At 71.4% G+C, this 57671-nt stretch carries 48 protein-coding genes, 1 tRNA gene and 1 pseudogene (1 of these 50 cut by a window edge); 22 read left to right on the top strand and 28 right to left on the bottom strand.

The genetic code is table 11. The features are described 5' to 3' along the window. The 4 genes from HUG12_RS19735 to HUG12_RS19750 form a co-directional block, all read right to left on the bottom strand. Nucleotides 1-492, bottom strand: partial view of a DUF2070 family protein gene (locus HUG12_RS19735; RefSeq protein ID WP_179270415.1) — the beginning only. 1452 nt of this gene lie to the left of the window's left edge; only the first 492 of its 1944 coding nucleotides appear in the window; its start codon is at nt 490-492; the stop codon falls past the left edge of the window. Nucleotides 493-975: 483 nt separating this feature from the next. Continuing rightward, on the bottom strand, nt 976-1530 hold the full coding sequence (locus HUG12_RS19740) for a GMP synthase subunit A (protein WP_179270416.1): 555 nt from the start codon (nt 1528-1530) through the stop codon (nt 976-978). A 138-nt stretch (nt 1531-1668) separates the two neighbouring features. Continuing rightward, nucleotides 1669-2112 (bottom strand): VOC family protein, encoded by a 444-nt coding sequence (locus HUG12_RS19745; protein ID WP_179270417.1) that lies wholly within the window; start codon nt 2110-2112, stop codon nt 1669-1671. A 71-nt stretch (nt 2113-2183) separates the two neighbouring features. After that, nucleotides 2184-2786 carry a DUF7097 family protein gene (locus HUG12_RS19750; RefSeq protein ID WP_179270418.1) on the bottom strand — a complete coding sequence of 201 codons (603 nt, stop codon included), beginning with the start codon at nt 2784-2786 and terminating at the stop codon, nt 2184-2186. A 258-nt stretch (nt 2787-3044) separates the two neighbouring features. On the opposite strand from HUG12_RS19750, the gene HUG12_RS21545 reads away from it, so the two are divergent. The 5 genes from HUG12_RS21545 (at nt 3045) to HUG12_RS19775 (ending at nt 6885) form a co-directional block, all read left to right on the top strand. After that, entirely contained in the window at nt 3045-3356 is a 312-nt protein-coding gene (locus tag HUG12_RS21545) for a DUF192 domain-containing protein (protein WP_246308214.1), read from the top strand. A 188-nt stretch (nt 3357-3544) separates the two neighbouring features. Then, the gene (locus HUG12_RS19760) at nt 3545-5116 is read left to right on the top strand and encodes a 2-isopropylmalate synthase (protein ID WP_179270419.1); all 1572 of its coding nucleotides are present in this window, start codon (nt 3545-3547) and stop codon (nt 5114-5116) included. A 455-nt stretch (nt 5117-5571) separates the two neighbouring features. Further along, nucleotides 5572-5919, top strand: coding sequence for a hypothetical protein (locus HUG12_RS19765; RefSeq protein ID WP_179270420.1), 348 nt, complete (start codon nt 5572-5574; stop codon nt 5917-5919). A gap of 100 nt (nt 5920-6019) precedes the next feature. Then, nucleotides 6020-6520 carry a gamma carbonic anhydrase family protein gene (locus HUG12_RS19770; RefSeq protein ID WP_179270421.1) on the top strand — a complete coding sequence of 167 codons (501 nt, stop codon included), beginning with the start codon at nt 6020-6022 and terminating at the stop codon, nt 6518-6520. 50 nt (nt 6521-6570) lie between these two features. Continuing rightward, nucleotides 6571-6885: a hypothetical protein gene (locus HUG12_RS19775; RefSeq protein WP_179270422.1), complete on the top strand. Its 315-nt coding sequence runs from the start codon at nt 6571-6573 to the stop codon at nt 6883-6885. Between the two features lie 206 nt (nt 6886-7091). Here HUG12_RS19775 and HUG12_RS19780 read toward each other — a convergent pair whose 3' ends face one another. After that, nucleotides 7092-7769, bottom strand: a complete 678-nt coding sequence (locus HUG12_RS19780) for a hypothetical protein (RefSeq protein WP_246308099.1) — start codon at nt 7767-7769, stop codon at nt 7092-7094. A gap of 1138 nt (nt 7770-8907) precedes the next feature. On the opposite strand from HUG12_RS19780, the gene HUG12_RS19785 reads away from it, so the two are divergent. The 4 genes from HUG12_RS19785 to HUG12_RS19800 all read left to right on the top strand — a co-directional run bounded on the left by HUG12_RS19785 (nt 8908) and on the right by HUG12_RS19800 (nt 14719). Beyond that, nucleotides 8908-9678: an IclR family transcriptional regulator gene (locus HUG12_RS19785; protein ID WP_179270424.1), complete on the top strand. Its 771-nt coding sequence runs from the start codon at nt 8908-8910 to the stop codon at nt 9676-9678. A 155-nt stretch (nt 9679-9833) separates the two neighbouring features. After that, nucleotides 9834-11036, top strand: coding sequence for an MFS transporter (locus HUG12_RS19790; RefSeq protein ID WP_179270425.1), 1203 nt, complete (start codon nt 9834-9836; stop codon nt 11034-11036). Between the two features lie 101 nt (nt 11037-11137). Then, entirely contained in the window at nt 11138-11569 is a 432-nt protein-coding gene (locus tag HUG12_RS19795; protein WP_179270426.1) for a universal stress protein, read from the top strand. A 183-nt stretch (nt 11570-11752) separates the two neighbouring features. Further along, nucleotides 11753-14719 carry an FAD-binding and (Fe-S)-binding domain-containing protein gene (locus HUG12_RS19800; protein WP_179270427.1) on the top strand — a complete coding sequence of 989 codons (2967 nt, stop codon included), beginning with the start codon at nt 11753-11755 and terminating at the stop codon, nt 14717-14719. 79 nt (nt 14720-14798) lie between these two features. Here the strand turns inward: HUG12_RS19800 and HUG12_RS19805 are convergent, their stop codons facing one another. From HUG12_RS19805 to HUG12_RS19815, 3 genes are all read right to left on the bottom strand, one after another. Then, complete coding sequence (locus HUG12_RS19805; RefSeq protein WP_179270428.1) at nt 14799-16004, bottom strand: CaiB/BaiF CoA transferase family protein; 1206 nt, start codon at nt 16002-16004, stop codon at nt 14799-14801. A 1-nt stretch (nt 16005) separates the two neighbouring features. Then, nucleotides 16006-16782: an enoyl-CoA hydratase/isomerase family protein gene (locus HUG12_RS19810; RefSeq protein ID WP_179270429.1), complete on the bottom strand. Its 777-nt coding sequence runs from the start codon at nt 16780-16782 to the stop codon at nt 16006-16008. Between the two features lie 155 nt (nt 16783-16937). Continuing rightward, complete coding sequence (locus tag HUG12_RS19815; RefSeq protein ID WP_218836363.1) at nt 16938-18140, bottom strand: MFS transporter; 1203 nt, start codon at nt 18138-18140, stop codon at nt 16938-16940. A 168-nt stretch (nt 18141-18308) separates the two neighbouring features. On the opposite strand from HUG12_RS19815, the gene HUG12_RS19820 reads away from it, so the two are divergent. From HUG12_RS19820 to HUG12_RS19830, 3 genes are all read left to right on the top strand, one after another. Next, entirely contained in the window at nt 18309-19364 is a 1056-nt protein-coding gene (locus HUG12_RS19820) for an isocitrate/isopropylmalate dehydrogenase family protein (RefSeq protein WP_179270431.1), read from the top strand. Between the two features lie 159 nt (nt 19365-19523). Then, the gene (ddh, locus tag HUG12_RS19825; RefSeq protein ID WP_179270432.1) at nt 19524-20456 is read left to right on the top strand and encodes a D-2-hydroxyacid dehydrogenase; all 933 of its coding nucleotides are present in this window, start codon (nt 19524-19526) and stop codon (nt 20454-20456) included. A 31-nt stretch (nt 20457-20487) separates the two neighbouring features. Continuing rightward, the gene (locus tag HUG12_RS19830; protein WP_179270433.1) at nt 20488-21501 is read left to right on the top strand and encodes a YeiH family protein; all 1014 of its coding nucleotides are present in this window, start codon (nt 20488-20490) and stop codon (nt 21499-21501) included. A gap of 159 nt (nt 21502-21660) precedes the next feature. Here HUG12_RS19830 and HUG12_RS19835 read toward each other — a convergent pair whose 3' ends face one another. The 4 genes from HUG12_RS19835 to HUG12_RS19850 all read right to left on the bottom strand — a co-directional run bounded on the left by HUG12_RS19835 (nt 21661) and on the right by HUG12_RS19850 (nt 27037). Next, on the bottom strand, nt 21661-23178 hold the full coding sequence (locus HUG12_RS19835) for a tripartite tricarboxylate transporter permease (RefSeq protein ID WP_179270434.1): 1518 nt from the start codon (nt 23176-23178) through the stop codon (nt 21661-21663). Continuing rightward, complete coding sequence (locus HUG12_RS19840; RefSeq protein WP_179270435.1) at nt 23179-23766, bottom strand: tripartite tricarboxylate transporter TctB family protein; 588 nt, start codon at nt 23764-23766, stop codon at nt 23179-23181. 46 nt (nt 23767-23812) lie between these two features. Continuing rightward, nucleotides 23813-24985 (bottom strand): substrate-binding domain-containing protein, encoded by a 1173-nt coding sequence (locus HUG12_RS19845; RefSeq protein ID WP_179270436.1) that lies wholly within the window; start codon nt 24983-24985, stop codon nt 23813-23815. 438 nt (nt 24986-25423) lie between these two features. Beyond that, complete coding sequence (locus HUG12_RS19850) at nt 25424-27037, bottom strand: thiamine pyrophosphate-requiring protein (protein WP_179270437.1); 1614 nt, start codon at nt 27035-27037, stop codon at nt 25424-25426. A gap of 258 nt (nt 27038-27295) precedes the next feature. Between HUG12_RS19850 and HUG12_RS19855 the strand changes: the two genes are divergently transcribed. Further along, the gene (locus HUG12_RS19855; protein ID WP_179270708.1) at nt 27296-28417 is read left to right on the top strand and encodes a thiolase C-terminal domain-containing protein; all 1122 of its coding nucleotides are present in this window, start codon (nt 27296-27298) and stop codon (nt 28415-28417) included. After that, entirely contained in the window at nt 28414-28746 is a 333-nt protein-coding gene (locus tag HUG12_RS19860) for a Zn-ribbon domain-containing OB-fold protein (RefSeq protein ID WP_179270438.1), read from the top strand. The genes HUG12_RS19855 and HUG12_RS19860 overlap by 4 nt, the downstream gene beginning before the upstream one ends. 13 nt (nt 28747-28759) lie before the next feature. On the opposite strand, the gene HUG12_RS19865 is transcribed toward HUG12_RS19860, so the two are convergent. The 5 genes from HUG12_RS19865 to HUG12_RS19885 all read right to left on the bottom strand — a co-directional run bounded on the left by HUG12_RS19865 (nt 28760) and on the right by HUG12_RS19885 (nt 33998). Further along, nucleotides 28760-29170 carry a cupin domain-containing protein gene (locus HUG12_RS19865; RefSeq protein ID WP_179270439.1) on the bottom strand — a complete coding sequence of 137 codons (411 nt, stop codon included), beginning with the start codon at nt 29168-29170 and terminating at the stop codon, nt 28760-28762. Between the two features lie 60 nt (nt 29171-29230). Further along, nucleotides 29231-29614 (bottom strand): VOC family protein, encoded by a 384-nt coding sequence (locus tag HUG12_RS19870; protein ID WP_179270440.1) that lies wholly within the window; start codon nt 29612-29614, stop codon nt 29231-29233. A gap of 64 nt (nt 29615-29678) precedes the next feature. Then, nucleotides 29679-30947 carry a CaiB/BaiF CoA transferase family protein gene (locus tag HUG12_RS19875; protein ID WP_179270441.1) on the bottom strand — a complete coding sequence of 423 codons (1269 nt, stop codon included), beginning with the start codon at nt 30945-30947 and terminating at the stop codon, nt 29679-29681. 1400 nt (nt 30948-32347) lie between these two features. Beyond that, nucleotides 32348-33625, bottom strand: a complete 1278-nt coding sequence (locus HUG12_RS19880; RefSeq protein ID WP_179270442.1) for a hypothetical protein — start codon at nt 33623-33625, stop codon at nt 32348-32350. Between the two features lie 288 nt (nt 33626-33913). Beyond that, nucleotides 33914-33998: transfer RNA gene (locus tag HUG12_RS19885), tRNA-Ser, on the bottom strand. A 116-nt stretch (nt 33999-34114) separates the two neighbouring features. On the opposite strand from HUG12_RS19885, the gene HUG12_RS19890 reads away from it, so the two are divergent. Next, on the top strand, nt 34115-35077 hold the full coding sequence (locus tag HUG12_RS19890) for an AAA family ATPase (protein ID WP_179270443.1): 963 nt from the start codon (nt 34115-34117) through the stop codon (nt 35075-35077). A 21-nt stretch (nt 35078-35098) separates the two neighbouring features. Here the strand turns inward: HUG12_RS19890 and HUG12_RS19895 are convergent, their stop codons facing one another. Both HUG12_RS19895 and HUG12_RS19900 read right to left on the bottom strand, forming a co-directional pair. After that, complete coding sequence (locus HUG12_RS19895) at nt 35099-39979, bottom strand: multicopper oxidase domain-containing protein (RefSeq protein WP_179270444.1); 4881 nt, start codon at nt 39977-39979, stop codon at nt 35099-35101. Nucleotides 39980-40093: 114 nt separating this feature from the next. Continuing rightward, on the bottom strand, nt 40094-41083 hold the full coding sequence (locus HUG12_RS19900) for a hypothetical protein (RefSeq protein ID WP_179270445.1): 990 nt from the start codon (nt 41081-41083) through the stop codon (nt 40094-40096). A gap of 223 nt (nt 41084-41306) precedes the next feature. On the opposite strand from HUG12_RS19900, the gene HUG12_RS19905 reads away from it, so the two are divergent. The 4 genes from HUG12_RS19905 (at nt 41307) to HUG12_RS19920 (ending at nt 45811) form a co-directional block, all read left to right on the top strand. Further along, nucleotides 41307-42209 (top strand): ABC transporter ATP-binding protein, encoded by a 903-nt coding sequence (locus tag HUG12_RS19905; protein WP_179270446.1) that lies wholly within the window; start codon nt 41307-41309, stop codon nt 42207-42209. Further along, nucleotides 42199-43434 (top strand): ABC transporter permease, encoded by a 1236-nt coding sequence (locus tag HUG12_RS19910; protein ID WP_179270447.1) that lies wholly within the window; start codon nt 42199-42201, stop codon nt 43432-43434. Before HUG12_RS19905 ends, HUG12_RS19910 begins: the two co-directional genes overlap by 11 nt. Beyond that, nucleotides 43431-44645: an ABC transporter permease gene (locus HUG12_RS19915; RefSeq protein WP_179270448.1), complete on the top strand. Its 1215-nt coding sequence runs from the start codon at nt 43431-43433 to the stop codon at nt 44643-44645. Before HUG12_RS19910 ends, HUG12_RS19915 begins: the two co-directional genes overlap by 4 nt. A 122-nt stretch (nt 44646-44767) precedes the next feature. Continuing rightward, complete coding sequence (locus HUG12_RS19920; protein WP_179270449.1) at nt 44768-45811, top strand: plastocyanin/azurin family copper-binding protein; 1044 nt, start codon at nt 44768-44770, stop codon at nt 45809-45811. Between the two features lie 31 nt (nt 45812-45842). On the opposite strand, the gene HUG12_RS19925 is transcribed toward HUG12_RS19920, so the two are convergent. The 8 genes from HUG12_RS19925 to HUG12_RS19960 form a co-directional block, all read right to left on the bottom strand. Continuing rightward, complete coding sequence (locus HUG12_RS19925; RefSeq protein WP_179270450.1) at nt 45843-46337, bottom strand: DUF7519 family protein; 495 nt, start codon at nt 46335-46337, stop codon at nt 45843-45845. Then, a complete protein-coding gene (locus HUG12_RS19930; RefSeq protein ID WP_394354269.1) occupies nt 46334-47629 on the bottom strand; it encodes a DUF58 domain-containing protein in 1296 nt (431 codons plus the stop codon). The genes HUG12_RS19925 and HUG12_RS19930 overlap by 4 nt, the downstream gene beginning before the upstream one ends. Next, nucleotides 47626-48303: a DUF7269 family protein gene (locus HUG12_RS19935; RefSeq protein ID WP_179270451.1), complete on the bottom strand. Its 678-nt coding sequence runs from the start codon at nt 48301-48303 to the stop codon at nt 47626-47628. Before HUG12_RS19935 ends, HUG12_RS19930 begins: the two co-directional genes overlap by 4 nt. Further along, on the bottom strand, nt 48300-49268 hold the full coding sequence (locus HUG12_RS19940; protein ID WP_179270452.1) for a DUF4129 domain-containing protein: 969 nt from the start codon (nt 49266-49268) through the stop codon (nt 48300-48302). The genes HUG12_RS19935 and HUG12_RS19940 overlap by 4 nt, the downstream gene beginning before the upstream one ends. 108 nt (nt 49269-49376) lie before the next feature. Then, complete coding sequence (locus tag HUG12_RS19945; protein ID WP_246308100.1) at nt 49377-51119, bottom strand: helix-turn-helix transcriptional regulator; 1743 nt, start codon at nt 51117-51119, stop codon at nt 49377-49379. A gap of 322 nt (nt 51120-51441) precedes the next feature. Further along, nucleotides 51442-52041, bottom strand: a complete 600-nt coding sequence (locus HUG12_RS19950) for a DUF7504 family protein (protein ID WP_179270453.1) — start codon at nt 52039-52041, stop codon at nt 51442-51444. A 432-nt stretch (nt 52042-52473) separates the two neighbouring features. Beyond that, nucleotides 52474-53388 (bottom strand): DUF7282 domain-containing protein, encoded by a 915-nt coding sequence (locus HUG12_RS19955; protein WP_179270454.1) that lies wholly within the window; start codon nt 53386-53388, stop codon nt 52474-52476. A gap of 231 nt (nt 53389-53619) precedes the next feature. Next, nucleotides 53620-55188 (bottom strand): ATP-binding protein, encoded by a 1569-nt coding sequence (locus tag HUG12_RS19960; protein WP_179270455.1) that lies wholly within the window; start codon nt 55186-55188, stop codon nt 53620-53622. Between the two features lie 140 nt (nt 55189-55328). On the opposite strand from HUG12_RS19960, the gene HUG12_RS19965 reads away from it, so the two are divergent. Beyond that, nucleotides 55329-55784: a hypothetical protein gene (locus tag HUG12_RS19965; protein ID WP_179270456.1), complete on the top strand. Its 456-nt coding sequence runs from the start codon at nt 55329-55331 to the stop codon at nt 55782-55784. A 31-nt stretch (nt 55785-55815) separates the two neighbouring features. Here HUG12_RS19965 and HUG12_RS19970 read toward each other — a convergent pair whose 3' ends face one another. Then, complete coding sequence (locus HUG12_RS19970; protein WP_179270457.1) at nt 55816-56289, bottom strand: hypothetical protein; 474 nt, start codon at nt 56287-56289, stop codon at nt 55816-55818. Between the two features lie 331 nt (nt 56290-56620). Here HUG12_RS19970 and HUG12_RS22135 point away from each other — a divergent pair. Then, nucleotides 56621-56992 (top strand): annotated as a pseudogene (locus tag HUG12_RS22135) (CheF family chemotaxis protein); the annotation flags it as partial. Between the two features lie 208 nt (nt 56993-57200). Then, nucleotides 57201-57647 carry a response regulator gene (locus HUG12_RS19980; RefSeq protein ID WP_218836364.1) on the top strand — a complete coding sequence of 149 codons (447 nt, stop codon included), beginning with the start codon at nt 57201-57203 and terminating at the stop codon, nt 57645-57647. The last annotated feature ends 24 nt before the right edge of the window (nt 57648-57671 follow it).

Genomic DNA, 57671 nt, shown 5'->3' on the forward strand with positions numbered 1-57671 from the left:
GACCGTCTGGATGCTCGCGGGGACGGCCGCGACGAGCAGCCGCGAGTTCGACACCGCCATGATGACGAGCAGGCGGAGCGCGAACACCGAGGCCAGCGAGACGACGAGCACGTCGAAGACGAACCCCTGACCCAGCGGCGTGAGGTAGGCGACCGCGCCCGCGACGGTGAGCATCGCGACGATGACGAGTTCACACACCAGCGCGAGCAGCGACGAGCGATTGTGCGTGAACCGCCCGCCGACGCGGTGGTCGACCCACGTCGTGGCGAAACTGGCGACGACGGTCGGGACGCCGATGAAGAAGATGCCCTCCCAGGCGTCCCGGCCGAGGAACAGGACGCCGCGCCAGGTCGTCGCCGCCTCCGGCCGCTGGAAGGCGCCGATCCCGGCGACCGCAGCGAGCAGGACGGCGAACGCGACGCTCGTCGACCACGACGGCGCGCGGAAGATGAACCGGGAGAGGCCGGCGAGGTTGCTCTGGGAGGCGGTCATGTCCGGTGGGGTGGGGTGTCGTCGGGGGCGGCTAAAAAGGGCCGTACTTCGGTCGGGGTTTCTCTAGCGGGTGAGAGGTCGGTTCGGATTTCGGTGCGTCGCTACCGGGACCACGATGACGAATGGGTCGAAAGCCTCCAGCGGCCCTTTCGGTCCCGCCCTCTGGGACGGTCGAGCGAGCGTCGCGGTGGCTCCCCGCGCCTCCCCGGCGGGCGCGGCGTCGCTCCCTCGCGCCGCTCGGTCGCTCGCTGGGCGCCCGCCGCATCCCTCCGACCGTCCACCGGCCGGCGTCACGCCGGACTACCGACGGCGTCCGCGAGCGGTAGTCGGGCCAGCGCCGCTCGGCCGGGACGCCGGCAGGGTGGGACCGGAAGGGGCTGTGGCCTCCGGTCGCGGGGGTTTCCGGAGCATTCCGGGTCCACCCGCTGAACAGGAAACGTCGCGCGAACCGACCGCGAAGAATTTGATATCGCGAAATGAAGTTTACCGGCAGATCTCGACGAAGTTCTCGAACACCTCCTGCCCCCGTTCCGTGTGCGAGACTTCGGGGTGCCACTGGACGCCGTAGAGGCCTCGATCCGCGTCGCTCATCGCCTCGACGCCGCAGACGTCGCTCTCGGCGGTCACGGTGAACCCCTCGGGGACCTCGGCGACCTCGTCGGCGTGGCTCGCCCACGTCCGGACCCCCGGGGCGAGCGACCCGACCAGCGGGTCCCCGTCGGCGGCGATGGTCACGTCGACGTCGGCGTAGCCGCCGTACTCGCCCGATTCGACCCTGCCGCCGAGCAACTCCGCGATGGCCTGGTGACCGAGACAGACGCCGAGAACCGGGACGCCCAGGTCGAGGTACTCCTCCGTGCGTCCGATGCGGTCCATGCTCGGCCCGCCCGAGAGCACGATCCCGTCCGCGTCGATCTCCGCGGGCGGAGTGTCGTTGTCGAGGATCTCCGCGTCGACGCCGGCGTCGCGGAGGGCCCGGCCCTCCAGGTGGGTGAACTGTCCGTGGTTGTCGATGACCGCGATCCGCGGCTCGCTCATGGCGACCGTAGCGGGGACGCGGTGAAAAGCGGTGCGCTTCGGGTGGGTTTCGCACGCACGCCGCCCGTACCGGCAGGTTCGGCGGCCGACGGGGAGGCGGTCGACGGGTTCGCGCGGCGGATCGGCGGTCGTCGGGGTTCAGAGCTCCGTCGGGTCGAACCGCCGGTTCTCCCCGCCCCACTCCTCGCGGTCGCGTTCCTCGCGGACGTCGAGGTACACCTCGACGCCGTTGCCGTCCGGGTCGTCGAAGTAGAGCGCGAGCGAGATGCCGTGGTCGACCGGCGACACGTCGACCTCGCGCGCGCGGAGTCGTTCGTACGCGCCGGCGAGGCTCTCGGCGTCGGCCACCTCCCACGCGGCGTGGTAGAGCCCGACCGGCCCGTCCGACCCGGTCGACGCCGATCCGGCGTTCGGGACCTCCTGCAGGGCGAGGTCGTGGTGGTGCTCCCCCAGGGTGAGGAACGCGAACCGGCCGACGCGTTCGGCGACGGTCAACCCGTCGAGGACGTCCGCGTAGAACTCGATCGCGCGCTCGACGTCCCGGACCTTGAGGTGGACGTGTCCGAGGTGATCGACGGTCATGTCGTCGGGCAGGCGCCCGCACCGGAAAGTCGTTTCCCGGTCGGCAACCGGCGGGGCCGGACCGCCCCCGCTCAGCCGCCGTCCCGGCGCTCGCGCGCGGTGGAGAAGCCGTACTCGCCCATCTCCGCGCCGCGGCGGGACTCCCGCTCGGCGATCGCCTCGGGGTCCGGGGACGCGTCGTCTGCGACGCGCGCGAATCCGTTGTGTACCTTGGCGTGACACCACCGACAGAGCCCGACGGTTATCTCGTGGCCCGGCAACTCGTCGCCGGCCTCGTCGTCGCGGTTCGCGTCGGATGCCTCGGATCCCGAGTCGGGCCGGCTTCCCGACCTACGAGCGCTCGACGCGACCCGGCTCCCGTACGAGAGGTGGTGTTCCTCGACCAGCGGCCGACTCGCGTCGTGGGCCATCCGGACCTCCTCCAGCCCGCACCGGGCGCACTCCTTCCCATCGGTCGTCGACCGGTAGTGTGGACAGTCGGCCCAGTCGGCGTCCTCGTCCGCGACGAGACACTCGTACCCGTCCGCGCGTCGTTCGGCGGCGAACTCGGGGTCGTCGCCCGCCCGGTCGAGCGCGTAGCGACACCGGCCGTCGCCGGTGAGGTGGTCGCACGGCCCGGCGTGCTCGTACGGGTCGTCCACGCCGACCGGCGTTCCGTCCGGCGTCCGCTCCATACGGCCCGTGGTTCGTCCTCGCGGTTAAGCCCTTCTCGTGGCGTCTCCGGGGGTCCGGTCCCGACACGAGCCCGGCTTCGAGCGTCCGCGAGGCAGTCTTCTAAATCGTATTTCGCGATAGCGAATTCCCGCCGGAACGGAACGGTCAAGTCCCGCGCCCCGGACCGGCAGGGCGTGCAGGTCGTCCACCACGCCGAGAGCGAACCCGCCGATTCGGGCGCCGTCGCCGACGAAACCGCCGGCTCCGGGGACCACCGCGTGCTCGCGGCGAGCGCCGACGCCGCCGACTCGCTCCTCGCGCAGGCCCGCGGGCTGATGTTCCGGCGATCGATCCCGAACGACTACGCGCTCGTCTTCCGGTTCGACGGCGCCACGTCCCGAAGCCTCCACATGCTGTTCGTCCCGTTCGCCATCGACGCCCTGTGGCTCGTGGACGGCGAGGTGACGAAGCGGAAACGGCTGCGGCCGTGGGTCGGACTCGGCCGGGGCGAGGCGGACACGATCGTCGAACTGCCCGCCGGCGCGGCCGACGGCGTTGACGTCGGCGACCGGGTCGAGTTCCGACCCTGACCGGGGGGCGCCCGTGACGCGGCCGTACCCGATCGAACCGCTTCGATCGAAACCCGGCCCGAGCGGAGCCCCACCGACCCCGCAGTCGTTCGCCCGTCTCGCAATTCTTGCGGGCCCGACAGACCGACCTGTCCGGTCGGCCCGGTTTATCCGCCCGCGACCCCGAGGGGGAGCCGAGCACATGACTCGTGAACGCTTTATTCGGGTGCGGACCCGATAACGCTCGATCCCTCGATCCGACCGACGTAACGTTCCTCGACACGACGCTGCGCGACGGCGAGCAGATGCCGGGCGTCTCGCTCTCGGCCGACGAGAAGGCCGACGTCGCCCGGGAGCTCGACGCCGCCGGCGTGGACGTCGTGGAGGCCGGCTCCGCGTGCACCAGCGCCGCCGAGCGCGAGACCATCAGTCGCGTGACCGGCCTCGGGCTCGACGCGACCGTCACCAGCTTCGCGCGCGGCGTGCGCGCCGACGTCGACCACGCGCTGGACTGCGACGTGGACGGCGTGAACCTCGTCGTCCCCGCCAGCGACCGCCACGTCGAGACGAAGGTGGGCGCTTCCCGGGAGGCCGTCCTCGAGCGAACCGTCGAACTGGTGGAGTACGCCCGCGAGCACGGACTCTGGGTCGAGGTGCTCGGCGAGGACGGCTCCAGGGCCGACCTGGAGTTCCTCGACCGGCTCTCGGCGGTCGCGATGGAGGCCGGCGCGGACCGCGTCTGCTACTGCGACACCGTCGGGGCCGCCTCGCCCGAGCGCACCGCCGAGGTGGTCTCGACGCTCGCGACCCACGGTCCGACCTCGGTCCACACCCACGACGACCTGGGGCTGGCGAACGCGAACGTGCTGGCCGGGCTGAACGCCGGCGCCGACCTGGTCCACGCCACCGTCAACGGCGTGGGCGAACGCGCCGGCAACGTCGCGCTCGAGGAGGTCGCCGTCGCGCTGGAGCGCTGCTACGGCGTCGAGACGCTCGACCTGGAACGGCTCTACCGGCTCGCCCGCGGCGTCGCCGACGCCACGGGCGTCCCGCTCGGCGCGAACAAGGCCGTCGTCGGCGACAACGCGTTCGCCCACGAGAGCGGCATCCACACGGACGGCACGCTGAAGGACGGCCGGATGTACGAGCCGTACCCCCCGGAGACGGTCGGCCGCGAGCGCCGCCTCGTCCTCGGGAAACACGCCGGACGGGCCGGCGTGAAGGCCGCCCTCTCCGAGCAGGACTTCGACCCCGACGACGACGAACTCGACGCGATCGTCGCCCGCGTGAAGGACCTCGGCGACCGGGGCAAGCGCGTGACCGACGCGGACCTCCGCGCCGTCGCGGCGGACGTGCTCGGCCGCGAGCGCGAGCGCCGGGTCGAACTGCTGTCGCTCTCGGCGACCAGCGGCGCCGACGTGCCGACCGCGAGCGTCCGCCTGCTGGTCGAGGAGGAAGAGCGGACGGCCGCGGGCACCGGGAGCGGCCCGGTCGACGCGGCGGTCGAGGCGGTCCGCTCGGCGCTCGGCCCCGACGCGAACGCGGCGCTGGAGTCGTACCACGTCGACGCGGTGACCGGCGGCACCGACGCCGTCGTCGCCGTCGAGGTGACGATGCGCCGGGGCGACCGCACGGCCACGGTGTCGGCCGCGGACGCCGACATCACCCGCGCCAGCGTCGAGGCCGCCGTCGACGCGCTCGACCGCCTGCTCGCGGAGGAGGCGACCGCCTCGGGGGTGGGCGCGGACGTGGACCCTGAGGAGGAGGTCGAGGCCGACTGATCGGGAACCGACCCGACGAAGTCCGGTGAACCGACGGGTCGGCGCGCGGCGGCCGCGCCTCCGTGCGCGGCCGGATCGCGCGAGGGACGAGCACCGGAGCGAAGTGAGCGAAGCGAACGAAGCGAGGAGCGTAGGAGGCTGGGGAGGGTGAGGCTGCGGTCCGGGCGGGACTGAAAGGGGCCGTGACGCTCGACGACGTTCACGAGAGCTGCGCTCTCGTGAGCTCACGAGACGCATGGCGTCTCGTGAACGGCGGACCCGTCGAGCACCACGGTGCGAACGAAGTAAGCGCGAGGAGCGCAGGCGTGGTCCCCCGAGTCGAGCGTCACGGGGGCTTTCGAGGTCGCCGTATTTCGACCATGATGAGGCCGCCCGAGACGGATGCCCTCTGCTGCCCGGTCCACGGCTCCCTCCACCCCGCACAGATATCACCTCCAACGACGTTGGACCGACCGATGCTCACCCTCCGCCGGCGGACGCTCGCGGCCGCCCTGCTGGCCGGCAAGGGGCTCGACGCCGTCTCGACGGTGGTCGTGCTCTCGCTGTCGGACTCCGTCCGCGAGGCGGTCCCGCTCTCGCGGGCGCTGATGGCCGCGTTCGGCCCCGTCGGCGGGATGGCCGTCCTCACGGTCGTCACGATGGTCGTGGTCGGCGTCCTCGCCGAGTCGGGCGTGCTCGTGGACCGCCTCGTCGACGGCGGGACGCCCGACTGGTACGTCCCGGGGCTGCGCGCGACGGTGTATCTCGGCTGTGCGGCCTGGTTCGCGCTCGTCGGCCTCTGGAACCTCTCGCACCTGCTGTGATCCCCGTCCCCGACGCGGGGCCGGACCGGCCGGACCGCGTCCGGCGGTGAAATCGGTCGGGAGCCACAGGTTCAAGCGGTCCGCCGCTGCAGGGTGGGCCGTGATACGCTCCTTCGACGGGACGACGCCGCGGGTCGCGGAGTCGGCGTACGTGGACGAAGCGGCGGTCGTCGTCGGCGACGTCGTCCTCGAATCCGGGGCGAGCGTCTGGCCGAACGCGACGCTCCGGGGCGACAGCGGCCGCATCGTCGTCGGCGAGCGGGCGAACGTCCAGGACAACGCCGTGCTCCACGAGGACGCCGTGCTCGAAGCGGAGGCGACGGTCGGCCACGCCGCGGTCGTCCACGCCGCGACGGTCGGGGAGGGCGCGCTCGTCGGGATGAACGCCGTCGTGCTGGACGACGCCCGCGTCGGCGAGGAGGCGATCGTGGGTGCCGGGTCGGTCGTCACCGAGGGGACCCGGATCGACCCCCGGACGCTGGCCGTCGGCACGCCGGCCGAGTCGAAGACGGACCTCGGGGATGCGAAGGCGAGGGCGCCGGCCGAACACTACGCGGGGCTCGGGGCGCGGTACGAGGAGACGTCCGAGCGGGTCGACTGATCGGGAGCGGAGTTCGGATTTTTAAATAGGAGGGCGCGCTACCCCGGGTCGTGTACGAGGTGGAGGTGAAGCCGTCGGCCCGGAAGGCCAACGGCGCGGTCGGTGGGCTCGTCAACCGCGACGGGATCCGGCACGCGTTCGAGAGCCGAGCGGCCGCCGAAGCCTGGGCGAGCGGGCTCTCCGAGTCGGGCCGGCGCCCGGTGTGGATCCGGAGCGCCCACCCGACCGACCGGAGCGACGTCGACGGCTACCTCGTGAGCCGCCAGCGGCAGCTGCTCGACCTCGAGGGCGCCTACGACAAACGCCGGCGACGGCTCCGCGGCGGGTCGAGCGAGCGCGGGACGCTCGCCTCGTACGACCCGTGAGCCGACCCCGCGGCCGGGCCACGGGAGCCGTATCGGGCGGGGTCGCCGCGTTCCTGCCGTGGGCCGGCGTCGCCGTCGCGGCCGGCGCCGGACTCCTCCGGCTCGCCGTCTCGCCGGTTCGGGCCGCCGAGGGGACGCCGTCCGACCGGGCGGATGCGTCGGCGACGGATCGACGGTCGGGGACCGATTCGATCGGACTTCGATCGTCACCCGAGCGCGGAGTCGACGCCCGTCGTCACCGGTCCCTCGAGGCGGTCGGCCAGCGGGTCGAGGTGGCCGTCGCCGACGACGGCGACGACGTCGCCCTCGTGGCGGAGCCGTCCGAGCCGGTTCGACATGTACGACTCGCGCGCCGTGTCGCGGAAACGGACCGCTCGCGGGGGTTCGAGCGCGTTCAGCACGCCCCTGGCCCGCCGGATCTGGCTCCGCTCGTCGGCGGCCTGTCGCGCGGGGTCGTCGGTCCCGTCGGTCCCGTACTCGATCGGCGGGTCGACCTCCAGCCGAACCGACGTCAGCGAGGCGAGCGAGGCGGCCGCCCCGCAGGTGACCGCCGTCCTCGTCGCCGTCGCGAGGTACTCGAACACCCGCCGGGCCGTCGCGAACGACGCGCGTTCCCGGAGCAGGGTCCGCCCGAGTTCGGCGAGGAACCCCGGCGTCGGGCCGTCGACGCCGACGACGCGGTCGGTGGACGCCGCCTGGATGGCGGCGCTCATCTCGCCGCCGAACGGCGGCGGTGACCGGACGTCACGGGCGTACTGTTCGTAGAGTCGGACGGCGAGCGGGGGGAGTTCCAGCGCGAGCACGTCGGGCTCGAGCGCGGAGACGACCTCGCTCGCGCGGTACGTGCTCGCCGGGTGATCGTGGACGACTCCGACGAGGGTCACCGTGCCACGCGCTCCCGAGACCTGCCGAAGGCTGTCAGTCGATAGACGTGGGTCCGTGTCGTGTTCCATGTTGTCGGTCGGCGTCGCGACCGTTCGCGCCTACCCCGTGGTACGGTAAGCTACCCATAAGCCTTGTCTTCGGCCGGCGAGGCGGGATCGACGGGCGCCGAACGCGGGGCGGCTGACGGGACCGGTCGCACGGGAACGACTTCCGTCCGTAGACCGCCCGTGTCGGAGTGTGAACGGCTGCTACGAGTATTCAGGACGACGCGCGACCGGTTCCGTCCGGCCGTCCCCGTTCGGTTCGTCGTACCGTCCGCTTCAGGTCCGGCCCGGCCGGCGTCGTCCGAGATCGCCGAAAGTATAATTCTCGTTACCGGATACTTTTACCATAAACATACAGTCACTTTCCGCGAGCGGGATCGGCGGCCGTCCCCTGACCGGCGGTGCCGACCCGCGGACCGGTTTCGGTCGCTCCCCCGGACCGTCGGCCGATCCGATCGCGTCGGCACGTTCCTCGGACGGGATCCGCTTCGACCCTCGTTCGCCTCGGAGAGGTTCCCCGTGGCGAGGGACCCGATCGCATCCGGCATGGCGATCGCCTCGCGTTCGTGTGATCGACTCCGCCTGGTTCCGACGGAGGTGTTCCGGACGGTCGTCGGTTCGGCCGGCCCCGCACACGGCGTGTTCCGAATCGTGTCGCCCCCGACGGCGCCCTCACGACGGTCCGCCTGGACGGCCCCCGTACTGACGATACGATCGTCCATCTCCGACGTAACAGTGCGATGTTTTTCATGTATGAGTTTCTGTCTGTTTCCGACGAAACGTTCCGTTCTCGTCGTGGCAGTGAGCGTCCCGTCCGGGGACGAGCGCGGGTCGACGGCGTTACTCACATAGGGCTGTAACTCCCGGCTTCGCCCCGGGTCCGACGGGCGGGGTCCGAACGTACGGGACGCCGAGTCGGCGGGGAGACGGCCTCGTGGGCGCCGACTGATCGGCCCCGACGGGGTCGGCGGCGCGTCTCGACGCCCGGAGCGGCGACGAGACCCGACGGCGGAACGGAGGCGGGCCCGCTACCGGTATCGGCAGATATATCCTAATATGTGGGTTTGAACCCGTCGCGCGCTGTTCGTTAGGCATGGGCAAGGGGATAAAGTCGGTGGCGAAGACGACCGAGACGTCCTTCGAGATCGTGGACGCGCTCGTGGAACTCGACGGCGCGACGATCGACCGACTATCCGAGCATCTGGGACTGTCTCCGAGCACGGTCCACCGGCACCTGGCGACGCTTCGAAAGCACAGCTACGTCGTCCAGAACGGGGACGCGTACGACGTCGGCCTGCAGTTCCTCTCCGTCGGTGGCTACGCACAGCGGCGCGTCACGGCGTATCCGATGATCAAGGAGAAGGTGGACGAACTCGCCGCGGAGACCGGGGAGCGGTCGCAGTTCATCGTCGAGGAGCACGGGAGGCGAGTGTACCTCTACACCGAGGTCGGCAAGAGCGCGGTCCAGACCGGCGCACACGTCGGCAAGCGCGGCGACCTGCACGTGAGCGCCGCCGGGAAGGCGATCCTCGCCGAACTCGACCGGGAGCGGGTCGACGAGATCGTCGAGCGGCACGGCCTCTCCAGGCCGGGACGCGACAGCATCACCGGTCGCGAGGAGCTCCACGAGGAACTGGACCGGATCCGGGACCGCGGCTACGCGTTCAACCGACAGGAGTCGACCGCCGGCGTCCACGCCGTCGGCGCCGCCGTGACCAGGTCCGACGGGGACGTCGTCGGCGCCCTGAGCGTCTCCGGGCCGGCTAACCGGATGACCGGCGACCGCCTCACGGAGTCGTTGCCGGGTCCCGTGCTCGGCGCCGTCAACGAACTCGAGTTGCACATCGAACACTCCGTGCGGTAGCGGGCCGTCGCGTCGCGCGCCCGATCGGATTCTCATCCGCCCGATCGCATCGTCATCTCCTCATCCGCCCGGTCACGTCGTCGCCGGCATCCCCGCTACGCCCGCGGATCTCCGCCACCCCGATTCTTTATCCCCCTGCCACGTCGTGAGGCCACATGGACGGCAACGACCGGGGACTCGTGAAGTTCACGGTGCTCGGGCACGCCCTCTTTCACACCTACGAGCTGTCGATCCCGCTTTTCGTCGGGCTCTGGATGGACGAGTTCGGCGTCTCGGCGGCGGCGATCGGCGTCGTCGTCGGCGCCGGCTACGCGCTCATCGGCGTCGGCGCGCCCGTGAGCGGGGTGCTGGCGGACCGGCTCGGTCCACGACGGCTCATCCTCCTTTCCATCGTCGGGATGGGCGCGGGGTTCGCCCTGGTCGGGTTCGCCACCGGCCTCGTCTCGCTGGCGCTCGCGGTCCTCGTCTGGGGGACGTTCGCCAGCCTCTACCACCCGGCCGGGCTGTCGCTCATCAGCCGGTCGGCGGAGGCCCGGGGCACCGTCTTCGCCTACCACGGCGCCGGGGGGAACGTCGGGACGGCGGCCGGTCCGCTCGCGACCGCGCTGCTGCTGCTGGCCGTCGACTGGCAGGTCGCGGCGGTCGCGCTGGCGGCCCCGGCGGTGCTCGCGCTCGTCGTCGGACTGCGGATCGAGTTCGAGACGGTCGAGACCGACGACGACCGCGACGCCGAGACGCTGGTCGAGGAGGTCCGGCGGACGGGCCGGGACTCGCGGGCGCTGTTCACCGTCGCGTTCACCGTCGCCTTCGTCGCGGTCCTCCTGTACGGGACGTACTATCGCGGGCTGCTCACGTTCCTCCCGGACGTGCTGGCCGAATCGCCGTTCCTGGTTCCCGTCGAACTGCTCGACAGGGAGGTCGACCCCGCGCAGTACGTGTACACCGCGCTGTTGACCGTCGGCATCGCGGGGCAGTACGCCGGCGGCCGCCTGACGGACCGCCTGCCGAGCACGACCGCGTTCGTGGGCGCGTTCGCGCTCCTCGCTGGACTGGCGCTGCTGTTCCCGGTGGCGCGGACCGTCGGCCCGGTCGCGCTCGTGGGGGTCTGTCTCGCGCTCGGCTTCTTCGTGTACGGGACCGCACCCATCTACCAGGTCGTCGTGGCCGAACGGGCGCCAGCCGACGTGCACGGGCTCTCGTACGGCTTCACGTACCTCGCGATGTTCGGCGTGGGCGCGCTCGGGGCCTCGATCGCGGGCTTCGTGCTCACCCACGCCACGAGCAACGGACTGTTCGTCGTGCTCGCGGGGCTCGCCGTCGCCGGGACCGGGTTCGTCACGGCGCTCCGTCGCCTGTGATCGCGACCCACCGGTCGGCGGCCGCCGCGAACCCGCCCGTAGCGGCCGCGGAGCGACCGTGCATTTAAGTTTTCCCGGAGTGACCCCCACACGACATCACCATGACGGTCATCGCGTGCGTCGACAGGAGCGAACAGGCCGCCGAGGTCGTCGCGGAGGCGGCCCGACTGGGGGAGGCGTTCGGCGAACCCGTCCACGCGGTTCACGTACTCACCCGCGAGGAGTTCGTCGACCTCGAGCGGACGAGCGTCGACGACACCGGCCGCGCAATGCCCCTCGACCGGATCAGGGAGGTCGCCGCCCGGATCGCCGAGGAACGGGTCGAGGACGCCGGCGTCACGGCCGAGGCCGTCGGGCTCGTCGGCGATCCCAGCGACGAGATCGTCAACTACGCCGACGAACACGGCGCCAGTTACGTCGTCGTCGGCGGCCGCAAGCACTCCCCCGTCGGAAAGGCGCTGTTCGGCAGCGTCGCACAGTCGATCCTCCTCGACGCCCACCACCCCGTCGTCGCGCTCGCGCGCGAGGAGTAAGGAGGCAGTCGTGGGAGCGAGGAGGAAGGAGGCAGTCGAGGGAGAAGAGACCGCGGTCGTGACCCCTTCAGGACCGGTTGCCCGCGAACCGAGCACCGGCTGGAGACCGATCGGGATACCCCAACGACAAACGTTTAGTACGCGACACGGCTACCCCGTCACGGTAACGCTTCCCACTCCACAATGACCGTCGAACCTCGTTCCGAGACCGACCCGGCCGGCGACGCGCGTTCAGACTACGACTACGTCACCGACGACGTCGCGCGTCCCGGGCTCGTCGCCGACCTGCGGGACCGGGTCGACGGCGAGGTCCGGTTCGACGAGTACACGAAGCAACTGTACGCGACCGACGCCAGCGCCTACGAGGTGACGCCGGTGGGGGTCGTCTTCCCCACCTCGACCGACGACGTGGCCGCGGTCGTCTCCTACTGCGCCGAGCGCGGGATCGCCGTGTTGCCGCGGGGCGGCGGGACGAGCCTCGCGGGACAGACCGTCAACGAGGCCGTCGTGCTCGACTTCTCCCGGTACATGAACGGCGTCGTCGACGTCTCCCCCGGCGACCGGACCGCCACCGCGGAGGCGGGCGTCACCCTGGGGAACCTCGACGCCGAACTCGAACCGCACGGGCTGAAGTTCGCGCCCGACCCCTCGACGGCCGACCGGAGCGCCCTCGGCGGCGCCGTCGGCAACAACACGACGGGCGCACACTCGCTGAAGTACGGCAAGACCGACGCCTACGTCGAGGAGCTCGAGGTCGTGCTGTCCGACGGGACGGTCACGACGTTCGGGGAGGTGACGCTCGCGGAACTCCGCGACCGCGCCGACCCGGAGGGCGACCTCGAGGCCCGCATCCACGCCGAGGTCGCCCGGATCGTCGACGAGGAGCGGGAGGCCGTCGAGGAGGCGTACCCGGGCATCAAGCGGAACGTCTCGGGGTACAACCTCGACGTGCTGCTCGAGGAGGCGGAGGAGGGTGCGGTCAACCTCGCGCGGCTGCTCGTCGGCAGCGAGGGAACGCTGGCGGTCGTCACGGAGGCGACGGTGTCGCTCGAGCCGATCCCCGAGACCAAGGCGCTCGGCCTGCTGACGTATCACAGCCTCCTGGAGGCGATGGAGGACGTCGGCGCGATCCTCGAACACGATCCGGCGGCCGTCGAAGTGCTCGACGGCGTGCTCCTCGACCTCGCGCGCGACCTCGAGGAGTTCACGGACGTCGTCGGCGTCCTCCCCGACGAGACCGACACGTTCCTCCTGGTCGAGTTCTACGCCGACGACGACGCCGAGCGCCGCGAGCGGGTCGAAGCGCTGCTCGACGACCGCGTCGGCGACGTCGCCTTCGACGGACTGGAGGCGTACGACCCCGCGGAGCAGAAGGACTTCTGGAAGATGCGCAAGGCGTCGACGCCCATCCTCCTCTCGCGGACGGGCGACGAGAAGCACATCGCCTTCATCGAGGACCTCGCGGTCCCCCCCGAGCACCTCCCCGAGTACGTCGCCGACTTCCAGCGGATCTTCGAGGAGCACGACACGTTCGGGAGCTTCTACGCCCACGCGGGACCGGGCTGTATGCACGTCCGCCCGCTGGTCAACACCAAGACCGCCGAGGGCGTCGAGACGATGGTCTCGATCTCCGACGCCGCGACCGACCTCGCCGTGGAGTACGGCGGCAGCGTCTCCGGCGAGCACGGCGACGGGCGCGCCCGGACCCAGTGGAACCGGAAGCTGTACGGCGAGCACCTGTGGAACGTGTTCCGCGACCTGAAGACGGCGTTCGATCCGGACTGGCTGCTCAACCCGGGGACGGTGTGTGGCGACGTCGACATGAGCGAGAACCTCCGGTTCGGCCCCGAGTACGAGTTCGACGCCGGCCTCGACCCCGCGCTCGAGTGGGACAACGAGAACGGCTTCCAGGGAATGGTCGAACTCTGTCACGGCTGCGGGGGGTGCCGGGGCGACCAGCGGACGACCGGCGGCGTCATGTGCCCGACCTACCGCGCCAGCAAGGAGGAGATCACCTCGACCAGGGGGCGGGCGAACATGCTCCGGCAGGCGATGAGCGGCGACCTCCCCGAGGGGGAGCAGTTCGACGTGGAGTTCATGCACGAGGTGCTCGACCTCTGTGTCGGCTGCAAGGGCTGTGCGAGGGACTGCCCGAGCGAGGTCGACATGGCGAAGCTGAAGGTCGAGGTGGAACACGAACACCACGAGCGAAACGGCGTCCCCCTGCGGACGAGGCTGTTCGGCCACATCGGGACCCTCTCGGCGGTCGGCAGCGCGCTCGCGCCGGCCTCGAACTGGGCGTCGAAGCTGCCCGGCGCCCGGCTGCTCCTGGAAAAGACGGTCGGAATCGCCCGCGAGCGCTCGCTCCCGACGTTCCACCGCGAGTCGCTGGCCGACTGGTTCGACGCGCGCGGCGGGTCGAAGGTGTCCCCCGAGGAGGCCGAGCGGCGCGTCCTCCTGTTCCCGGACACGTACACGAACTACAGCGACCCCGCGACCGGCAGGAGCGCCGTGCGGGTGCTGGAGGCCGCGGGGGTCCGCGTCGACGTCCCCGACGGCGTGAACGACAGCGGCCGCCCGGCGTACTCGAAGGGGCTGGTCGACGTCGCCCGGGGTCACGCCGAGGCGAACGTCGCCGCCCTCGCGCCGAAGGTCCGGGACGGCTGGGACGTCGTCGTCGTCGAGCCCTCGGACGCGGTGATGTTCCAGTCCGACTACCTCGACCTGCTGTCCGGCGAGGACGCCCGGACGCTGGCGGACGCGAGCTACGGGGTCTGTGAGTACTTCGACGCGTTCCGCCTCGACGGGAACGTCGCGTTCGACGCGCCCGACGAGCGCCTCACGTACCACGGCCACTGCCACCAGAAGGCGAAGAAGAAGGACCACCACGCGGTGGGCGTGCTCCGCCGGGCCGGCTACCGGGTCGACCCGCTCGACTCCGGCTGCTGTGGGATGGCGGGGACGTTCGGCTACGAGGCCGAACACTACTCGATGAGCCGGGCGATCGGGCGGATCCTCTTCGACCAGATCGACGGGAGCGACGGCGAGGGCGTCGTCGCCCCGGGGGCGTCCTGCCGCACGCAGATCGGCGACGAGTACGGCGGGAAGCCGCCCCACCCCGTCGAGCGGCTCGAGCGGGCGCTCGCGTAGCCCGTCGGTCCGGCCACGCGACCCGACGGAGGTCGTTCGCGTCCCCGGAGCGCTCGGAAGCGCCGCGTCGGCGTCCGGCTCAGTCGGGGCCGAACGCGTCCCCCTCGACCCACTCGTCGAGCGTCGACTGGTCGCCCGCCACCCCGGCGAACACGTCCTCCGTGTGCTCGCCCAGACGCGGCGCCGGGGTCCGGACGACGGACTCGTCGTCGTACTCCGGGTACCGGAGCGGGTGGCCGGGGAGGTCGAACTCGCCCCAGTCCGGGTCCTCCACGCGCTCGGTCAGCCCGCGTGCACGCGTCTGCTCGTGGGTCGCGACGTCCCCCACGTCGTTGATGGGGCCGTTCGGGAAGCCGTACTCGGTGAGCGTCTGGAGCCAGTGGTCGGTGTCGCGCTCCGCGAACTCCTCCTGGATGATCCCGACGACCGTCTCCCGGTGCTCGCGACGCTCGGCGTTCGTCCCGTACTCCAGGAGCTCCTCGCGGCCGAGCATGTCGACGAAGTCGCCCCAGCGGTCGTCGCTCGGGACGCCGGTGACGACGGCGCCGTCGGCCGTGTCGAACACCTGGTAGGGGACGAGCGTCTGGTGGCTCTGCCCCTGTGGACCGGGAACCGACCCGGTCATCGAGTACTCGGTCAGGTACTCGTTGAGCAGCGTCACGATGGCGTCGTACAGGCCGACGTCGAACTTGCCGTTGAACTCCCCGGCCGGGGTCCGGTCCCGCTCGTAGAGGCGGCCGAGCACGCCGATGGCCGCGAACATGCCGGCGGTGAGGTCGCCGACGGCCTGGCCGACCTTCACCGGCTCGCCGCCCTCGGGGCCGGTGACGCTCATGATGCCGCCCTCGGCCTGGAGGATGAGATCGAGGCCGGGCTTCGCCCGCAGCGGGCCGGTCTCGCCGTACCCTTTGATGCTCGCGTAGACGATGGACGGGTTGCGCTCGGCGACGTCCTCGTAGCCGATGCCCAGTTTGTCGACCACGCCGTGCCCGAAGTTCTCGACGAACACGTCCGCCTTCCCGAGCAGCGAGAGCGCGGCCTCGGTCCCCGCGTCGGTCTTCAGGTCCAGGGTGACCGACTTCTTGTTCCGGTTGTTCGCCATGAAGTAGCCGGACCTGCCCTCCGGGCCGACCCCCTGCGAGCGGGCGGGGTCGCCGGCGCCCGGCCGCTCGATCTTGACGACCTCCGCGCCCATGTCGGCAAGCAGCGCGCCGCAGAACGGCCCGGCGCGGTGGCCGGTCATCTCCACGACCGTCAGGTCAGAGAGGAGCTCGTAGCCCGCCATCTCACTCGTTGAACTCGTCGACGAGCGTCCGCCGCTCCTCGCTCGCGAACTGGTCCCACCACAGGTCGGCCTCGATCTCGCGGGCCTCCGCCGACGTCTCCGCCTCGACGGCCGCGTTGATCGCCCGCTTGGAGTTCTTGACCGCCCCCCGGCCGGTGTCCCGGATGCCCGAGACGATGCCGTCGACGGCGTCGTCCAGCTCCTCGGCGGGAACGGCGTGGTTCACGAGGCCGATCCGCTCGGCCTCGGGGGCGTCGATGTAGCCAGCGGTGAGCACGAGCTCCTTCGCCTTCGCCTCGCCGACGAGTTCGACCGCCCGCCGGTTCGACCCGCCGGTCGGGATCTGTCCGATGTCCGTGACGGGGACCGCGAACTGCGCGTCCTCAACGGCGACGCGCACGTCGCAGTACATCGCCAAGATGAGCCCGCCGCCGACGCAGTAGCCGTTGATCTTCGCGACGACCGGCGCGTGGCACTCGTAGGGCTTCCGGTACATCTCGTAGAACAGCTCCTGGCGGTCCCGCTGCATCGGGTCGTGGTCCTCGGCCGGACCCGCGTACTGACCGATGTCCGCGCCCGCGGAAAACGCGTCCTCGCCCGCCCCGGTGACGACGACGGCGTCGATCGAGCGGTCGAGCGCGATCTCGTCGAACGCCCGGGAGAGGTCGAGCATCACCTCGTCGTTCATCGCGTTGTACTTCTCGGGCCGGTCGAGCGTGATCGTCACCACGCCGTCCGACTCCGAGACGTCCACCGTACTAAACGGTCCGTCTACCATACGGAAAGACGGACACCGGCCGCCAAAAAGGTTCGTGAGGCGCTGGTCGGCCACACGATCCACACCGCCGTCGCCGGATCGGGTCGGAGTCGCGGTCGCCTCATCCGCGAGCGCCCGGACTACGGGTCGCCCGGTCCCCGGTCGCCCCCGCCGAGTCACGCCTCCGTCACGAACGGGAGGAGGACGATGCCGAGCGCGGCGACCCCCGCGAGCCCGAGGTACGCGGCGTCGAAGTGGCCGCGCTCTGCGGCCGCGCCGACGAACACCGGGCCCGTCGCGCCGAGCGCGATCTGGCCGGTGCGGAGCAGCCCCAGCCCGCTCCCGCGCATGTCCGACGGCACCGCGTTGACCAGGTACGTCTGCGTCAGCGGGGTCACGCCGAGCAGCGCGCTCGAGACGGCCGTGACGACCGCGACGCCCACGAGACCGTCGACGAACGGGAGCGCGGCGAGCGAGAGCGTGGAGACGCCGATGACGACCGCCAGGGTCCGCCGGCTCCCGAGCGTGTCCCGGCCGAACCCGGCGAGCGGTTGGACGACCACGCCGGCCGCGAAGAACAGGCCGAAGAACGTCGCCGCGAGGCTCGGCGAGAACCCCTTCGCCTCCACGAGGTACGTCGGGTAGAAGCCGGTGAACCCCTGGTAGACGAAGAAGAGGAACAGGTGGACCCCCGTGACGAGCAGGATCCGCCGCTTCGCGATGCCGCGCGCGACGTATCGGAGCGTCGAGACGGAGAGCGAGTCGACCGCGCTCCCCTCCGTGAGCCGTCCCGGGACGGCCCGGAACAGCACGACCGCCATCAGGAAGAACAGCGGGACGGTCACGCCGAAGCCGAGCCGCCACGACGCCGCGGCCGCGAGCAGCCCCGCGGCGACCGGCAGGGCGGCGTTCCCCAGTTCACCCGCCGAGAGCGTGAGGCCGACGGCGACCCCCTCCCGGTCGTCGTAGATCGCCGACAGGATGGTGAACCTCGCCGGGCCGAACAGCGCCGTCGAGAAGCCGAACGTCATCGTCGCGGCGAACAGCATCGGCGCGGACGTCGCCGCGGCGACGAGGGCGACGGTCGTCCCGGAGACGACTGTGCTCGCGACGAGCGCGTTCCCCTCGCCCAGCCTGTCGCCGAGGATCCCGCCGGGGAACTGGCCGACGGCGTAGGCGACCCAGAGCGACGTGACGAGGAGGCCGGCGACGGTGAGGCTCAGCGAGAACTCCTCGCGGAGGTACGGGAGCAGGGCGGGGAAGACGAGACGGACCCCCAGCGAGAGGAACCAGCCGCCGGCGACGGCGACGAGCACCCAGCCGCGCCCGTCGGCGGTCAGGTCGCGGACGAGCGCCCGCAGTTCGTCGCCACGAAACACGGGTTCGAGGACGGCGAGAGCAGTCTTCACTCTGATGGTTCCGGGCATCGACGGGCGCGACCGGTCGCGCGACGGCGACCCGGTTCCACGCATCCGGCGCGGGGGCCCCCGGCCGCACCGTGTCACCGCCTCGCAAAGTTTTATGAGCGGACCCGGTCTCGTTCCCCCATGGCCTATCAGATCGCGACCATCCCGGGCGACGGCATCGGCCCGGAGGTGGTCGACGCGACCCTGCCCCTGCTGGAGGACGTCGCCGACGCCGAGGGGTTCGCCCTCGAGTTCGACCGCTACGACTGGGGGACCGAACGCTACGTCGAACGGGGGTCGATGATGCCCGACGACGCGCTCGCGACGCTCGAGGGGAGCGACGCCATCCTGCTGGGCGCCGTCGGCCACCCCGACGTCCCCGACCACGTCACGCTCCACGGACTGCTGCTCCCCATCCGGAAGGGGTTCAACCAGCAGGTGTGCGAGCGTCCCTCGGTGCTCTACGAGGGCGTCGAGAGTCCCCTCCGCGGCTACGGACCGGGCGACATCGACTTCGTCGTGTTCCGGGAGAACACCGAGGGCGAGTACTCCGACGCGGGCGGCCGCGTCCACGAGGGGTTCGACCACGAGGTGGCGATCCAGAGCGCCGTCTACACCCGCGAGGGGACCGAGGCCATCGTGCGGGCGGCGTTCGAGGCCGCCACGGAGCGGGAGGGGACGCTCACCAGCGTCACGAAGTCGAACGCCCAGGCGTACGGGATGACGTTCTGGGACGACGTCGTCGCCGACGTGGCGACCGACTACCCCGACGTGGAGCTCGAGGAACTGCTCGTCGACGCCGCCAGCATGGACCTCGTCCGGCGGCCCGAGGAGTTCGACGTGCTCGTCGCGTCGAACCTGTTCGGCGACATCCTCACCGACGTCGGCGCCATCGTCACCGGGAGCATGGGGCTGGCGCCCTCGGGGAACGTCAACGTGGAGGGCGAGTACCCCTCGATGTTCGAGCCGGTCCACGGGAGCGCCCCGGACATCACCAGCGAGGGGATCGCGAACCCCATCGCGACCGTGCTGTCGGCCGCGATGCTGTTCGAGAACGTCGGCGAACCCGCAGCGGCCCGACGGCTCGAGACCGCCGTCGAGTCGCTGCTGGCCGACGAGTCGGCGCCGCGGACGCCCGACCTCGGCGGGGACGCCACGACGGCGGCGGTCGTCGCGGCGCTCGGCGAGCGCGCCTGAGCCGGGGGTCGACCGGGGACCGCCCTCGTGGGTCGTCCGGAGCGGTCCGCGTCGCCCGCCCCCGCCGCACGCCCGAATCCCCCGCCGGTGGCTCCCGTCGAACCAGCCGAAAGGGTGGGGATTCGTAACCTTCAACTCCCGCGTTTGTCAACTACGGTCATGGTTACGCAGGTCGAGCGGCTGTTCGTCCACGAGTCGGTCGAGAGCGTCGTCCCGAAGCGGGCGTTCCGCGACGCCTTCGACGACCTCGACGTTCCGTGCGAACTCGTCGGCGACGGCCGGACGTACGAGGCGGGCGACGCGGTCGCGACGTACGTGCCGCGGCCCGAGTTCCTCGACGCCGGGTGGATCCATTGCACCCGCGCCGGCTACGACGAGTTCGACGCCGACGCCTACGAGGCGGCCGGCGTCCCGCTCACCAACAGCACCGGGATTCACGGCGCCACCGTGGGGGAACTGGCGATGGGATACATGCTCTCGTTCGCGCGGCTCCTCCACGTGTACCGCGATCACCAGAACGAGCGTGACTGGCACCGGCCCGAGTACGAACGTCCCTTCACGGTCGAGGACGAGCGGCTCTGCGTCGTCGGCCTCGGCACGCTCGGCCGGGGCATCGCCGAGCGCGGCGACGCGATGGGGATGGACGTGGTCGGCGTCCGCCGGTCGGGCGACCCCGTCCCCGGCGTCGGGACCGTCTACACCCCCGACCGGCTCCACGAGGCGATCGCGGACGCCCGCTTCGTCGCGCTCGCGGTCCCCCACACGCCGGCGACGGAGGCGCTGGTGAGCGACGAGGAGTTCGGGACGATGCGCGGGGACGCGTACGTCATCAACGTGGGCCGCGGCCCGGTGCTCGACCAGGAGGCGCTCGTCCGGGCGCTGGAGTCGGGCGAGGTCGCCGGCGCCGCGCTGGACGTGTTCGAGACCGAGCCGCTGCCGGAGGACTCGCCGCTGTGGGACCACGAGGAGGTGATCGTCTCGCCGCACAAGGGGTCGGCGACGAACCGCTACCACCTCGACCTCGCCGAGGTGGTGAAGGAGAACGTCCGCCGCATCGGGTCTGGCGAGGAACTGCGGAACCGGGTCGCGTGAGTCCGGTGGTCGAGGGTCCGGGGTTCCCACGGTGAGTCTGGGAACCCGGCTCCGACGGTCGCTCCCCGGTCTCGCCGTCCTCCTGGTCCTGGGTGCAGTCGCCCGACCCCTCGCCGCGCTCTCGCCGTCGGTGAGCGAACTCCTCGTCGCCGTCGCGCTGGGCGCGCTCGTCGCCAACACGGTGGGCGTGCCGGCGCGCCTGGAACCCGGCGTCGGCGGACACACGCGGCTCCTGGAGGCGGGGATCGTCCTGATGGGCGCCACGGTCGCGTTGGGCGCGGTGCTCGAGGCCGGACCGGCCGTCCTGGGGCTGGTCGTGGCCGTCGTCGCGTCGACCGTCCTCGTCGTCGAACTGCTCTCCCGGGCCGTGTTCGGCCTGGACCGCGAACTCGGGTCGCTGCTCGCCGCCGGATCGGGGGTCTGTGGCGTCTCGGCGGTCGTGGCCGTCGCCGGCGGCATCCGCCCCGACGAGGAGCACGTCGCGTACGCGGTCGGGACGGTGCTGTTGTTCGACGCGGTGACCCTGTTCGCCTACCCGGTCGTCGGGGCGCTGCTGGCGGTGCCCGACGTCGCCTTCGGGATCTGGGCCGGGCTGACGATGTTCAGCACCGGACCGGTCGTCGCCGCCGGGTTCGAGTACTCCCGGGTCGCCGGCCAGTGGGCGACGATCACGAAGCTGACCCGGAACCTCCTGATCGGCGTCGTCGTGGTCGCGTACTCGGCGTACTACGTCCGCCGCCGCGGCTCGGCCGCTGACGCGGTCGGGAGCGTCCGCCTGCTGTGGCGGGAGTTCCCGACGTTCGTGCTCGGCTTCGTCGCCGTCGTGTTGCTCGCCAACGCGGGGGTTCCGGGCGAGCGCGGGACCGAGGCGATGGACGCCGCGTCCGGCTGGTGTTTCCTCCTCGCGTTCGTCGGCCTCGGCCTCCGGATCCGGCTCGAGGAACTGCTCCGGACGGGGGTCAGGCCCGCGCTGACGGTGCTCGTCGCCTTTGGGCTGGTCAGCACGACGACGCTCGCCGTGGTCCTGTGGCTGTTCCCGGCGTGACAGTCGGCGGACGGGGCGGCCGGTAACGACTCCGGGGCGTTCGGACGAAGCTCCGGCGGAGGACGGGCGGGCAGGGAGAACGAACGAGGCGGGGGAGAACGGCGGAAGTCGGCGGAGGAGGACGGGGGAGGCGGCGAACGGGGAGGGTCGCGAGCGAGCCTACGACCCGACCCTGTCGATCGTCTGCCGGACGTACGGCCCGAGGAACGGGCCGAACAGCACGACGAAGATGGCGATGACGATCATCAGCGAGAGCGGCCGGTTGACGAAGATGCTCCACGAGCCGCCGGAGATGCTCAGGGATCTGAACAGGTTCTCCTCGGCGATCGGCCCGAGCACGATGCCGAGCACGAACGCGATGACCGAGTAGTTGTAGCGCACCATGTAGAAGCCGTAGACCCCGAGCACGAGCACCGCGAGGACGTCGACCCAGTTGTCCGCCAGCGTGTACGCGCCGGCGAACGAGAGGACGACGACCATCGGGATGATGACGTTCGTGTCGAGGTCGGTGATGCGGCTCGCGTACGGGATGACCGTGTACCCGACCGCGAGGATGGCGAAGTTGCCGAGGAACAGCGAGACGAAGATCGCGTACGTGAACGAGAGCTGTTCGTCGAACAGCACCGGCCCCGGCTGGAGCCCGTGCATGAGGATGCCGCCGAGGAGGACCGCCGTCGACCCGCTCCCGGGGATGCCGAACGAGAGCGTCGGGACGAGCGACCCGCTCACCGTCGGGTTGTTCGCGCCCTCCGGGGCGATGATCCCCCGTGGGTCACCCTCCCCGAAGCGGCCCCCGATCCGCGAGCGGGCCTCCTCGGCGTACGCGACGAACGTGGACGTCGTCGCGCCCGACCCGGGGACCATCCCGATGCCGATGCCGATGAGCAGCGCCTTCACCATCGACTTCGGGTACTTGAACACCTCCCTGATGCCGGCGCGGATGCTCCCGCCGAGTTCGACCGCCTCGTCGGTGATCGTCTTCTGGGCTGCGAGCTTCATCATCTCGGCGAACGCGAACATGCCGATGAGCGCCGCGACGAAGTTGATCCCCTCGTACAGCGCGAGGCTGCCGAAGGAGAACCGCGGCGTGGGGCTGAAGATGGCGACGCCGATGGTGGAAATCATCAGCCCGAACGCCCCCGACACGAGACCCTTGACGATCGACCCGTCGGTGACGATGGTGATGAGCGAGATGCCGAGCACCGCGAGGAGGAAGTACTCCGGCGAGCCGAACGCGAGCACCACCTCGATCAGCAGCGGCGAGAGGATGACGAGGATGATCGCCCCGAGGAAGCCGTTGAGCGCCGAGGACGTCGTGGCGATGGCGAGCGCGTTCTTCGCCAGGCCGTCCTTCGCCATCGGGTAGCCGTCGAGCGTCGTCGCCGCGGCCGACTCCGTCCCGGGCGCGTTGAGCAGGATGGCGGCGACGCTCCCCCCGTACATCGCCCCGCTGTAGATGGCGACGAGCAGGATGATCGCCGCCTCGGGCGGCAGCGGGATGGTGAGCGGGAGCGCGATGGCCATCGCGACCGGGGAGCCGATGCCCGGCAGCGCCCCGAGCACCATCCCCGCGGTCAGGCCGAGCAGCATCCAGCCGAGGATCGAGGGGGTGAGCGCGATGTTGATCCCCTCGAACAGCGACGCGACCGCGTCCTGGAGCAGTATCGGCGTGACCATCTACAGCAACCCCTGCGTGAAGACGTACTGCCCCTGATCGAACGGGATGAGCAGGTACTCGATGAAGAGGTAGATGATGGCGGTCGCGAGCGCCGCGAGGAGGAGACTCAGCCACCACCGGACCTTGAACCACTGCGTGTACGCGACGACGAACAGCGGCGTGACGTACAGCATGCCGGCGGCGTACCCGGCGGCGAGATAGAGCGTGGAGAGGACCATCATCACCACGGTGTCGTTCACGTGGAACCCGTAGTCGGTTCCGAGCGTCTCGCGGCGGACGTCCTCCTTCTCCTCCACCTCCTCGGTCCGCTTCTCCTTCTCGTCCATGAACTCCTTCGTGGTCTCCCCCGAGGTGATGCTCACCTCCTCGACGACGAAGCTCCGGATCGGCCCGGGGAGGTACGACCCGACCAGCAGCAACGCGGCGCCGACGACCACGATCGCTCCCGTGTACTGCGGGAAGATCGACGCGTTGCGCGAGTAGTCCTCCAGGTCCGGGATGACGTAGAAGACCGTCCCCAGCACCATCAGGGAAACCAGCATCACGTGCTCCGGCGTGATGTTTGCTACCCTGCTCCTTACTGTCATGGACTATATGGCAGATAGCGAAGCCATAAAGATTGTGGTCCGGAGGTTACTCGGAGTTCTGCTCGACGAGTTCGATGATGTTGAACTCGTCGTAGGCGGCGAAGGCGTCGTCGATCCGGGCGTTGGCCGCCTCGGGCCCCTCGTAGAACGTCGGGTTCCCCGTCTCCTCGGTCCACTGGGAGGTCCGGTCGTCGTTCACCGCCTCCTCCAGCGCGGTCGTCCAGCCCTGGATGATCTCGTCGTCGGTCTCCGGCGGGGCGTACATCCCACGGCTGAGGCCGCCGACGAAGTCGATCTCCGGGTAGCCGAGGTCGGTCACCGAGTCGATGTCGGGGTAGACGTCGGTCCCGTCGCTCACGAAGGAGACGACCGGGTAGATGTTCCCCCCGTCGACGACCGACTGGGTGCCCGCGTCCGTCCCGATGCCGGCCGGCACCTCGTTGCTGGCCACCGCCTGGGAGATGGGGCCGGTTCCGGTGTAGGTGACGCGCTGTTCCCACTGCCAATCGTACTCCTCGAGCTCGTACTTGGCGAGCAGGACGATGACGTCCTGTGAGCTCCCCGGCGACTGGACGCCGATGTTCTGCCACTCGCCCGAGTTGTACTTCTGGATGACGTCGTCGAACGTCTGGACCTCGTCCTCGTACTGGCTGTTCACGACGAGACACCAGGCCGACTGGCCGAACACGCCGATCCCCCTGGAGTCCCGCTGGTCGAACCCGGGGTCCTCGAGGAGCTGTGGCGCCACCTCCAGCGGCGTCGCGCTCCCGAGGATGGTGTGGCCGTCGGGCTCGGCCGTCATCAGCTGGCCGAACCCGTTCAGCCCGCCGGCGCCGGGGACGTTGTCGATCTGGATCTGCTGACCGGCCGCGTCGATGAGTTGTTCCTGGATACCGCGGGCGTACACGTCCGTGCCGCCACCCTCGTCGTAGGGGACGATGTACCGGACGGTCTGTTCCGGTTGCCAGACGTCGGCGCCGCCGTTGCCGTCGCCGTTCCCGCCGCCGTTTCCACCGCCGTTGCCGTCGCCGTTCCCGCCGCCGTTTCCACCGCCGTTGCCGTCGCCGTTCCCGCCGCCGTTTCCGCCGCCGTTCCCGCCCTCGGAACAGCCGGCCAGCGCCGCGACGGATCCGGCACCCGTCAGCTTCAGGAACCGACGCCTGCTGGCCGGGGGGGTCTCGGTGCTCGATTCTGCCGTGTCTCGGTGTGGTTCTTCCATGGGTTCGTCACGCTCCGTGGTGTTCGCAGTCGACGCCAGCGATGGCGAAGCCACCGTACCGACGTCCGTTCGGTCGGGTGATACGCCGTGTGGTATCACCTGACATCACTGCATCACAGGAGTACGATATGGAACGATCATCATAATTGTTTCGGTGGTTACCAGTCCACCGAGGAGGCGGGGCGGTCCGGGGTCCACGAGGGGAGGGGAACTCCGGGATTAGGATTCGATTAATCGAGGCGATACTCGCGACCGTCGAGCCGTCCGACGACGAGCGCGGAACCGGTCAGACCGCGTACGTTCGCCGTCGCTCGGCCCGGGGACGGACGGGAACCGCCGGCCTCGTGGTCGTGACCGCGCAGAAACCGTTCGTCCCGCCGTTCGACCCCGGGTCCGGATCGGGGTCGGGCGGCGGGACGCTGATCGAATCGGGGACGGTTAGCCGTCGAGGTCCGGCCGGGACAGCTCCGTCTCCTTCGCCGTGATGACCTCGAGCAGGGCGGGCGTCCCCTCCTCCGTCTCCGCGATCGCACGCTCCAGCGCGGGCGCGACCTCGTCCGGGTCCTCGACGCGCTCGCCGTACCCGCCCAGCGCCGTCGCCACGTCGGCGAAGTCGCCCGAGAACGGCGTGTCGTACGCCGCCATCTCGTAGTTGTTCAGGTGGATCGACAGGATGGGGATGTCCTCCCTCGCGGCGGTCTCGAAGTCGAGCCCCGTCATCCCGATCGCGCCGTCGCCCCAGAGGTTGATACAGAGCTTCTCCGGGTGGACCAGCTTCGCGCCCATGGCGAGCCCCAGCCCGTACCCGAGCTGGGTCGTCTTCCCCCAGCCGATGTACGACAGCGGCTCGGTCGACTCCCAGAACGGCGCGAGGAAGTCGCGCGGGTTCCCGGCGTCGTGGGTGATGATCGCGTCCTCGGCGTCGACGACCTCGGTCAGCTCGTGGACCACGCGGTACGGGTTGATCGGCGTCTCGTCGGAGGTGAGCTTCGGCCGCCACTCGTCGAGCCACGCATCGCGGACCTCCTCGATCTCGGCGGCGACGTCGTCGAACCGGCCGCGCGATCCGCCGTCGAGCCGTTCGCCGACCGCGTCGACCAGCGCCTCGAGGGTCAGCCGGGCGTCGCCGACGAGCGCGTGGTCCGCGTGGACGTCCTTGTTGACGTCCGTGGAGTCGAGCGTCGAGTGGACGATGGCGTTGTCCTCGGGCACCGTGATGCCGTACGCGGTCGAGGTGAAGCTACAGCCGACGCCGAAGAGGACGTCCGCCTCGCGGAGGAAGTGCGCGAGCTGGCCGGGCTCGCTCTTGCTCCCGGCGCCGAGCGACAGCGGATGCGTCTCGGGGAACGCGCTCTTGCCGTTGAGGCTCGTGGCGACCGGCGCCTCGAGCGTCTCCGCCAGCTCGCGGAGCGCGTCCCAGCCCTTCGCGTAGTGGACGCCCTGCCCCGCGAAGATCACCGGCCGGTCGGCCTCCAGCAGCACGTCGGCGACTTCGTCGACCCCCGACGGGTCGGGACCGGGCCGACTCACGGAGGGCCGCTCGTACTCGAAGTCGGGCACGTCCTCGTAGAAGACGTCCTTCGGGACCTCCACGACGGCCGGCCGGGGACGGCCGTTCCGCGCCGCGTTGAACGCACGTCGCATGGTCTCCCCGACGGCGTCGGGATCCGTGAGCTGTTCGCACGTCTTGCTCACGTGCTGGTAGTTGACGAGCGAGTTGAACTTCGGGTCGACGTCCGTCTTCGCCCGGTCGTAGCCCGCCGGGATCGCCACGAGCGGCGCGGACTCGCCGTACGCCTGGGCGATCGCGCCGAACGAGTTCTCCGTCCCGGGCCCGTGCTGGCAGGCGAACGCGGCGATCCCCTCGCCCGACGTCATCCGGCCGACGGCGTCGGCCATGTGTGCGGCCGTCCGCTCCTGACGGGTGATGATCGTCCGGATGCCGACCTCCTCGGCGGCCCCCGTGTCGAACAGCGGGTTGCTCGGGAACCCGAACAGGTACTCTACACCTTCCTCCTTCAGCGATTGTGCGATCGCAGTAGTGACGTCCATCTGTTCTCGTCCTACAGTAGGAGTCCGCGGAAGTGTACATAAAACTAGTCCAGCGCCCGATTTCCCGACGCGGGAGCCGAGCACGTCGGGGCGTTCGCGGTCGTCACCGCGTATCCGTCCCCTACCCACCCACCCGAACCGCAATTATAAATCGTTGGACACGGTAGACGACCCACGGTGTCAACGAACGACGGCGGGACCGGTTCGGGAGAGGCGTCCCGACCGGAACCGGTCGTGTCGGCCGTCACCGGGGTCGGGATGACTCCGTTCGCCGGCCGACACGACCGATCACTCCGGTCGCTCCTGGAGGACGCGGCGGAGCGAGCGCTCGCCGACGCCGCGCTCGCCCCGTCGGCGGTCGACTCGATACACGTCGGGAACATGGCGGCGGAGGCGTTCACCGGCCGCTCCGGTCTCGGGAACTCCCTGGCCGGCAGCATCGGCGCGATGGGCGCCTCGGCGCGCCGGATCGAGAACACCAGCGCCAGCGGCGCGAGCGCGTTCCTCGACGGCGTCGCCGCGGTCGAGTCGGGGCGCGCCGAGACGGCGCTGGTCGTCGGCGGCGAGCGGATGTCGGCGGCCGACACGGCGACCGCGACCGAGATCATCAGCCGCATCACCCACGACAGGGAGTACCGGCACGGCGTCACCCTCCCCTCGTTCGCGGGGCTCGCGGCCGACCGGTACCTGCGGGAGTACGACGCGACCCGCGAGGACCTCGCGCGCGTCGCGGTGAAGAACCACGCCAACGCCGCCGCCAACCCCTACGCGCAGTTCACCGACCCGGTCGAGGTCGACGACGTGCTCTCGTCCCCGCCGATCGCGACGCCCCTCCGGCTGTACGACTGCTGCCCGACGGGCGACGGCGCGGCCGCCGTCGTGATCGCGGCCGACGGGCGGGACGGCGACGCGGTCGAGGTGGCCGCCTGCCGGAGCGCCGTCGGCACCCACGCGGTCGCGGACCGGGCCGACCCGTTGCTGATCGAGAGCGTGCGGCGCGCGGGCGAACGGGCGTACGAGGGCGCCGGAATCGGCCCCGACCGCGTCGACGTCGCCTGCATCCACGACGCGTTCACGATCCTCGAGTGGCTCGAGATGGAGGAGCTGGGGCTGGCCCCCGCCGGCGAGGCCTGGCGGCTCACCCGGGAGGGCCGTACGGCGGTCGGCGGCGACCTCCCGGTCAACCCCGGCGGCGGTCTCAAGGCCCGGGGGCACCCGCTCGGAGCCACCGGCGTCTCGCAGCTGGTGGAGTTGGTCTGGCAGCTACGCGGGGAAGCGCCAGCCGAGCGGTCCGTCGAGGACCCGGAGTACGGGCTCGCCGTCAACGTCGCCGGGTTCGGAAACAACAGCGTGTGCACGATCCTGCGGGGGCGGCCGTGACGGTCGCGTTCGAGTGTGACGACTGCGGCCGCCGGACCTTTTACGCGAAGCGGCGGTGTCCCGACTGCGGGGGCGACGCGTGGGGGGAGGTCGACCCCGGAACCGGGGAGCTCCTCGCGACGACGACGGTCCACGTCACGCCGGACGGCGTCCGCGAGCCGAACGACATCGGGCTGGCCGCGTTTCCGGGCGGCGCGAACGTCGTCGCGCAGCTGGGGGCGGACCTCGCGGTCGGCGACGCAGTACGGCTGGCGGGCGACCACGAACTCCGGAGGGGCGAGGACGGCGCGCTCCGCGGCGGGCGACTCGTCGCCGCCGACTCCCGCTGACCCGGCGGGACGGTCACTCCCGTTCGGCCTTCAGTTCCTCGAGCGTCGCCACCCGTTCGACGGGGTAGCGCCCGTCCGGCGGCCAGCCGACCGCGACGACGCGACACGGCTCCTCGAACGGGTTGTGGACGAGGTGGACTCCGTCCGGGCCGGCGTCGAACCTGACGACGGTGTCGGGCTCGGCGACGAACCCGTCGTCGGCCACCTCCACGCGACAGCGTCCGGAGGCGACGTAGACGAGTTCCGCCTGGTTCGGGTGGTAGTGGAAGTGGTTCTGCGAGAGCCGCTCCCCGGGGTCGAGGACGGCGACGTTGAGGTTGAACGCGTCGATCCCCAGCTCCGGCGACAGCTGCCACCGCCGTCCGGGTTTCTCCTCGTTGTGCTCCAGTTCGTCCGGGAGAACGCGCTTCCAGCCGTCGGACATGGACGGTCGTTCGTCGGGGGGGTATTAAACTGGTCGGCGGGCGCCGTTCCGCCGGGCCGATCACTCCCCGTACCGGGCGAGTTCGACGAGGTTGCCGTCCGGGTCGGTGACGTACACGGACTCCATCCGCCCGCGTGCGCCCGCCTTCTCGACCGGGCCGTGGACGACCTCGACGTCCGATTCCCGGAGCCGTTCGCGCACGGACGCGATCGGTTCGTCCACGACGAGACAGAAGTCGGCGGTCCCGGGCTCGGGACGGCTGGCGTGGGGCGAGTAGACGTCGTCCGCCGGGTGGAGGTTGAGCTTCGCGTCGCCGAACGAGACGGCCCGACGCCCGCCGGCGAACGTCTCCGCGGTCCCGCCGATGGCCTCCGTGTAGAAGGCGATCGTTCGCTCGACGTCCGCGACGGTCAACACGAGGTGGTCGATCCCGCTGACGGTCATCCGGGCGATTCCCTCCCCACCTCGGAGGGGTCCCGCGGCGGCACGGGGTCGCCCGGGAACACGGCTACTCCCCCGCCGGGGGGATGGCCCCCTCCGCCTCGAGTTCGGCGATGCGCTCCTCGTCGTAGCCGAGCGCGAGGAGGACGTCGACCGTGTCCTCGCCGAGCATCGGGGGCGCCTCGTCGAAGCCGGACCCGGCCCGTTCGTAGTTGAGCGGGTGTTCGATGACCGGGATCTCTCCGGCCGCCGGATGGTCGATCGAGCCGACCACCCCCCGGGCGTCCACCTGTTCGCTCTCCAGCGCCTCGTCGACCTCGTACACCGGGCCGACGGGGAGGCCGTGTTCGTCGGCCAGGAGGTCGACCCACTCGTCGGTCGTCCGCTCCGCGAGTTCGGCGGTCAGTTCCGCCTCGAGTTCGTCCATGTGGCTCACGCGGTCGGCGTTGGTTCGGAAGCGGTCGTCCTCGGTGAGGTCCTCCCGATCGATCGCCTCGCAGAACCCCTCCCACAGCCGCTGGTTCCCGCAGGCGACGTTGAGGTAGCCGTCCGCCGTCGGGTACATCTGGTAGGGCGCCAGCACGGGGTCCTTCGTCCCCATCCGCCCCGTCTCCTCGCCGACGAACGCCTTCCCGGCCTGCTTCGTGAGCCAGGGGAGCGTCGCGTCGAGCATCCCGAGCTCCACCCGCTCGCCCTCGCCGGTCCGTTCCCGGTTGTACAGCGCGTTCGTGATGCCGAACGCCGCCCACATCGCCGTGATGAGGTCGGTCTGGGGGAGGCCGACCTTGGTCGGCGGGTTGTCGGGGTAGCCCGTCACGCTCATGATGCCGCTCATCCCCTGCACGAGGAGGTCGTAGCCGGGTCGCTCGCTCCACGGGCCGGTCTCGCCGAACGCGGAGATGGAACAGTAGACGAGGTCGTCCCTGCGTCCGCGGAGCGTGTCGTAGTCCACCCCGAGTCGCTCGGCGGTCCCCGGCCGGAAGTTCTCGACGAACACGTCCGCCTCGGCGACGAGGTCGTACAGCGCCTCGAGACCGGCGTCGTTCTTGAGGTTCAGTTCGACGCTCCGCTTCCCGTAGTTCACCGTCCAGAAGTACGGCGACTCCCCCTCCGGCGCGGCCGCCCGCCCCGGCCCGTCGTACCCCTCGACGTCGACGAACGGCGGGCCGGAGTACCGGGAGTCGTCGCCCACGCCGGGCCGTTCCACCTTCACTACCTCCGCCCCCTGGTTCGCCAGCATCAGGGTGGCGAACCCGCCGGTGACGAACGTCGTGAGATCGACCACGGTGACGTCCTCGAGCAGGCGCGACCGCTCGCGCTGGCCGCTGGTATTCATACCTACGAGTTCCGGGAGGGGAGGTTAAAACTACTGGTGCGATCGACCGGTCACTCCTCGAAGGTGTCCGTCGCCGCCGCTCACCGTCCTGTGATGGAATCCCGGATGTTCGGATGGTCTGTTCGAGTGGTGCCCGGTCGCTGACGGCGAGCCGCCCTCCTCGGCGGGCGGAACGGTCGAGGACGAGTCGAGTCCCGCGTTTCCGACGTACCCTCCGCGGACCCCGCGAACCCGCATGTTCGGACCGGACGGCCGCGGAGCGCCGCTGTCGACGACCGGGACCCGCCGTACCGAGCGACGAGTGGAGCCGGCCCGCCTGCCTCCCTCGTCGGCCGGGTCCGTCGAACGCGTCGCGGGCGCTCGTCGTCCAGGTAGCCCACGAGCAGCATGGGGTGGGCGACGACACGGGCCACGGGCCGTTCACACCGTTGCTGCGCGAAATCGCCACTGCTTCCCGTATGTTAGGATTTCAATCGCGGACGTCGACGTCGGTATTACACAACTACGTTCGTAATTGGCTCGTCCCGCTAACCGATCCGATCTCCCCGTTCGTGGTCGTTTCGGCCGTCGAGAGCCCCGAACCCCGTTCGTCGGACCGCTACCGCGCGAACCGTGGCGACGCCGGAGCGGACACGGCAGGTCCCGGACCGCGTAGCGTCCCCTGAGACGCCGCGAGTGCGCCGTCGTCGGGGCGGCGGGGTCGTCCCCGGTTCAGGGCAACATCGGTCCGTCGGGGGAACCGGTTCCGTGATCCACCGGACCCCGTCGAACCGATCTGAAACGTACGATGGTTTTCATGATCGAAAAACGAAATTATTTCCGATATGAATCCGGTCCGAACTCGGATCGCCGGGGCGCTGGAACCACGACGGGTCGGCGACGATCGGGGCGATCGCGCTCTCGACGAAGCACGCCCCGCCACGCGTCGTATCGCGGTTCGGGCCCGGACCGGCCCTCCGAGCGACGATGAAGCCGGAACGCGGCCGAAGCACCGTCGTAGTCGAACCGCCGTCGTGGCCGAATCACCGTTTCGGCCCTCGAACCCGCCTTCCAGCGCCGATGCCTCCGGTGTACGCGCCCGGACGGACCGCGTGGACGTGGCAGGCCGAGACCGAAGGGTGGAAGCCTTGGCTTCGGTCCCTTGGGCGCTCAAGCTCCGGTTCCGCTGCGCGGACGCCCGTCGGCCGAGTACGCGTCGACCGATTCGCGCGTCCGCCTGTTCTCGGCACACATACCGACATCTAGTGTATTATCGGATTCTTATCAATCGGCCGCAGCGTCGCCGACGTCGTCACGTCCATCCCGGTTCCTCGACTCCCCGGCCCGGGTCGAACGGGTCGGGGGCGTCGGCCGGCAAACGGCCGGCCAACCGGACGGTGAACGGAAGCGCGGACGCCCGGCTACCCGCGGACCACGAGCCAGGCGCCCGACCCCCAGAGCGCGACGGAGACCGCCAGGGCGAACAGGTGGAGCTCCGACAGCCAGAAGGGGACCGGAACGACGTGGTGGAGCGCGGCGAGCAGCGCCGACAGGACCGGAACGTCGTGCGACGCGCCCCCGACGGATCCGTCCCCGACCGTCGAACCGTCGACGTCCCGCTCCAGGCCGGGTTGCTCGCCGTGCGGGAGTACGTCCGCCTCGTAGGGGAGCGCCTCGGTGGCGTAGCTCCGGACCAGGCTCCCGTTCCCGTCGACGACGACCACGCGGTCGTTCCTGGTGTCGGTGATCACCGTGTTCCCGCTCGGCAGCCGGTCGGCGTCCCGGGGCCAGTCGAAGGTCATCGCGCCGGTCCCGTACAGCGCCCACGCGACCTCCCACTCGTCGCTGGTCCCGCTCCGGCGGAGTTCGACGACGCGGTGGTTCTCGGAGTCGGCCACGAGCACCCGGCCGGGACCGATCCACTGGGGGTTGTGCTGGCGGTTCAGCACGTCCGGGTCCTGGTCTGCGTTGATCACCTCGACGACCTCGCCCCCGCCGTCGTCGGTCCGCTCGACGATCAGGAGCTGGTTCGCGTTGCGCACTGAGACGAGGTATCGGCCCTCGCCGATGCGGTCGACGTCGTTGATGTGCAGCCAGTCCTCAGTCGTCGGGTCCGACGGCGCTTCGTAGTGCTCGCTCGCGTTCCAGGTCCAGATACGCTCCCCCGTCGAGTGGTTGTACACGAAGATGCTTTCGTACTCCATGTCGGCGACCAGCACGTCGCCGGACGGGAGCCGCTCGGCGTCGTGCACCTCGCTGTCCTTCCGCGTGCGGACCGGGTAGCTCCACTCGGAGACGACCCGCGGCTCCGGGTCGGGGTCGATGATGCGAACGCCCGTGTGCTTGCACGGCGACTCGTACTCGCCGCACTGCTCGTAGCCGTCGTCGGCGAACGTCGTCAACACCGTGCCGTCCTCGAGCATCTGGACGTTCTGGTAGCTGATGGCGGTGCCGCCGGTCCCCCCGTCGTACGTCCACGCGACGGTGCCGTTCGCGTGGAGTTCGGTCACGTTCCCGCGCGGGCCGGGGCCCTGGACCCCGACGAGCACGGAGGTGTCGCTCTCGTCGACCGCGTCGTCGGGCGCGGGGCTGTTACGGTCGGGCGTGAGCGCCCAGGCTCCGCCGAACACCCCCGCCGAGAGCAGGACTCCGGCGAGGATGAGTGCTCCGCCCCTTCGTAGCGACGTGCCGCGTTTCATGTCCAATTTCGTCGGCATCCCTTGACCGGTAGTCGTCGGCCCCGGCCGGCCGCGTCGGGGTTCCGTCGGGGTCGGTATCGAGTGACGCGGCGGACCGGCCTTGTACGTTGACGTTGCAGACGCCGTTTCGACCGCGAGCGGTCGGACGCAGCGGACGAAGCGTCGGAGCGTCGAACCCCGGCGAGCGGGTCGCTCGCCCGCACTGTGACGCGTCGGCGCGGCTCTCCCGGAACGTCGTTCGGCGGCGTGGCTTCGCGATTCGCTCGTCGCGTTGCGCCGTCGGAGAAGCGCCGAGGGGGAGATTTGAACTCCCGAGTCCGAATGGACAGCAGATTTCGAATCTGCCGCCTTGGCCAGGCTAGGCTACCTCGGCTCGTTCGATGGAAGACGGGACAGCGTTTAATCCGTTTCGGTTTCGGAAACGGGCCGCCGGTCGACCCCGGGGGCCGACCCCCCCAAGTTATTCGTGGCGGCGTGCTCACGGCCCGCATGGACGTATCCGACGCGAGCGCGGCCTGTTCGGACGTGCTCTCCGCCCTCCGCGGCGCCATCATCGCCGAAGACGCCTTCTTCGAGGAGATCCTCCTCGGACTCCTCTCCGGGGGCCACGTGCTCATCGAGGACGTTCCCGGCACGGGGAAGACGCTCACCGCGCGGTCGTTCGCCACCGCGCTGGGGCTCTCGTTCTCCCGCGTCCAGTTCACGCCGGACCTCCTCCCGTCGGACGTCACGGGGACGAACGTGTTCGACGAGGGCGCCGGCGAGTTCGAGTTCAGCGAGGGGCCGGTGTTCGCGAACGTCGTGCTCGCCGACGAGATCAACCGCGCCCCGCCGAAGACGCAGGCGGCGCTGCTGGAGGCGATGGAGGAGGAGCAGGTGACCGTCGACGGCGAGACGTACGACCTCCCGTCGCCGTTCTTCCTCATCGCGACCCAGAACCCCGTCGAACAGGAGGGGAACTTCCCGCTGCCCGAGGCACAGCTGGACCGCTTCAACGTGAAGACCTCGATGGGCTACCCGGAACTCGACGGCGAGGTCGAACTGCTCCGCCGCCGCGCCGGCCGGGTCGAGCGCGACCCCTCCGTCGAGCGGGTGCTCGACGAGGAGCGCGTCGTCGGCGTCCGGGAGGCGCCCGAGTCGGTGCGCGTGGACGACGACCTGCTGGAGTACATGGCCGCGGTCAGCGGGGCGACCCGGGAGGACCGGCGGGTCTCGGTCGGCGTCTCGCCGCGGGGCACCCAGCGGCTGTTCGAGGCCGCCCGCTCGGCGGCGGTGCTCTCGGACCGCGAGTTCGTCACGCCCGACGACGTGAAGCGCATCGCCCAGCCGGCGCTGGCCCACCGCCTGGTGCTCACGCCGGACGCGCGGGTCGACGACGTCGCGAAGGGCGACGTGCTCGCGGACGTCCTCGACCGGGTCGAGGTGCCCACCGTCCGGAGCGCCGGGGCCTGAGGCCGGCGGGGCGTCCGAATCCTACTCGAACAGCGACTCGCAGCCGTCGACGACGACGCGGGGGCCGTCCTCGAGGTCGATCGCGAGTTCGAGCGAGCCGTCCCCGTCGACGTCCGCGGCCGTGACGGTGATGGCCACCTTCGCGCCCTCGCCCGCGTCGCCCTCCCCGTCGACCAGCGTGACGTCGACGTCGCCGGAGCGTTTCTCGCCCGCGTCGAACTCGAGCTTCGAGAGCGGGTTCTCCGACTTCCGGGAGTCGCAGTTCCCGACGGCGACCGTGGCGTCGGTGACGAGCCCCAGAAGCGTGTCGAGGTCGTCGATCCCGAGGTCGTCGCTCAGCCGGACCGTGGCGGTCCCGTGCTCGTGCTCGTCGTCGTGGAGCGTCCCGACGACCTCGACGTCGGCGCCGGTCAGGTCCGTGATCGACTTCTCGTCGACCGGGCCGAGGAACACGTACAGCGCCGAGGCGTCCTCGGACCCGCGGACGCTGTCCGGGACGAGGACGACGAGGTCCTTCGTCCCGTCGCCGGTGAGGTCGCCCCGGGCGGTCACCCAGCCGATCCGCTCGTCGACCGGGATGCCCGTCGCCCGGTCCGGGAGCGGCTGGACCGGCGTCCGAAAGTCCTCGGGGTCCTCGCGCACCCGGAAGATGCCCCACCAGCCGGCCTCGAGCTTGCGGCGCTGTCTGAGTTCCTGGTAGATGAAGTCGCCCGTGCTCTCGGCCATGCCGCCGGCGCCGCCGAACGGTTCGATGCGGTCGGGCTTGCCGACCGTGAACCGGTCGTCCACGCCGGCGTCCTCGGACTCCTCGACGCCCCTGAGCTGGTTCCACTGGTGGGCCGCGAGGTGGAACACGAGCCCGTCGGCCTTGTCCGCGGCCAGGTGGACGTCGAAGGCCACCGGGTCGCCGAGCAGCGCGCGCGGCAGCGGCGTCGCGGGGTCGCCGTGGACGTCGGAGTCGTACACCTGGTACTGGTCGTCGTCCTCCTCGAACCGCCGGACGAACGGCTCCGAGCGGTAGTCGATGGCCCAGTAGCCGTGGTCCTCGGGATCGCCGAGTTGGTTGCACGGGTCGTCCGGGTCGACCTCCTCGTCGTGGCCCGGGGGCACCACGCAGTCGTCGGGGTCGTCCTCGTTCACGATGTACTGTCCGTCCGCGAACGTGAGCGAGAACGCGCGGTAGTCGTCTCCGTCCGGGAGCTTCACCATCGCCGAGGGGGCCCGGCCCTGTGGCGCCGGTTCGGCCGTCGTGGGGTCGACGTACTCGGCGTTCTCCTCGCTGACGACGATGCGGCCGTACGCGCCGTGGTGGCGGTTGCTCCGGGCGTCCCCGTGGTCCGTGAGGATGCTCGCCCCGACGTAGCCGTTGGCGTACCATCTGTAGGTGATGGACTCGCCCGGACCGACCGTCTGGTCCCAGTTGAAGCCGGCCGTCGCCCCGTCGGACCCGAGGACGTTGTACTTTACCCCGGTCGGGTGCAACGAGACGCGCTCGGACCGCTCCCAGTCGACGCCCACGTCGCCCTCGCCCGTCTGCATCTCGGGGTCCGCGTGGGGGCCCTCGATCGCGTCGTAGTCGACGTCGTTCGTCAGCGTGACCTCGATGCAGTCGTTCGCGTTCGCGCGCAGCGAGAGCGGCATCGGGGCGCGCGTCCCGTCGCGGACCTCGTCGACGTGCTCATCGAGCTCGTAGATGATCGCGTGGGGGTCGTGGTCACCGTACTCGTTGTACCGGATATCCGCGTCGATCGCCGACACCTCGAACTGGCGGTGCGTGGCGTCGTCCGGGCACGGATCGCCCGGCCGCGGCGCCGTCGGCGGCGGGTTCCCGTCGATGGCGTCGTTCCGCCGCGCGTCCTTGTCCGACGGGTACGTCCGGTCGCAGTCCTCGGAGTACAGCAGCCGGGCGAGCTGGCCGTGCTCGCTCCAGTCGAAGTCGCTGTGGGGCGCCGGGTGCCCCATCTCCTTCAGCTCCTTTCGGGAGATGGAGTCGTCGGGGGCGCCCCGGTCCGGGAGCGGTTCGAGGTGGTCGACCGCCCCGCCGAACGTGCGGAACAGCCCCCACATCCCGTCCCAGAGGTCGTCGACGACCGTCGATCCGTACAGGTAGTCCCTGATCGGCAACCCGGACGGGTTCTCGTATAGCGCCTCGAACAGGTCGCCGTCCTCGGCGTAGTCCTCCTCGGCCATGACGTCCAGCGTGAACGCCTCGGAGGTGCCGATGATCTGGGAGGTCGCGTCCTGCGGGTCGAGCCCCTCGGGGTCGATCCGACGGCCGTGGAACTCGAAGTTGTGCTGCTCCTCGTAGGCGGCCTGCCAGAGCCGGACCCTGACGGGGTCGTTCTCGTAGGCCTCCAGCACCGGCGTCGTCGGGTCGCCGTGGACGTACGAGGAGTGGACGTACGCCGGGTCGCTGTCGTCGCGGGTGTAGTAGGGCGTGTTCCGGTAGTTGATCGCCATCACGCCCGCGTTCTCGTTGTGCTCGGCGTCCTTGTTGACGAGTTCGCCGTCGCGGTCGACGAGCGGGGCGAAGTCCTGGTAGGCGAGGCAGAACTCGCGGAAGTCCTCGCCGTTCTCGGTCCGGATGATCGCCTGCGTGCCGCTACGGATGGGGTCGCCGCTGTAGGGGTCGAGCCACTCCGACTCCGGTGGTTCGACCACGAGCGAGGCGAACGGGCCGTGCATCACGTCGTCGATGCCGGTGATGTGGTCGTGGAAGAAGATGGTCCCCTCCTCGTCCGCATACCAGCGGTAGCGCATCTCCCCGCCGGGTTCGGTGTCCTGGCGGTAGTTGAACCCGGTGGCGAGCGAGTCGGAGCCGAGCACGTCGTAGGAGACGAAGTGGATGTGGTTCGACTTGCCGCCCTCCTCGATGGGGACGCTCTCGGGGAGCCCCTCGTCGCCCTCCGGGAACCTGTCGGCCGGGATGGCGGCGATGTTCTCGTCGGTCACCTCGTTCTTGAAGGTGACGTCGATGCAGTCGCCGACGTTCGCGCGGACGACCAGCGGTTCCGGGTTCATCTTCCCCTCCCGCACGAGGTCCGCGTGCTCCTCCAGGACGTAGACGATGCCGTTGGGGTCGTGGTGGCCGTCGTCGTTGTAGACGACGTCCGCGGGGAGCGCCACGATGGTGTACTCCCGCGTCTCGCCCTCGAAGACCGGTTCGAACCCCTCGATGTCGGGTTCGCAGGGATCGGCGTAGGGCGCGCCGGGGAGGATGTCGTCGCCGTTGCGGGTGAGCGCCTCCTCCTCGTCGGGTTCGGGGTCGCGGAAGTCGTCGAGGCCCGCGGCGCCGTACGGCGGGTACGGCGGCGCCTCGCCGAACTCGCCGGGGATGAACTCCGGGAACCCTTCGACGTCCGAGTCCGCCGGAATCGGCGGGTCGTTGTCCGGAAGCTTTTGCAGTCCCTTCCGCTCCTTGTCGAGCACGCGCATGAGCCCCCACATCCCGTCTCCGTAGTGGGGGAACAGGTGGCAGTGGAACAGGTAGTCGCCGGGGCTCCCGTGGGCGCCGCCTGCGCCGACTCGGAACGCATCCTCGAACGGCATGTCCGGGCGGACCGAGGTGAAGTCCCTGATGGCGCCCCGCGGCATGCCGTACGCCGAGATGTACGGGGCGCTGTACGTCGACCCCTGCCCGATGGTCTGGGAGTCGACCGTGTCGGACCCGTCGTCCGGCGGCGTCTCCTTCCAGCGGTGGCCGTGGAGGTGGTGGACGTGGTTCTCCTCGATGGAGGCGCCGACGGCCGTGACCATGACCGGGTCGCCGAGGTACATCGGGTAGGCGTTGTCGCCGCCGCCGGGGTCGCCGTGGACCCACGAGTTGTAGAACGGATTGTCCTCACCCTCCGGGATGCGGTTGCCGGTGGGGTCCGCGCGGTAGTTGATGGCGTGGACCGTCTGGGGTTCGTCGCTGTCCGGGTACGTGAGCTGTCCGCCGTCCCGGGTCTCGATCCCCTCCGGGGTGTGGTAGTGGATGAGGAAGTGCCGGAAGCTCAGGTCCGGGACGAACCCGTTCTCCACCGCCAGGTCGGAGATGTCCTCGGGGACGTGGATGTCGGCCTGCACGCGTCCCTGGGTCTCCTCGCCCGTGTACGGGTCCGTCCAGGTCGTCCCCTTCGGGAGGACGGTGACCGAGCCGAACAGGCCGCGGGAGACCAGGTTCGCCTTCTGGGGCGGCTCGTCGGCGCTGTCGAACGCCTGGTTCGCGCCGTCCTGGAAGAAGTGCACGCCGAAGGCGTCGGCGTGCCACCGGTAGGTGATGGAGTCGCCGGGCGCGACCGTCGTGTCGGGGTTCTCCCCGACGTTCATCCCGTCGGACTCCTTCACGTCGTACGGGAGTCCCGCCTGGTGGATGGAGGCGCGTCGGTCGAGGTCGTTGTGGAACTCGACCTCGATCACGTCGCCGAAGTTGGCGCGCAGCGACAGCGGCTGGAGGACCCGCGTGTCGCCGTCGGCACGCAGTTTCTCCGGGATGTCGTCACAGAAGCAGTCCTCGTCCTCGTCCTCGAAGACGACGTTGTTGCCGCAGGGAACCTTGCCCGAAAGGTCGCGGATCTCCTTCAGGTCCTCCTTCAGGGCGTACATCACGCCAACCGGCTGGTGGAGCCCGTAGCGATTGAAGACGATGTCCACGTCGATGGCGTGGACCTCGAAGTGGCGGACCTGCCCGTCCTCGGGCTCCTCGGGGACGTCGCCCGCGCGGTCGTCCTCGCCCGCGTTCGCGTGGCCGCTGGCCAGCCCCGCGGTCGTCGCGAGGGCCCCGCTTCCCTTCAGGAACGTCCGTCGTGGCAGCGTCGTTCCGCCGTCGTCGGAGGATGCGGCCCCGTCGCCGAGGTCGCCGACGTCCGGTAACTTACCACTTCGATTCACCTCGTCCGCGACATCGTTGTCGGGTGGCATGCATCAACCGTACCGAATACGTCAGCATTGTAATCAGATAGATAACGACCACAAGCGTGACGTTACCGACGAATATGGTCCCTCTACCCGTCGGAACGGCCGCGCCCCGGGGCGTCAGCGGATCCCGCCCGTCCGCCGGCGCAGGTAGGCGTACCCGACGAGCACGGCGGCTCCCCCCACCCCGAGCGGGAGCAGGCTCCCGTTCCCGGGTCGGCCGGGCGCGCCGTCCTCCCCCGACGGGTCCGACGCGCCGTCGCCCGACTCCTCCCCCTCGCCGGGCGTGATGACGTCCGACTGCGTCGTCCCGGTCGGGGTGTCCGTGCCGTCCGCCGCGGAGCCGTCGTCGGCGCCTCCCGACCCGCTTCCCGACGCCGAACCGGAGCCGCCCTCGACCGGTTCGTCGGTGACGCGGAGCGCGTGTTCGTCGCTCGTGCCGAGCGGCTCCTGACGGCCGTAGACCACCCGTTCGCCGTGGGCGGTCGCGACGAGCGTGTACTCGCCAGGGTCGAGGTCGGCGAGGTCGAGGGTGGCGACGTACCGGCCGTCGCCCTGGCGGTCGGCCACGGCCGAGACCGTCTCCTCGCCGTTCCAGGCGACCACCGTCACGCGGTCCGGGCTCCCGGTCGACTGCCCGGGGGCGACCGAGACCGCGACCGACGTCTCGGTCCCGGCCTCCGCCGCCCCGGGCGCGTCCACCTCGACGTCGTAGCCGTCGATCACGACCGGATGGACCGCGCGGACCGTCTCCCCGTCACGGAGGACGAGGAGGTACGCGCCCGCCTCGAAGCCGTCGGTCTCGAGTTCCGTCCGCTCGCCCGCCGCCGCGTCCGCGCGGGTCACGATGCGGCGCTCCGAGTCGTACAGGAGCAGTTCGTACGGGCCCTCGTCCGGCGCCGTGACCTCGACGTCGAGGGCGTCGCCGGGTTCGACGCTCGCGACCTCGGAGACGGCGAACTCCTCGCCGTCGACCGGAACCGTCCGGTTCGGCGTGTCGACGCTCCCCGCGACGGAGAGCCCGTACTCCGGCGCTGCGCCGACGCCGCCCGCCGCCAGTACACCGCCCAGAACGCACGCCAGGATGATCGCCGCGGTCGTTCGTCGCATGGCCGACCGTAGACGCCTCGCCGTGATTGGAATGACCCGGCTAACCTCCCGTCCCGACGAGCGGCGGTCCGCCCCCCTCCGATCCGACCGACTCCCCTGCGACGGGCACGGTCGCGGACCCGACCGGGGAGCCGGCCCGGAAACCACGCGCCGTCCGCGGCCGTCGCGCCGGGGTTACCCGGGCCATACTAACGTCGGTTCGGGGGGACGTCGGGACGACTCGATGTCGAACGCCGAACGACTCCACAGGTCCCGCCGCGAACGGTCCGGCACAGCGGACGCCGACGACGAAGCGCTGGTCCGGTGTCGCGGGCTCACGCGCAGGTTCCGGCGCGGCGGGGGCGGCCTCCTCGGCCGGTCCGGATCGTCGACGACCGTGACGGCCGTCGACGGCGTCTCGATGGACGTCGCGCCCGGCGAGTTCGTCGGCGTCGCCGGCCCGAGCGGGAGCGGGAAGTCGACCCTGCTGCACCTGCTCGCGGGGCTCGACGTGCCCACGTCCGGGACGGTGACGCTCGCCGGGGCGGACACCGGCTCCCTCTCCGAGCGGGAGCGCGCGCGGCTCAGGCTCGACCGCGTCGGGATCGTCTTCCAGCGGTTCCGGCTCCTCCCGGCGCTGTCGGCGCGTGCGAACGTGGCGGTGCCGCTCGTCGAGCGCGGCGTGCCGAAGGCCGCCCGCCGGGAGCGAGCGACGGAACTGCTCGAACGGGTCGGCCTCGGCGACCGCACGACGCACAGGCCGGGGGAGCTGAGCGGCGGCGAACGGCAGCGCGTCGCGGTCGCCCGCGCGCTCGTGAACGACCCGGACCTCCTCGTCGCCGACGAGCCGACCGGCGAACTCGACACCGCCGCCGGCGAGCGGGTGCTCGCGCTGTTCGAGGAACTCGCGTCCGACCGTGCGGTCGTCCTCGCGTCACACGACTCGCAGGCGCTCTCGCGGGCCGACCGGCTCGTCCACCTCAGGGACGGGCGCGTCGTGGACGGCGAGGACCCGGCCGACCGGGCCGGGGACGTCGTGGCCGACCGGAACGGGACCGACGCGGACGACCGGGACGCGAACGTCTCCGGCGGCCGGGGGACGAACGGGGTGGCCGGCCGAAACGGGAGCGACGAGGATGCCGCGTAGGCTCCGGCGGCGGGCCGCGCTCCTCGCGCTCGGCGTCCGGCGCGTCGTCGGCCGCACCCTCGTCGTCTCACCGCGTCGGTTCCTGTCGAGCGTGCTGGCGGTCGCGATCGCGGTCGGCTTCGTGGTGACCGTCTCGGGGGTCGCGCTGGGGCTCGCCGCGGGATCGACCGTCGAGAGCCCGTCGGTGGACTACTGGATCGTCCCGGAGGACGGGGGCGACGGGCCGACGGCCCTGCCGGTCGGCGGGTCGCGGCTCGGCGAGGTCCACGGGACGGCCGCCCGGCTGAACGCCGACGATCGGATCGACCACGCGACGCCCGTCCTCGTCGCCCCCCTGGCCGTCGAGAACCCCCGGACCGGCGAACGGGAGTACGTCGTGGCGCTCGGGCTCGTCCCGGCCGGCGACGGGACGCGCGTCTCCGGGCTCTCGACCGACCACCTCCGACCCGGCGACCCCCACTACGCCGACGGGGGGTACGACGGTGACTGGACCGGCGAGGCGGTGCTCAACCCCGCCGCGGCCGAGCGACTCGGCGTCGACGCGGGGGACGAACTCCGCGACGGCTCCGGGTCGGGGGACCGTTCGCTCGCCGTGACCGCCGTCGACGACGGCCCCGGGGCCGTCGGCGGGGGGATGGTCCCGCTCGCGCTCGTCCACCTGAGCGAGCTACAGGCGCTCACGGGCGCGGACGCGGGAGACCAGGCCGACCAGCTCCTCGTCCGGACGGACTCGCGGGACGTCAAGCCGACCCTCGCCGCCGCCTACCCGCGGACGAAGGTCGTCCCGAGCGACGGGTTCTCCGCGACGGCCGTCGCCGAGTCCGAGCGCGCGCTCGCGATCGGCCTCGCGGCCTCCCTCGTCGCGCTCGTCGTCGGCGTCCTCTTCGTGGCCACGGTGATGGGGCTCGAGGTCACCGCCGACCGGGAGCAGCTCGCCGTTCTCGACGCCGTCGGGTTCTCCCCGGCGTCCCGCGGGCTGGTCGTCCTCGCGGAGACGCTCGCCGTCGCCGCCTGCGGCGGCGTCTGCGGCGTGCTCCTCGGCGGCGCCGGCATCGTCGCGACGAACGCCGTCGCCGGCCACGTCCTCTCGGTCCCGTCCGTGGCGCGGTTCCACGTCGCGCTCGTCGGCTACGGCGTCGGCCTCGCCGTGCTCGTGGGGCTCCTCGCCGCGCCGTACCCGCTGTTGCTCGCCCGCCGGGCCTCGCGGGAGGGGGTGACACGGTGACCGCGCGGGCGCTCTCCCGCGTCCGGGGGCTCGTCGGCGTCGCCGTCGCCGTCCTGCGACACGACCGGGGGCGGACGGCGCTGGCCGTCGCGGGCATCGCGGTGGCCGTCCTCGCCACGACGTCGCTCGCGAGCGTCGGCGTCGGCGTCGTCGAGACCGGGACCGAGAAGTTCGACGCGGCCGACCGGGACCTCTGGGTGACCGGCGGGCCGGTCGGGCTGGCACCCGGCACGGTCGGCGGCTTCGAGAACACCGTGACCGACGCACACGCGCTCTCCCGGGACCTCGAACGGCGCGAGGAGGTCCGGTCGGCGGTCCCCATGTCGTTCCAGACCGTGTACGTGGGAACGGACGGCTCGGACCTGGAGACGGTCGTGGGCGTGGGCGTCCCCGGCGGCGGTCCCTCGGTCGGCGTCTCGGAGGGCCGCGGGTTCGAGCGCGACGACGTCCACTACGCCGACGGGGGCTACGACGGGCCGATGACCAACGCCGTCGTCGTCGACCCCCGGACCGCCGAGCGGTTCGACCTCGAACCCGGCGACACGCTCCACGTCGGCGGGACGGTCGCGGCCGCCCGCTCGAACGAGTTCACCGTCGTTGGCGTCTCGTCGACGTTCTCCGGCTACGTCGGGACGCCGACGGTGGCGCTCCACCTCGCCGAACTACAGACGCTCACGGGGACGGCCGCGACGGACCGCGCGACGCTCGTCACCGTCCGCCTCGAGGAGGGCGCCGACCCCGCCCGGGTCGAGCAGTCCCTGCAGGAGGAGTACCCCGAGTACGAGTTCCGGACGAACCGCGACCAGCTGCGTGCGACGCTCGGCCGGGAGGCGGTCGTGCTCGCCAGCGGCGCGAGCCTCGTCGTTCTCGCGGTGGTCGCGGGGATCGCGCTCTCGCTCAACCTCCTGCTGTCGTTCTGTCACCAGCAGCGCGAGGAGCTCCGGGCGCTGAAGGCGCTCGGCTGCTCGTCGCGGACGCTGGTCGGAATCGGGGTCGCCCAGGCGCTCGTGCTCGGCGCGCTCGGCGGCGCGCTCGGGCTCGCCCTCACCTACCCAGCGACGGTCGGGCTCGAGTTCGCGGTGTCCGCGGCCGTGGGCTACGAGGGGCTGGTCCGGACGCCGACCTCCGTGCTCGCGGTCGGCGCCGGCCTCTCGCTCGGGACGAGTTCGCTCGGCGCCGCGGTCGCCGCGTGGCAGGTCGGCCGGCTGTAGCCGGCGGGCGACCCCCCGAACCGGTCGTCCCGTCGACCGGTCGCCGGCACGTGGACTCGACGCGGGGTTACCTTTCCCCTGCAGGGAGACGACACAAGGTCCCCGACACGGAAACAGGTGGTATGAATCAGCGACGACGGCGGTTCCTCGGAGCGGTAGCCGGCACGGCGACGGCGGGTCTCGTGGGGGTGGCGGGGTACGCGAGACGGTCGAACGCGGGGAGCGGAGCCGCCCGGACGCAGGGCGGGACCGTGCTGATGAGCGCCCGGCAGGGGAACGTCTACGACCCGGTCGGCCTGTACGTCGAGCCCGGCGCGACCGTCGTCTGGGAACTGGAGAGCGGCGTCCACTCGTCGACGTCCTACGAGGACAGGATCCCGGAGGGAGCCGAACCGTGGGACACCGGCATCGTCTCGGAACCCGGCGCGACCGTCTCGCGGACGTTCGAGGTGGAGGGAACGTACGACTACTACTGTCTCCCGCACCGGGCGAACGGGATGGTCGGCCGCATCGTCGTGGGAACGCCCGGCGGCCCGGCCGAGGGGAGCATGCCGACCGACGGCCCCGTCCCGGAGAGCCAGCGGATCGTCCAGGAGGGGTCCGTCGCGGCCGGCGGCCTGGGGACGGGCAGGATACTGATCACCTACGAGGGGGAGGTCTCGCCGGGCAACGCCGTCACGATCACCGCGACCCTGGACGGCGAACCCGTCGTCGGCGCGAACGTCTTCCAGCGTGGCGCGGAGGGCGACGACGAGTGGACGCTCGTGGGGACGACCGACGAGAACGGCCGGCTGCAGGTCACGATCCCGTCGTCGGGCGACCGCGCGGGCGACCTCCGCGTCAGGATCCGCCAGGGCGAGCGCGAGGGCGAACTCGAGGTGGAGCCCGGCGGCTCGGGCGACAGCCAGGAGGGCCCGATCAGGGTCGACTACAGCGGTACCGTCTCGCCGGGCGCGACCGTGACCATCACGGCGACCCTGAACGGCGAGCCGGTGGTCGGCGCGGACGTGTTCGTCCGGGACGGGGACGACGAACGGCAGCTGGTCGGGCAGACCGACGAGAACGGCCAGCTCCAGGTCACGGTGCCGGCCGAGGGGGACAACGCCGGGGAGCTCGACGTCCAGGTGCGACGGGGCGAACTCGAGGGGGAGCTCGAGGTCGGGTGAGGACCGGACGGGCGATCGGCCGCCGGCCCCGCTACCTGACGGCGCTCGCGAGCGCCACCGCGCCCGCGAGCAGGAACACGAGCGCGACGACGGGCTGTCCCCCGGTCGCTGCGCCGTACACCGCGAACGCGACGCCCGCCGCGACGGCCCCGACCGAGAGGCTCGCCGCGGTGTGGACCGCGACGTTCCGGGTCGCGTCAGTCTCCCGTCCGAGCTGCTCGCCGAGCCCGATGGCGTGTTCGCCGAGGTCCCACGCGACCGCGGCGGCGACCGCGCCGGCGAGCGAGACGCCGACGCCCGCGCCGCCGGTCCCAGCCGCGAGCAGCACCGCACACGCGAGCAGCACCGCGCCGGCGCCGAGCACGCGGCGCGACGGGCGCACGAGCCCACCGACGACGAGGACGGTGCCGACCGCGCCGAGCCCCCCCGCTGCGGGGGAGACGAGCCCGACGACGACGGCCCCCGTGAACGCGGCGATGGCCGCGCCCCAGATTCCCGCCGCCGGGGGGCGCCGGGTGACGGTCACCGCGACCACCGCGCGGCGGCGCGTTCGAGCTCGGTCGCGAGCGGCTCCTCGCCCCAGTCGAGGACGCGGATGCCGGCCCGCCGGAGCCGCGAGAGGCGGTTCGCCCGCTCGACCCGAGCGAGCGTCCGCCCCGGCGTGTCGGCGGCGGTCGGGTCCGGGCTGACGACCGTCACCGCGTGGCCGTGCGCGTCGAGGCGGCGGGCGACCGTCAGCGCGTAGTCGTCGGCCATCGGCGAGCAGAAGACGACCTGCGCGTCCGCCGGGAGCCGCCGCCGGAACCGCCGGAACCACGTCGTCGCGAGGAAGCGCTCGGCGGGCGGCGTCGGCGCGAGCGACGGGTGGGTGCCGAGCAGTTCCCGAGCGGCGGCCGCGTGGTCCGCGCCGCTCCCCGGCGGGAGCCAGCACTCGCCCGGCGCGAACGCGGCGACGCCGACGCGGTCGCCGCTCCCCAACAGCGCCGAGCAGGCCTGCGTCGCGGCGTCGACGCTCCGCTCGACGGCGTTGGCCGCGTCGGGGTCGGGGGCGAGGTACGACCCCTCCCGCGCGTCGATACAGAGCACGACCGTCGCGGCCCGCTCCTCGCGGAACAGCAGCGTCGAGAGCTCCCCGGTCCTGGCGTACTGCGCCCAGTTCACGCGCTTTGCCGGGTCGCCGTGGCGGTACTCCCGCGTCGAGTGGAACTCCAGGCCCGCCCCGCCCACGTCGGTCGCGACCCGGCCCGCGTACTGGGTGGTCAGCCCGCGGAGCGGCAGGGAGGCGCTCGCCTCGAGGTCGGGCGCACAGCGCATCGTCGTCTCGGCCTCGACCCGCTCGTCGTGCTCCCGCGAGCCGCTGGCGTTCCGGGTGACGACGTGGACCGGGCGCCACTCGTGGGCGCCCCGGACGGCCGTCACCGTGTAGCGGAGCGTCGCCGCCTTGCCCGGCCGGAGCGCCGTGCCGAGGCGTGCGGACCCCTCCACGGCCAGCGCCGGGGGAACGCCGTCGATCAGCCGCAGGTCCGGGACGACGCCGTCGCCGGCGTTCACGACGCGGAGCGTGACGGTCACCTCCTCGCCGGGGTCGGGCGTCGTCGTCGACAGCTCCCGCGTGACCGCGAGGTCCGGATGCGGCGCCGTGTCGGCCCGGGCGTACGCCGCGAACGCGACGCCGACCGCGCCCGCGACGACGAGCGACGGGCTCTCGAGGAGCGCCCCGAGTCCGACGGGGACCAGCGCGAGCGCGGCCATCCCGGCCCACCGCCCGGTGGGGACGACGCCGCGGGGGCGGAGCTCCTCCGGGAGGGTCGGCGTCACCGGCCCACCCCCGGCAGGCGGTCCCGAACCGACCGGAGCCGCCGCCGACCGGCCGCGCGAATCGTCGAACCGAGCCCGCCGCCCGCCCCCGACGGACTCCCGTCGTCCGACGCGTCCTCCGGGACCTCCCCCGAGCGTGCGGCGGCCAGCGCCTCGACGGTCCGCGCGGCGGCGAACCGGAACTCCACGTCCGAGCCGAGCAGCCCCCTGAGCCGCACGGCCGCCGGAGCCGGGCGGTCGTCGCCGAGGAACCACGCGGCCACGGGGTCGTCGGTCCACGTCCCCTCGCGGAGCGCCGCGGGGAGCTCCGCCTCGTCGTAGTCGCCGCGGGCCCGGAGCGTCTCGCGCGCGGCCCGGTCGAGGCGCGCGTGGAGTTCGCGCCTGCGCTTGACGCTCACGGTCGAGAGCCCGCCGCCGCTCGCGAGCAGGACGTCGATGTCCTCGCCCGGGAAGGGGACCTCGTACCGGTCCTCCACGTCGGCCGTCTCGGCCGCGCGGGCCTCCACCCGTCGGGCGTCGTTCAGGATCCGCAGCCCCTGGACGAGCGCCAGCACGCCCACGAGCGTCACGAACACGTAGCTCATCGAGCCGAAGAGGCCGGCGAGCCCGCGCTCGAACACGACCACGAAGCCGAACAACACCGCGGCCAGTCCGACCGACGCGGTCGCTCTCACGCATGATCACCCGCCGCGGAGCCGCCGTCCGCGTACCTCGCCTCGATGTGGCGGAGCGCGTCGACCGCGCGCGCCTCCCGCTCGGGCGTCGGCTCGGCGCCGCCGTACCGCACCTCCTCGAACACCGCCGTCAGCTCCGTCACGTCCCCGCGGTCCATCCCCGCCTCGACGGCGGCGGCGGCGAACTCCGCCGGCGTGGCCGCCGCCGGGTTCTCGACGTCGAGCCGTCCGGTCATCTCGCTCCACGCGCGGTACACCTCGTTCTCGAGGTCCGAGTCGGCCTCCAGCCTGTCCGCGGCCGCGCCCGCCGCCGCTCCCAGCGCCGCGCGGCGGTCCGGGGGCGGGAGGTCGGGCTCCTCGTCGGCCGGTTCCTCCTCGTCGTCGCCGGTCGAGACGAACAGGAGCGCGACGCAGCCGAGCAGCGCCAGCACGAGCAGCAGCCCCACGAGCGCGGTCGGCGTGGAGAGCGCCTCGCCGGCCGCGTTCGTCCCCGCGTCGCCGGCGCCGGCGCCCAAGCCCGTCTCGTTGGTCGGCGCGCCCGACGCGCCGAACCGCGGATCCAGCGGCGCCGGGTTACAGACGGTGAGCACGACGTATACGACGGCGAACGGGAACGACGCCGCGCCGACGAAGATCCCGCTCAGCAGCTTCGAGCCGGTCGTCCGATACATCGCGTAGAAGAACAGGCCGACGACGGCGAGCAGTCCGAGCCGGACGAGCGGCCTGGTGAGGAACGCGACGCACGTCGAGAAACTCAGTTCGATCCCGCCGGCCGAGGCGTTCCCGCCGAACTCGATCTCGCCGGCGTCCCGCTCGCCGATACCCGCCTCGTCCTCGGTGGAGCCGACGCCGAACCCGCCGGCGTTCGACGTCGTCGCGGAGTCGATCGTCGCGGCCGCGACACCGAGCGCGAGGACGGCGAGAACCGCGAGGAGGGCGGTGGCGGCGGTCCGTCGGTCTACCACGTCGTCCCGTATCACCCGTCGGTTGATAAATGTTCGACGGAAATCATTCGGCCGGGCCCACAGGTGGGGGCAGTCGGCCGCGGTCGCGCGGCGGTTCCGGCGGGCGCCTCACTCCGAGAACGGCGAGTCGGCGCCGTCGGGCTCCTCGCCCGGGAGCGTGATGACGTTCCCCCGACCGACGTTGATCTTCGTCACCCGTCCGTCGTCGGCCATCCGGGAGAGCACCCGGCTCACCTTCGACTTCGACCAGCCCGTCTCCCGGACGATCGCCGACTGGCGAACGCGGCCGCCGTTCCGCCGGAGCACGGCCAGCACGGCGTCCTCGTTGCTCAGCATCTCGAGCGGGACCTCGGTCGGGCCGTCGTCGGGCGACGGTTCGGGGTACTCCCGCCCGTCCGAGCGGGCGCCGTCCGCCTCCCCGGTCCCTGCCTCCCCCGGTAGCGCCGACGCACGACGCGTCGCCGCGTCCCGCACCCGCCCGGTCCACGCCGCCGCCCGCGTCCAGACCGCCGACTCCCGCACCCGGCCGGGGACGTACGGGAGCCAGCGGCCGCGCGTGGTCCAGAGGGCGCCGACGACTGCGAGTCCGGCCAGCGGGACCACCAGCAACAGCGCGAGCGGCGCGAGGCGCTCGCCGGCGTTCACGCCCGCCGCGTCGCCGACGCCGTCGCCGTCCGTGTCGGGGTCCGTCGGGTCGGTGCCGTACCGATTCACCTCGGGGCCGTCGTCCAGCCCGTCGCCGTCCGTGTCCGCGCGGTTCGGGTTCGTCCCGTGACTGTCCGCCTCCGCGCCGTCCTCCAGGCCGTCGCCGTCCGTGTCGGGGTCCGTCGGGTCCGTCGAGGCGCCGTACACCTCGTCCCCGTCGCTCAGCCCGTCGTCGTCCGTGTCCGCGCGGTTCGGGTCCGTCTCGAACGTGTACGCCTCGAGCGCGTCGCTCAGCCCGTCGTCGTCCGTGTCCGACTTCGTCGGGTTCGTGTCGTGTTCGCGGACCTCGTCCGCGTCGCTCAGCCCGTCCCCGTCCGTGTCGGGGTCCGTCGGGTCCGTCTCGTGGGTGTTGACCTCGAGGGCGTCGGCCAGCCCGTCGCCGTCCGTGTCGGGGCTGTTCGGGTCCGTGCCGTGGCGGTTCACCTCCGCGTCGTCCTCCAGGCCGTCGCCGTCCGTGTCCGCCTCGGTCGGGTCGGTCCGGTACTCGCGCACCTCGGGACCGTCGTCCAGGCCGTCGCCGTCCGTGTCCGTCTCGGTCGGGTCGGTCCCGTACGTGTCCAGTTCGAGCCCGTCGCTCAGCCCGTCGTCGTCCGTGTCGGAATCAGTGAAGTTCGTCCCCTCGTCGAGCTCGCGCCGGTTCGTGGCGCCGTCGCCGTCCTCGTCGCCGCCCTTCTCGATGACCGAGACGTCGTGGGTCGCGCGCGCCGCCTCGTCGCGGCTCAACGTGTCGGCGGTGACGACGACGCTCACGGTCTGCTGGCCGTACAACCCCTCCGGCCACTCCTCGAACGTGAACGTCAGTTCCTCCGTGCTGTTCCCGGCTAGCTTCACCGACCGACACTCCAGGTCGGTCGCGGAGCGGTCGTCGGCCGGTTCGGAGCGGACGCAGGCCTCGTAGTGCCCCTCCCTCCCGCTGGCGTTCGTCTCCAGGGTCACCGTGAGCGTCGACTCCTCGCCGGCCCAGAGGAACTGCGTGTCGCCGCGCTCGGCGACGACGTCGCCGTCGCCGAAGCCGCTCCCCGCGACGCTGATCTGCTCCGCCTCCTGAGCCGTGGCCGCGACGCCCGGGGCGAGGACGGCCGACAGCAGCAGGGCTCCGAGCACGAGCACGCGGGCGGCAGTCTCGATGGAGTAGTCGGTGCGCACTTGGCGAGCACCAGGTTCGTTCGGGCGTTTCCGTTGTGTAACTTAACCTTTTCGCGCCGCGTTTCGTCGTCTCGAAACCGACGAAACGAACGAAACGGTAAGGATCGGATAACCACCCAGTCGGACGAAGTACGGCGTTTTTCCGCGAAACAGTAACGGTCCAGATACGATGGCCGACGGGAGAGCGATTTACGACTCAGATACGATGGCCGGCAGGAGAGCGGTTCGACCGGCCACGTCCCCCCGAACGCGGCCGGCGATCGGCTGCGGGGTGTGAGCCACGTCGGAACGAGTGGGTGCCCATGGACTCGGTGCTCGACCGTCAGCGGCGGCGGACGACGCGCGCCCCGTCGTCGTCCACGCGGACGACGGCGTCCATCAGCGACGCGAAGGTGTCGACGGTCATCCCCTCGTGTGCCCCCGTCGTGAGATGGTAGTGGGCGAACGCGTCCGCGGACGCGAGTCGGTTGGCCACGGCGTTACAGAACCGGTAGCCACGCTGTCGGTCGACGTACTGGAGCAGCGCGGTGAGCGACGGCAGACAGCAGTCGAGCCGCCCGTCCGCGTCCCCCGCGCGGTCGAGCAGCTTGTCGAGCGCCACGCCCACCTCGGTGAGGTTCGACGGCGCGGACGCCGACTCGACCGCGAGCCGGTCGGCGTCCGCCTCGGCGGCGACTCCCTGCGGGGTCGCATCGACCACGTACCGCTCCCGGCCCGTACCGGGTCGTCGCTCCAGTCGTCGCACGTCGGCCCCGGTGAACGCGACCAGCAGCAGCGGGCCGTCGGTCGCGACCCCCGGGCAGCGGTGGTTCCTCGCGGACGCCCGCCGGTCCTCGAGGACCAGCACGTTCGCGGCGTCCGCGAGCCCGCGCGGCCGCGAGTCGAACTCGGCGGCCGCCGACGTGTGCGACGTTCCTGACATGGCGTTTCCGGGGAGGGCGAGTTCGGACTAAAAGCCGGACACCCGTCCCGTGGCGTTTCCCGTCCGCCGGGGGACGGTTTCGTTTCGTTTCGCCGTTCTCCGAATCGATACTCGGCGGGGCGGCGGTGACGACGACGAAACGGTCCCCGGCGGATCGCGACGGTCCGACGAAACAATGAGCCACAGTCCTGCGGTTTCGCCGTTCGGATCCGAGGCCGACCGTTCACGGGAAGGAGTTCGCCGGCCGGCGGCTAGCGGGGGGCAGGCGGAACGGGGTGGGCCGGACCGGGACGGCATCACGGCCGCACCCACCGGCCACGCGATCACGCCCGTCGTCGTGCGGACGGTCACCGGCCTCGTGCCGCCGCTCCGGAGGCGACCGGACGCCGCATCGCGTGGCGGTGGTCGCAGCGTCGCGTGGCGGTCCCGGTCTCAGCGGTCGGCGAACGGTTCGAGAGCGGGCGTCCCCTCGTCCGTCGTCTCGTTGCCGTCGGCGTCGTCCCCGTCGCCGGCGAGTCCGCCGGTGGCCGCGCCGTCCCCGGTGGCGCCCTCGGAGGTGACGGTCACTTCCGAGGCCTCCGTCACGGCCTCACCGTCGACCGTGTACGGGCCGTCCTGTGCGCCGTCGGAGCTCACGAAGCCGTAGGTCGTGTCGTTGTTCGTCTCCCGGTGGGGCATCGCGATGAGCTGCTGGCTCCCGTTCAACGACGTCTCCTCGAACTGGGCGCCCTCCACGTCGAACAACTGGATCGTGACGTTCTGGTGGTAGCCGGGCTCCAGGTACTCGGAGACGCCGACGACGCTGCCGAGCGCGTCGCCCTGGAGGAGGCTCTCGTCGTGGATGGTGACGTAGCCGCCCTCGGGGACGAACGTCGACTCGACGACGACCTGGGTGCCGTCGCTCTCCTGGGCGTCGAAGTCGACGAGCGCGTCGCGCGTCACGTCGAGGTACGTGAGGTTGCTGCTGTTCCGGGTCGTCACGCCGTGGATGTAGTCGCCGGTGCCGAAGTTCGTCGCCTCGAGGGTGAACTCGACCGTCCCGGTGCCGCCGGGCGCGACCGTGACCTCCTGGTGCCGGACGACGTCCTGCTCCTCGCCGTCGAGCCGGTAGGCCACGTCCTCGGTGAGTTCGCCGTCGGTCGGGTTCGAGATCGTCGCCGTCACCGTGATCGACCCGTTCGGCGCGACGGCCGCGGGCGCGTCGATCGAGTCGACGACGAGCCCCGTCGGTTCGGCCTGCTGAGCGCCGTCCTCCTGCTGTGCGCCGACGGTCAGCGCCGCCGTGGCGAACACCGACAGGACGACGAGCGCCGCGACGAGCGATACGACCGTTCTCCGCTTGGTCATGCGCGTCCCTCCATCGCGCCGACCGACGCCCCCGAAGGTGATAAACCATGGAAACGATAAAGCCACGAAACGTACGATTACGGGCGAGTAAGCAACGGTGCGTACGGTTCGCGGTTTCGGGTTAGCCGACACCAAGCGGGGGAACAGCGACCGCCTTCGACGCGCGTTCCCGGCGCCGGCCCGGACGCCGGCGGGGTTCGAGGGCGCCGCCGACCCCCGGCGGTGGGACCGTCACAGCACGAGGAACAGCAGGACGGCGGCGACGAGTCCCACGACCCCGAACAGGAGCGCCGTGAGCAGCCGCGGGTCCAGATCGAGTTCGCGTCCGGCACGCCGCATCCTGCGTCGGAACCGGTATCTCCACCGCCGCAGCGCGTACCGGACGCGGAAGACGCCACGGCGGAACCGCCAGATCGCCGACTCGACGCCGTAGGCGACGAGGTGGCTCGCCTCCAGCACGATGTCCTCCTCGGCGTCGCTCCGGTTCCGCCGGCGCTTCCGGCGATCGGGTCGACTCGGCGCCTCCGGCCGCTTCGGCGCGGGCGGTTTCCGGGGGAGGTCGTCCGCGCTGGCCCTCCGTCGATCCGTGGCGACCACCTCCGTCGTCGACCCGCCGCCGGAAGCGGCGGCGAGCGGGTCCGACATCGTCATCGCCCCGGACGCCGTTCCGTCCCCCGGCGTCGCCCCGCTGCCGGAGTCGGCCGGCCTGTTCTCGACGTCCGCCGACCCGTCCCCGACGTCCGCCGTCCCCGACGTCCCGGCGTCCGCGGTCGTCCCCGTCGAGTCGGCGCCGTCCCCCGAACCCCCGTCGTCGTCCGGGTCGGTCGGGGACGCGGCGGCCTCGAGGCCGCCCGACCCGGACGTCGACCCCGCGCCGGAACCGCCGGCCGAGTCGCCGATCGTTTCGACGTCGTCCGCGGGGTGTGATCCGGGGCCCGCGGAGGGATCGATGTTCTCGAGTTCCTCCTCCAGATCGACGCTGATGCTCCGGAAGTCCGGGCGTTCGACGTCCTCCAGCCCCGGCGTCGCGCCCGCGTCGAACGTCTTCTTCCGGCGGAACTGGACCCGCGACACCTGCTCGTCCCAGTCGGTCACGACGATGGCCTCCCCGTCGTTCAGTTCCTCGACCATCTCGGCGTACTCGTTGTCGAGGAAGCGTCCGACGACCTTCGTGTCGTTCTCCCAGGTGAGCCGGTGCCAGACGAGCCAGTCGCACTGGGTGATGAAGTCCTTGTCCACCGCGGCCGGCCGCTGGGACATGCCACAGAGGCCGAGCCCCCGCTTCCGGCCGCGCTTGGCGACCTGCAGGAGGATCTCGCCGACCTCGTCGAGGCCGCCCGACTCGGGGAGGTACTCGTGGCACTCCTCGACCAGCAGCATGAACGGCTTCTTCGCCTTCTTCTCCCGGACGAACAGCGTCTTCACGACGCCGTGGATCAGCTGTCGGGCCTCGTCGACGTCGAGGTACTCGGAGACGTCGAGGATGACGGGGACGTTCTCCTCCAGCGCCAGGGTCGCGATGCGCTGTGCGTGCGTGGGCGACACCTGCACGTCGCACAGTTCGCCGGCGCCGACGTGGAGCAGTTCGTAGCGCTCCTTCAGTCCGTAGTACTCCCCGTCGGTGTCGACGATGAGCATCGGGAGGTCCAGTTCGAGCAACTCCTCCGCGACGACGCTGGCCGTGTTCGACTTGCCGCTCCCGGACTTGCCGGTGACGAACCCGCGTCCCGTGAGGAGTTCGATGACGGGGACCGTCGTACCGTCCTCCGAAATCTTGATCTCGTCCGGGATGTCGCTCATCGGTCGTCCACACGTGAGAGGGGGTCCGGCATATGCCTTCTGTCGTGGGAGCGACTCCGGGGGCCGTGAGAAGGGGGAGCCTACCGGGGGCGCGGAGCGCCGTCGGTACCTTTTTCGCACCCAGGGGGCTGTCCCTGCATATGTCTAGCCGGTGGTTCGACGGCCAGCTGAAACAGGTCGCCTCGCTGGTCGGCGTCTCGACGGTGCTGCTCACCGCCGACTTCGTGGGGGTGCTCGCGCTCGTGACCGGGAACGCGGCCGGGTTCGGCGACCGCTTCCCGGCGTACGTGCTCGTGATGGCGATCGCCTTCGTGATCACCATCGTCGGGCTGTCCCACTACGGACTGGAGGGCCGCACGGTGCTGTCCGCCTCGACCGGCGTGAGCGTCCTCGCGCTCGTGACCGGCACGCTCGCCGGCGAGGGGCTCCGGTACGCCGTGGTCGAACCCGCGACGGTGTTCGACGTCCAGTTGCTGTTCTATCTGCTCGCGGCCGGACTCATCGGGACGGGCCTCAGCTTCTGGACGGTCAACCACTGGCGGGAGTTCGTCCGGGGCCGGACGGTGGAGTCGGACGCGCACGTCTCGGTCGAGTAGGGCGGGTGTCGGGGCGGCCCCGCCGGGGAACTCACCCGTCGTGCTCGCCCTCGTAGGTCACGTCGACGACCGCCGCCAGGCCGTTCTGTACCTCCACGTTGTCGACGATCACCCGGACGTTCGCGACGTCCGGGGCGTCGTCGTCGCCGAGTCCGAGCCTGAGCCCGTCGCTGTCCGCCTCGGCCCCGTGGTCGTCGACCCGGCCGATGACTGACCACTCGCCCGCCCCGGTGATCACCCCGTCCCACTCCCGCTCGTCGCCGCCGTCGAGTTCGATCGTCTCCCCGAAGACGACCTCGTCCTCCCAGGTCCGGGTCACCTCGATCCCGAGACCGTAGGTCGTCCCGCTCAGGTTCCGGGCGAGAATCCCGTAGGAGTCGGTTCCCGCGTCCGGGTCGTCCGGGTCCGGCGTCGACCCGTCGCCGGCGGAGGAACAGCCCGCGAGCGTCGACGCGAGTGCCGTGGCGGTACGGAGGACGCGTCGCCGCGTTCGGGGGGAGGGCATCGTCTCGGGCGACGGGGAGGACCGCCGTAAGCGTTGCTCAGGCTGAAATTCCGCCTTCAGTCATCCGGGCCCGCTCCAGCCCGACGGACATCGCACGTATCGGACGCCGCGTGTACCCTCCTTCGTCATCGGGATCGCCCACGAGGTGCCCATCTGTCGTTCGGTTAGCACGTTGACTCAAGCCACGTCGCCCCATAATTATTGTATTATTTACACTTATTACCGTCGACCGCCGTTTCGAACGGGAGGAGAAGGTGATGAGAACAAGCGTACGGTACGTGGATCACGCGTCGGTGCCCGCCCCGAACGGGTCGAGCACCGAGTCCGGAACGTGAGCGAGGAACCGATCGCCGACTTCACCGCCCAGGTCTGGGACAGCTACGCCGGCGCCGAACTCGTCCCCGGACGCGTCGTGACGAGCGAGCGGCGCGTCGTCCTCGCGACGGAGGAGTCGCGGACCGCCGTCCCGCTGTCGTCCGTCTTCGACGTCACGCCGGGACGGGCGCCCGCACACCTCGATGCCGAGTCGGACTCCGTCCTCACCGTCGGCTGTTTCCTCGACCAGACGCGGCACGCCGCGACGGTCGAGGCCGACCGGAAGCTCGTCGACCGGCTGGCGACGGCGCTGTTCAGGCTGATCCTCGGTGACGCCGACGTCATCGTCACCCACCCGTCGAAGGTGGACGGCGTCCGGCAGGACGAGTCGCCCCTGAACGGGACGCTCGACGCCGCGCCCACGCGCGTCCGGTTCGAGTTCGAGGCCGCCGCCAGGAGTCCCCACGGACGAGATCGTCGAGTTCGGCCGGACGAAGTCCGACGGCGGCCTGCCCATCACCGTCCGGATCGCCCACCAACGGGGCGACGTCACCGTCGAGACCGACGTCACGTTCGACTCACAGCGCGTCGCCAACGTGTTCGGCCGCTACCTCCGGGAGTACTCCGAGGCCCGCGGCGAGGGACCGACCTCGATCACGGTGCTGTTCGTCGACGACGAGCAGGTGTTCCTCGACCTGTTCACCGGGCAACTCGCCGAGTTCCGCGACGTCGAGACGCACGCGGTCACGAGCGGGGTGGACGCGCTGGAACACATGAGCGAACACCCCGACACGACCTGCGTCGTGAGCGACTACAGGATGCCCGGGATGAACGGGATCGAACTCCTGACGGCGATGCGGGAGGTGCGGCCGAACCTCCCGTTCGTCATCCTGACCGGTATGGGGAGCGAAACGGTCGCCGAGGAGGCGCTGGCCGCGGGCGTCACCGACTACCTGCGGAAGGAGACCATCGCGTCGAACCCGAAGATGCTCGGGCGCCGCATCGAACGCGCGGCGTCGGACCACCGGCCACACACGGCCTGAACGACCCCGAGGCCTCCGGCGGTC

Origin of the sequence: Halorarum salinum (genome assembly GCF_013402875.1) — an archaeon.
In the GTDB taxonomy this organism is placed as follows: Archaea; Halobacteriota; Halobacteria; order Halobacteriales; family Haloferacaceae; genus Halorarum; species Halorarum salinum.

Bases quoted from the DNA above. Each gene is read 5' to 3' on its own strand.
- HUG12_RS19740 (WP_179270416.1), bottom strand. From the start codon at position 1,530: ATGAGCGAGCCGCGGATCGCGGTCATCGACAACCACGGACAGTTCACC.
- HUG12_RS19745 (WP_179270417.1), bottom strand. From the start codon at position 2,112: ATGACCGTCGATCACCTCGGACACGTCCACCTCAAGGTCCGGGACGTC.
- HUG12_RS19750 (WP_179270418.1), bottom strand. From the start codon at position 2,786: ATGGAGCGGACGCCGGACGGAACGCCGGTCGGCGTGGACGACCCGTAC.
- HUG12_RS19765 (WP_179270420.1), top strand. From the start codon at position 5,572: ATGCTCACCCTCCGCCGGCGGACGCTCGCGGCCGCCCTGCTGGCCGGC.
- HUG12_RS19785 (WP_179270424.1), top strand. From the start codon at position 8,908: ATGGGCAAGGGGATAAAGTCGGTGGCGAAGACGACCGAGACGTCCTTC.
- HUG12_RS19790 (WP_179270425.1), top strand. From the start codon at position 9,834: ATGGACGGCAACGACCGGGGACTCGTGAAGTTCACGGTGCTCGGGCAC.
- HUG12_RS19795 (WP_179270426.1), top strand. From the start codon at position 11,138: ATGACGGTCATCGCGTGCGTCGACAGGAGCGAACAGGCCGCCGAGGTC.
- HUG12_RS19800 (WP_179270427.1), top strand. From the start codon at position 11,753: ATGACCGTCGAACCTCGTTCCGAGACCGACCCGGCCGGCGACGCGCGT.
- HUG12_RS19805 (WP_179270428.1), bottom strand. From the start codon at position 16,004: ATGGCGGGCTACGAGCTCCTCTCTGACCTGACGGTCGTGGAGATGACC.
- HUG12_RS19810 (WP_179270429.1), bottom strand. From the start codon at position 16,782: ATGGTAGACGGACCGTTTAGTACGGTGGACGTCTCGGAGTCGGACGGC.
- HUG12_RS19820 (WP_179270431.1), top strand. From the start codon at position 18,309: ATGGCCTATCAGATCGCGACCATCCCGGGCGACGGCATCGGCCCGGAG.
- ddh (WP_179270432.1), top strand. From the start codon at position 19,524: ATGGTTACGCAGGTCGAGCGGCTGTTCGTCCACGAGTCGGTCGAGAGC.
- HUG12_RS19835 (WP_179270434.1), bottom strand. From the start codon at position 23,178: ATGGTCACGCCGATACTGCTCCAGGACGCGGTCGCGTCGCTGTTCGAG.
- HUG12_RS19840 (WP_179270435.1), bottom strand. From the start codon at position 23,766: ATGACAGTAAGGAGCAGGGTAGCAAACATCACGCCGGAGCACGTGATG.
- HUG12_RS19845 (WP_179270436.1), bottom strand. From the start codon at position 24,985: ATGGAAGAACCACACCGAGACACGGCAGAATCGAGCACCGAGACCCCC.
- HUG12_RS19850 (WP_179270437.1), bottom strand. From the start codon at position 27,037: ATGGACGTCACTACTGCGATCGCACAATCGCTGAAGGAGGAAGGTGTA.
- HUG12_RS19855 (WP_179270708.1), top strand. From the start codon at position 27,296: ATGACTCCGTTCGCCGGCCGACACGACCGATCACTCCGGTCGCTCCTG.
- HUG12_RS19865 (WP_179270439.1), bottom strand. From the start codon at position 29,170: ATGTCCGACGGCTGGAAGCGCGTTCTCCCGGACGAACTGGAGCACAAC.
- HUG12_RS19870 (WP_179270440.1), bottom strand. From the start codon at position 29,614: ATGACCGTCAGCGGGATCGACCACCTCGTGTTGACCGTCGCGGACGTC.
- HUG12_RS19875 (WP_179270441.1), bottom strand. From the start codon at position 30,947: ATGAATACCAGCGGCCAGCGCGAGCGGTCGCGCCTGCTCGAGGACGTC.
- HUG12_RS19880 (WP_179270442.1), bottom strand. From the start codon at position 33,625: ATGAAACGCGGCACGTCGCTACGAAGGGGCGGAGCACTCATCCTCGCC.
- HUG12_RS19890 (WP_179270443.1), top strand. From the start codon at position 34,115: ATGGACGTATCCGACGCGAGCGCGGCCTGTTCGGACGTGCTCTCCGCC.
- HUG12_RS19895 (WP_179270444.1), bottom strand. From the start codon at position 39,979: ATGCCACCCGACAACGATGTCGCGGACGAGGTGAATCGAAGTGGTAAG.
- HUG12_RS19900 (WP_179270445.1), bottom strand. From the start codon at position 41,083: ATGCGACGAACGACCGCGGCGATCATCCTGGCGTGCGTTCTGGGCGGT.
- HUG12_RS19905 (WP_179270446.1), top strand. From the start codon at position 41,307: ATGTCGAACGCCGAACGACTCCACAGGTCCCGCCGCGAACGGTCCGGC.
- HUG12_RS19910 (WP_179270447.1), top strand. From the start codon at position 42,199: ATGCCGCGTAGGCTCCGGCGGCGGGCCGCGCTCCTCGCGCTCGGCGTC.
- HUG12_RS19920 (WP_179270449.1), top strand. From the start codon at position 44,768: ATGAATCAGCGACGACGGCGGTTCCTCGGAGCGGTAGCCGGCACGGCG.
- HUG12_RS19950 (WP_179270453.1), bottom strand. From the start codon at position 52,041: ATGTCAGGAACGTCGCACACGTCGGCGGCCGCCGAGTTCGACTCGCGG.
- HUG12_RS19955 (WP_179270454.1), bottom strand. From the start codon at position 53,388: ATGACCAAGCGGAGAACGGTCGTATCGCTCGTCGCGGCGCTCGTCGTC.
- HUG12_RS19960 (WP_179270455.1), bottom strand. From the start codon at position 55,188: ATGAGCGACATCCCGGACGAGATCAAGATTTCGGAGGACGGTACGACG.
- HUG12_RS19965 (WP_179270456.1), top strand. From the start codon at position 55,329: ATGTCTAGCCGGTGGTTCGACGGCCAGCTGAAACAGGTCGCCTCGCTG.
- HUG12_RS19970 (WP_179270457.1), bottom strand. From the start codon at position 56,289: ATGCCCTCCCCCCGAACGCGGCGACGCGTCCTCCGTACCGCCACGGCA.